This is a genomic window from Tessaracoccus zhenghani (genome assembly GCF_055326325.1).
In genome coordinates this window covers 569896-626743 of record NZ_JBUZNQ010000003.1, presented here as the reverse complement: position 1 = coordinate 626743, position 56848 = coordinate 569896, and the positions used below count along the sequence as shown (strand labels likewise).

Sequence of the window (56848 nt, the reverse complement as noted above, 5' to 3'; positions counted from 1 at the left end):
GTGTTACGGTGGCCATAGCGAGAGGGAAACACCCGGTCCCATCCCGAACCCGGAAGTTAAGCCTCTCTGCGCCGATGGTACTGCGAGGGGGACCTCGTGGGAGACTAGGACGCCGCCGGACTTCTTTTAAACAAACCCCCCGAACCTCGTTCGGGGGGTTTGTTGCATTTACAGACCCTTTCGCAGCGCCCTCAGGCCGGCCCCCAGTTGCCGACCGAGGCGGGGGCGGTGGAGGGAGTGCCCCGAAAAGTTGGGAGTAGGGCCCCTCTGCTGGGATGATGGTCCTTATGACTGACAACTCCACACCGGACGAAGGCCAGGGCAACCGCGGAGACGGCGAGAACTACGAACGTCGCGCTCCGCGGAGCGGCGGTGCGCCGCGAGGCTCCCGCGGAACCGGACGCGACGATGAACGTCGCGGCCCGCGTCAGGGTGGGGAAGCGCGTAGCTGGGGCGATCGGGATGACCGCCGTGGCCCGCGCCGCGATGATGATCGTCGTCCCCCTCGTGCCGAAGGTGAACGCCGTCCCTGGGGTGATCGCGATGACCGCCGTGGCCCGCGCCGTGACGATGATCGTCGTCCCCCTCGTGCCGAAGGTGAACGCCGTCCCTGGGGTGATCGCGACGACCGCCGTGGCCCGCGCCGTGACGATGATCGTCGTCCCCCTCGTGCCGAAGGTGAACGCCGTCCCTGGGGCGATCGCGACGACCGCCGTGGCCCGCGCCGCGATGACGACCGTCGTCCCCCTCGTGCCGAAGGTGAACGCCGTCCCTGGGGTGACCGCGACGACCGCCGTGGCCCGCGCCGCGATGACGACCGTCGTCCTCCCCGCTCTGAGGGTGAACGCCGTCCCTGGGGTGACCGCGACGACCGCCGTGGCCCGCGCCGTGACGATGATCGTCGTCCTCCCCGCTCTGAGGGTGAACGCCGTCCCTGGGGTGATCGCGATGACCGCCGTGGCCCGCGCCGTGACGATGATCGTCGTCCTCCCCGCTCTGAGGGTGAACGCCGTCCCTGGGGTGATCGCGATGACCGCCGTGGCCCGCGCCGCGATGACGACCGTCGTCCTCCCCGCTCTGAGGGTGAACGCCGTACCTGGGGCGACCGGGACGACCGTCGTCCCCCTCGTGCTGAAGGTGAACGCCGTCCCTGGGGCGACCGCGACGACCGCCGTGGCCCGCGCCGCGATGACGACCGGCGACCCCCCCGCGCCGAAGGCGAACGCCGTCCCTGGGGCGACCGGGACGACCGCCGTGGCCCGCGCCGCGACGATGACCGTCGTCCCCCTCGCTCTGAGGGTGAACGCCGTCCCTGGGGCGATCGTGATGACCGCCGCGGCCCGAGCCGCGACGACGACCGTCGTGCCCCTCGCGCTGAAGGTGAACGCCGTCCCTGGGCCGACCGCGACGACCGCGGCCCTCGCCGCGATGATGATCGACGCTGGGACCGTGACGATCGGGAAGAGCGCGTCCACCGCCCTGGCACTGCGCCGCGTGCGGATGAACCCGCAACCCCGCTCGAGTACGACGAGAAGGAACTGCATCCCGGTGTGAAGGCCGAGCTCAGAGGCCTCCCCAAGGACCTTGCTGCGACCGTCGCCGCGCATATCTGGGCCGCTGGCCAGTACATCGACACCGACCCTGCACTTGCCTTCCGTCACGCGGAGGCAGCCAGGCGTCGTGCCGGCCGGCTTCCGATCGTCCGTGAAGCGGCCGCTGAGACCGCCTATGCCGCCGGCGAATTCGCCGTCGCACTTCGCGAGTTCCGTGCCATCCGCCGGATGTCCGGGGGCGATGAACTGATCCCGCTGATCGCCGACTGCGAGCGCGCGCTCGGGCGGCACCACGAAGCGCTCGACGTGCTCAACGAACTCAACCCGAAGCACCCGGACGTGAACCTGCACATCGAGTGCCTCCTGGTGGAGGCCGGGATCCGCGATGACCTCGGTCAGCGCGACGAAGCCCTCCGTCTCCTGAAGGCGGCCATCTCCCGCAAGGTTGGCCCGCCCCAGGCCCAGGCGCGCCTGCAGTACGCGCTGGCCAACCTCCTCGAGGAGAGCGGTGACAGCGCTGCTGCCCGCGAGTGGTTCACTTCCGCCTCTGAACTCGACCGTTCCGGCGACCTGGACATCGCCGAGCGGCTCGCGGAGATCGACGGCATCACGCTGCCCGATTTCACTGAGGAAGAGGACGACGAGGACGAGTCCGAAGAGGATCTCTACAGGGACGGGCGCGAGGATGACGACCTCGACGAGGATGACCTCGACGAGGACGACGAGGATGACGACCTCGAGGATAACGACCTCGACGACGATGAGGATGACGACCTCGACGACGATGAGGATGACGACCTCGACGACGATGAGGATGACGACCTCGACGACGATGAGGATGACGACCTAGAAGACGATGAGGAAGACGGCCCGGAAGACGATGAAGAGCTCGATGTCGTCGAAGCGGGGGACGACCTTGAGGCGGAGTCGCAGCCCGAGGACGACGACGACCTTCAAGAACAGGACTTCGTTGCGGTGGAGGCACCGGCTGTGGGCAACGATCCCGAGTCTGTCGACTCCACCGATGTGACGACGGAGGATGCGACCCCCGGGGACGTGACCGTCGACACCGACGGCCTACCCGGGGCAGTTGAAGAGCCGGTGACCGATACGTTGGAGGAGCCGACGACGGAGGAGACCGAGCGATGACCAAGGCCCTTGCCGCTGACTATGACGCAGCCCTGTTCGACCTCGACGGAGTGATCTACCTGGGCCCCTATGCGGTCGAGGGCATTCCTGAGGCGCTTGAGGAACTGCGTTCCCGCGGCACCCACGTGGGCTTCGTCACCAACAACGCGGCGCGTACGCCCGCGGCTGTCGCGGACCACCTCGAGGAACTGGGTATCCGCGCCAGCGAGGGCGACGTCGTGAACTCCACGCAGGCGACCCTGCGCATGCTGGTGGCTGATCTCCCGGCCGGCGCGAAGATCCTCGCAGTGGGCACGGACGCCCTGGTCCAGCAGCTCGCGGGCGCCGGGTTCACCGTCGTCGACTCCATCGATGACGAGCCGATGGCCGTTGTGCAGGGTTATCACCCGACGCTGGAGTGGACCCGTCTGGAGGACGCCGCCCTGGCGATCCAGCGCGGCGCCGTCTGGTACGCCACCAACCCTGATCTGACCAGGCCATCGGAGCGCGGCATCGTGCCCGGGCTGGGCTCCCAGGTGGGCGTGGTGCGCAATTGCGTGGCGATCGACCCGAAGATCGCCGGCAAGCCGTACCGCCCCCTGCTCGATGAAACAGTGCTCCGCCTCAGCGCGGCGCACCCCATCTTCGTGGGCGACCGCACCGACACGGACATCCTGGGCGCCAACAACGTCGGGATGGATTCGTTGTTCGTCTTCACGGGCGCCCACGGCAAGGCAGACCTCGACGTCGCGCCTCCGGCGTTCCGCCCCACCCACATCGGTTTCGACGCCACTGCGCTGCTCGAGCCCAAGCGGGAGGCTGAATTCCAGGGGCAGCGCTACATCTGTGGCTACCAGGAGGTCGACTTCACCGACGGGGTGGGCTACCTGTCCACCCGGCCCGTGACTCGTGACGAGCAGCTCGATGCCCTCTGGGCGGGCCTGCAGGCGCGGTGGCGCTTCGACGTGGACATCTCCAACGTGCTCAACTCGCTGGACCTGTTGAGGTGAGCGAGGCTGCCACGCCTCGGAGCGCCGCACCCGCCGAGGTTCGGCGGGTCGAGTTGGTGGGCGAGGTGATGGCGGGCCTCGAGTCGCTGGACGACCTGCCGCTCGAAGAGCAGACGGCGAAGCTGACCGAGGCGCAGTCGGTGCTCCAGGCGGTGCTCAACAACGACCCCAACCTCACGCAGCTGGGGATCCCCGGCGTCGCACGGTGAGACTCGACGTCGCCCTCGTCGAGCGCGGCCTGGCGCGGTCCCGAACGCATGCGGCCGCGCTCATCGCCGAAGGGCGCGTGAGCGTCAACGGAACTGTGGCGCCCAAGGCGTCGCTGCGCGTCGGCCCCGAGGACGAACTCGTGGCTGACGCGGAGCGCTGGGTCTCCCGCGCCGCCCACAAGCTGTTGGGGGCCCTCGACTCGTCGGGCTTCACCGTCCGCGGCAGGGTGCTCGACGCCGGAGCGTCCACCGGCGGCTTCACCCAGGTCTGCCTCGAGCGCGGTGCAGACCTGGTCTACGCCGTCGACGTGGGTCATGACCAGTTGGCCGCCGAGCTCCGCTCGGATCCCCGCGTGCGCGTCCACGAGGGTCTCAACCTGCGTGACCTCACCCTCAACCATCTGGACGGTGAACCCGTCGACAGGATCGTCGGCGACATCTCCTTCATCTCCCTGCGCCTCCTGCTCCAGCCCCTCCTCGGCGTGCTGCCGGCAGACGGCGAGGCGCTCCTTCTCGTCAAGCCCCAGTTCGAGGTGGGCCGCGAGCGGCTCGGCTCCGGCGGTGTCGTCCGGGACGAGGCACTGCGTACCGAGGCGGTCGACGCGGTGGCCGCCGACGCCGCATCCCTCGGATGGATCGAGCGGTGGCGCGGCATCAGCGAACTGCCAGGGGCCTCGGGCAACGTGGAGTACTTCGTCCGGCTGACTCGGTAGGCTGGGCGCGTGAACAAGCGAACCGTGGCCGTCCTCGTCCACCCGGACCGGGAGGAGGCCCTCGACAACGCCATCACGTTCATGGCGGACCTCCACAGGATGGGCTTCGGCTTCCTCGTCTTCGACGATGACGTCGAGCGGATCGCCGCCCGCGTGGGACCCACCGTCGAGTTCCAGGCCCTGGACAACCGCATGGCGGAACTGGCCGTCGTGTTCGGTGGCGACGGCACCATCCTGCGCGCCGCGGAGTGGGCGCTGCCGCTGGGCGTGCCCCTGCTCGGGGTGAATCTCGGTCATGTGGGCTTCCTCGCCGAACTCGAGCCGTCGGATCTGCACGAGCTGGCCACCGTCGTCGAGGAGCGCCGCTACCAGGTGGAGGAGCGCCTCGCCCTGGAGGTGCGGGTCACTGACCGTGACGGCAACCTCACGTGGACTTCCTCGGCGGTCAACGAGGTGTCGCTGGAGAAGATGGCCCGCGAGCGCATGCTCAACGTCCTGGTGAGCATCGATGACCGCCCGCTCTCGCGCTGGGGCTGCGACGGGGTGCTCGTGGCCACCCCCACCGGCTCCACCGCCTACGGCTTCTCCGCAGGGGGACCCGTCGTCTGGCCCGACGTGAAGGCCATGCTCGTGGTGCCCATCGCGGCCCACGCGCTGTTCAACCGCCCCATGGTGCTGAGCCCCTCGTCGAAGGTGCGGCTCAACATCACCCCGGACCTCCCCGCGTGCGGCATCCTGTGGTGCGACGGACGCCGGAGCCACGAGGTCGCCGACGGTGAGACAGTCGAAGTCACCCAGCTCGGCGTCCAACTGCGCCTGGCCCGCTTCGGCGAGCAGCCGTTCACCACCAGACTCGTGAAGAAGTTCGCGCTCCCCGTCCACGGGTGGCGCAAGCAGACGGAGAAATAGATGCTCACCGCGTTGCGGATGACAGCCTTCGGAGTGGTCGACGAGGCCGAACTCGAACTGGGGCCGGGCCTCACCGCGCTGACCGGCGAGACGGGCGCCGGCAAGACCATGATCGTTTCGGGCCTCGGCCACCTCCTGGGTAGCCGCGGCGACGCGGGGATCGTGCGTCGCGGCGCGGACCGGGCCGTCGTGGAGGGCCGCTGGGAGGTGGCCGACGACCTGGCCGCGCGCGTCCGGGACCTCGGCGGCGACGCCGAGGACGGCGAGTTGGTCACGCTGCGTCAGGTGACGGCGCAGGGCCGCTCCCGCGCGGTGCTCGGCGGCGCCGGTGTCCCCATCTCCGCGTTGGCGGACCTCATCGGTGAGATCGCCACGATCCACGGGCAGTCCGGCCAGATCCGGCTGTCCAGCCCGGACCGCCAGCGCGAGCTGCTCGACGCGCACGCCAATCCCGGGGAGCTTGCCCGCTACCGGGCCAATTTTGCGGAGCGGAAAGCGGCGGCCGCCGAACTGCAGGAGCTCGAGGAGCAGTCCATGGCCCGCGCCCGCGAGGCCGACATGCTGCGCTTCGGTCTGGAGGAGATCGGCGCCGTGGATCCGCAACCGGGTGAGGATGACGCGCTGGCCGCAGAGCAGGCCAAGCTCATGGACCTGGACGACCTGCGCAGCCTCGCGGCCACCGCGCACGAGGCGTTGAGCGGCTCGGAGACCGACTTCGATGCTCCCGGCGCCGTCGGCCTCGCCGGGGAGGCACGCAAGGCGCTCGCGGCCCTGGCTGAACGCGACGAGGCCGCCGCCTTGCTGGCGAGCCGTGCTGTTGAGCTCACGATGCTGGCGGGAGACCTCGCCGCGGACGTGGCCGGCTACGTGGACGACCTGGTGGCGGACCCGCTCCGCCTCGAAGCAGTGGGGCAGCGGCGCGGCGCGCTGGCCGGCCTCACCCGCAAGTACGGCACCACCGTCGACGACGTGCTCAGCTGGGCTCAGACGTCTGCGGCCAGGCTGGGCCAGCTGGTCGGCAGCGACGAGCGCATCGACACCCTGCGCGCCCGCGTTGTGGAACTGGATGCCGCGCTCGCGGCGGATGCGGCGGCCATCTCGGCGGCCCGGCACCGGGCAGCAGACGACCTCGCGGAACGCGTCAAGGGGGAGCTGGCAGCGCTGGCCATGCCGCATGCCGAACTCCGTTTCGCCGTCACGGACGCGCCCATCGGTCCGCACGGCGCGGACCGCATCGAACTGCTCTTCACCGCCAACCCGGGCTCCGAGCCCGCGCCGCTGGGGAAGGTGGCCTCCGGCGGCGAACTGTCGCGCGTCAGGCTCGCGCTCGAAGTCGTGCTGGCAGACGCCGGCGCGCAGCACACCTATGTCTTCGACGAGGTGGACGCGGGCGTGGGCGGCGCCGTCGGTCTGGAGATCGGGCGGCGGCTGCAACGACTGGCCGGCCACAGCCAGGTGATCGTCGTGACCCACCTGGCCCAGGTGGCCGCGTTCGCCGACGCCCACTTCGTGGTGGCCAAGGAGTCCGACGGCCAAGTGACCACTTCGGGTGTGCGTCTACTCACCCAGGACCAGCGCGCCGCGGAACTCGCCCGTATGATGGGCGGCGCCTCCTCATCGACGAAGGGGATCGAGCACGCGCAGGAGCTGCTCGCACAAGCTGCCCGGTAGGGGGAATATCGATGGCCGCACAGCTCCTCGCGGGAGTGCAACGGTACCTGGACCGGATCCTGGTGGGCCTGGGCGTGCTGCTGATGTTCTGGATCTGGCACCTGGGCCATCTGGAGTGGGGCGCACAGAGGTATGTCCCCACCTGGATGGACGACCGGATCCTGTTGTTCGTCGCCCCGCCCCTCCTCCTCGCCGCCGTCGGGCTGGTGCGTGCCGCGTTGGCAGGAGCGTTCGCCTACCCGCTGGTGGTGGTCGTCGGCGAGCTCCTCGGCGGTGCCGCCTGGGACCTGCAGGTCATGTTCCTCGGCGAGGAGCATGAGCCGCTGCACGCAGGCTGGTGGATCGCCGTGGCGCTCTACGTCTGGGTGGTCCTCGGGGCCACCTGGGGCGAGGCCCGAGCGCGGCGTTGGGCGAGGATGGAGGCGGAGGAAACCTCGCCTGCACAGCCGTGACCCAGATGTAACGCAGTGGAAACGTGGGCCACTTAACATGGAGTTCCGTGCATGAACCGAACACCACCCGTCATATCTTCGTCACCGGGGGCGTCGTCTCCTCGCTGGGTAAGGGCCTCACGGCCGCCAGCCTCGGCACGCTGCTGGTAGGGCGCGGTCTCCGCGTCACCATGCAGAAGCTGGATCCGTACCTCAATGTCGACCCGGGCACCATGAACCCGTTCCAGCACGGTGAGGTCTTCATCACCGACGACGGTGCGGAGACCGATCTCGACATCGGCCACTACGAGCGCTTCCTGGATGTGAACCTCACCAGCAGCGCCAACGTCACCACGGGCCAGGTCTATTCCACCGTGATAGCGCGCGAACGACGCGGCGAATACCTCGGCCAGACCGTGCAGGTGGTGCCGCACATCACCGACGAGATCCGCGACCGGATGCTCTCGATGGCCGGGCCAGACGTCGACGTGGTCATCCACGAGATCGGGGGGACCGTCGGCGACATCGAGTCCCTGCCGTTCCTGGAGGCCGCCCGCCAGGTCCGCCACGAGGTGGGCCGTGACCGGGTCTTCTTCCTCCACGTCTCGCTCGTGCCGTACCTGAAACCGGCAGCCGAATTGAAGACCAAGCCCACGCAGCACTCGGTGGCCGCGTTGCGTCAGGTAGGTATCCAGCCCGACGCGATCGTGTGCCGCTCGTCGCTGGAGGTGCCCGCCGCGATGAAGCGCAAGATCGCGCTCATGTGCGACGTGGACGAAGAGGCCGTGATCAGCTGCGCCGACGCGTCGAGCATCTACGCGATTCCCCGGGTGCTGCACTCCGAGGGGCTCGACGCCTACGTGGTGCGCCGCCTCCAGCTGTCCTTCCGCGACGTGAACTGGAAGGCCTGGGATGAGCTCCTGAGCCGCGTCGAGCAGCCCGCCGAGCGGGTGACGGTGGCGTTGGTCGGCAAGTACATCGACCTTCCCGACGCCTACCTTTCCGTGTCCGAGGCGCTGCGGGCCGGCGGTTTCGCGCACCGCGCGGCCGTCGACCTGCGTTGGGTCGCCTCCGATGACTGCGCCACCCGTGAGGGGGCGGCCAGGGCCCTGGAGGGGGCCGACGCGGTCTGCGTGCCGGGGGGCTTCGGCATCAGGGGCGTGGAAGGCAAGCTCGGGGCGCTGACGTATGCCCGCGAACACCGCGTTCCCACGCTCGGCCTCTGCCTGGGGATGCAGTGCATGGTGGTCGAGGCGGCCCGCAACCTGGCCGGGCTGGGAGGAGCGTCGTCGACCGAATTCGATGCCGACACCGAAGAGCCGGTCGTGGCGACCATGGCCGAGCAGAGCCACATCGTGGCCGGAGACGGCGACCTGGGCGGCACCATGCGGCTGGGTTCCTACCCGGCGCTCCTGCGCGAGGGAACTGTCGTGCGCAGGGTCTATGGTGATGCCAGGGTCGAGGAGCGCCATCGCCATCGCTACGAGGTGAACAACGCCTACCGCGCACGTCTCGAAGAGGCGGGTCTGGTGGTCTCGGGCACCTCGCCGGATTCGCAGCTTGTCGAGTTCGTCGAACTGCCGGAGGAGGTGCATCCCTTCTACGTGGGCACGCAGGCGCACCCCGAACTGAAGTCGCGCCCGACGAAGCCGCATCCGCTGTTCGCCGGGCTGATCGGAGCCGCGCTCGCGGCACGGAAGGGGTAGCACGTGCGCGTCGACGAGCCGATGAAGTGGCCGGTGCGGAGCCGGGAGGTGCTGGGGTCCGGCAGGGTGACGACCTTCGTGGAGGAGACAGTCGCCACTCCGTCAGGCGAGGAGATCACCCGGCAGTTCATCACGCATCCCGGCGCGGTGGCGGTCGTGGCATGGGAGGAGAGCACCGACGAGATCGCCGTGCTGCGCCAGTACCGCCACCCGGTCGGTCTGGAACTGGTGGAGATCCCCGCCGGTCTGCTGGATGTCGACGGGGAGGCGTGGGTCCTCAGCGCCCAGCGTGAGCTCGCCGAGGAGATCGAGCTGGCAGCAGACCGCTGGGACGTGCTGGTCGACATCCTCACCACGCCGGGCTCGTCGGAGGAGTCGCTCCGGATCTATCTGGCCAGGGACGTGCGCACCGCCGCACGCCCCGAAGGCTTCGTGCTCGAGGGCGAGGAGGCGCACATGACCTGGTCCTGGGTGCCCAGGCAGCACCTGGTCGACGAGATCCTGGCTGGGCGCTGCCAGTCGCCGTCGCTGGTGGCCGGGGTGCTCGCCTTCGAGACCGCCCGGCTGTCCGGTCGTCTCGAGGACCTGCGGCCGGCGGACGCCGCGTGGCTCGCCCGCCAGGAGTGAGCGCGCTGGCGCGGGCGCGCGACGACTACCTCAACCACGTCCGCGTCGAGCGGGGGCTCGCCGCCAACACGGTGGCGGCCTACCGCCGCGACCTGGCCCGCTACGTCACCTTCCTGTCCGAACGGGGCATCCTGTCGGTGGCGGAGGTGACAGCCGTGGAGGTGACCGAGTTCGTCCGCGAGTTGAGCACCTCCCAGGCGAGGTCCTCGGTGGCCAGACACGTCGTCAGCGTGCGCACGTTCCACCAGTTCTGCGCCGAGGAGGGCCTGGCGCCGCAGAACCCGGCGGCGGAGGTGTCTCCGCCGAAGCTCGAGCAGCGGCTGCCGAAGGCGCTCACCGTCGCGGAGGTCTCACGGATCCTGGACGCACCGGACCGCACGGAGGTCGTCGGCCTTCGGGACGCCGCCCTGTTGGAGTTGCTCTACGGCACCGGTGCCCGGGTCTCGGAGGTGTGCGGGCTGGACGTCGACGACGTGACCGCCGCGCTGTCCGAACCTGACGTCGGCATCCGCCTGCTCGGCAAGGGTGGCAAGGAGCGGTTCGTCCCCCTGGGCAGCTACGCGGCCAAGGCGTTGTCCGCCTACCTGGTGCGCGCGCGGCCGGCGCTGGCGCAGACCGCGAAGAAGCACACGCCGGCGCTGCTGCTCAACCAGCGCGGCATGCGGCTCAGCCGCCAGTCCGCGTGGTCCGTCATCCAGCGCGCTGCGGAAGGCGCCGGCCTCGACGTGGACGTGTCGCCGCACTCGCTGCGCCACTCCTTCGCGACGCACCTGCTCGACGGGGGAGCAGACCTCAGGGTGGTGCAGGAGTTGTTGGGCCACTCGTCGGTGGCCACCACCCAGATCTACACCCTGGTGACCATCGAGCACCTCCGCGAGGTGCACGCAGCGGCCCACCCGCGGGCCCGCTGAGCCACCGGTTCCTAGAAGGCGGCCAGGTTCATCGGCGGCTCTTCCACCTGGAACAGGCGTGAGAGCCGGCTGATGGCGGCGGGCTCACCCTGCACCAGCCCGGACAGGGGAAAATCCGACGCGGAGCGGTCACCGTGCCACATCGACGCGAGCACGTCGATGGGCAGCTTCACCTCCGCTGCCTGCTCCGAGGGTGCAGCGGCGCCGCGCCCGTCCCGCGCGCTGACCCGCCAGGTGCCCTGGCAGTAACCCATGGCGTCGGAGATCTCGACGACCACGTCGCCCTCACCGTCGAAGCCGCGCTGGGCGGTGGCCGATGGGAGGTCGAGGAGGCGCAACCACACGGGGTCGTCGCCTTCCTTGGCGGTGACCGCCCACGGGTCGACGAGGGACGCCGCCAGCGGATCTCCAGGAGGGGAGAGGGGATAGGTCAGCCGCTCGACCAGGTCCATCTCCGCCAAGGTGCGCCAGAGCGCCCGGTTGACGGCCTGGTCCGCAGCGCACACCTTGCGCACGGCCGTGGTGATGGGGGTCTCGTCCCAGCCCTTGGGCGTGAACAACGCGAATCCGTCCACCTCGCCGGTGGGGGAGAAGTGCACCGCGCACCGCAGCGAGCGCGCGGGGCCGTTCTCCCCGGAATCCCAGAGGCCGGTGTCCACCAGGAAGTGGCCGTGCAGGTGCCCGACGGCGCCCCGGAAACGCGCCTGGTGCGCGGTGACCAGGCGCTCCCAGTGGTCGCGCAGGAAGGACGGCGGGACGAACTCGACGGTGCCTGGTGCGGCCGGCACGTCGGCCCTGAGCGAGAAGCGCCTGGTGTCGACCTCGATGGGGTGGGTGTGGGTGGTGATGCCGAATCCGAAACGGCCGTAGATGGTCGCTTCTGAAGCCGTCAAGGTGGCGAGCGGCATGCCGTGCCCGCGTGCCGCGTCGAGTTGTTGGCGCATCATGTGCTTCAGCAGGCCGCGGCGGCGGTGGCTCGGCCGGACCGCGACGGTGTTGATCACCAGGGCGTCGACGAGGCCGCGTCCGCAGTTGATCGTGGTGGGTGCCGCAGCGAAGGCCGCGACCGCCTCCCTGCCCGTCAGGCCGGGCCCCTCCGTCGTCACCCTGCCCAACCACGCACGGTCTTCGCGGCGGTGCTTCCGGTAGGTGGCCAGCCCCTCGTCAGAGGCGCGCTGCTCCAGGAAACTGAAGCGGAACACATCGAGATAGTCCGCCCAGGCGGGGCTGTCGTCCGGGGTGTCGAGCGGCATCAGATCGTATTCGTAGGGTGCTTGCACGCCTTCGACTCTAGTGCCCGGTATCCGGGGACAGATATGCCCGGACCACCTCATACGTGGTCCGGGCTCGCGTCACTTCTATCGGTTCGAAGTGGCTACCGGGCGACGACACGCCGACGAAACGGCAAACTTCCGGTGAATTCCGGTCATTCTGCTGACACGGGGCGAAGAGCGGTGTAGACATGTCCATACGCACTTCCTTTCGGGGAAGAGCGGGAAGGGAAAGTCCTACTTTCGATTGCTGCAGGTTTGATCCAGTAGCACCCCACCCGGCGAGGTGGGTGAGAAAATCCGGATGCCCTTCCAGGCAGGTGGGCCGCCACCACCCGCCACACCCAGGTGGCCTGACCAACTCATACTTGGTCAGGCCACCGCCCTGTTCAGGGCCGCTCGGAAGAAATAGACCAGGGGTGCGTCCACTAGGCTGGTCCCCACTTGCAGAGAAGTAGGAGGCAATGCGGTGGCGGATAGCGGCCTGTTTGAAAAGCCCGAGTTCCAGGTACCGGATGCACCGGGGGAGTCGACCCTCATCGATACCGGTGTGATCGGTCCCACGGGCCGACCCCTCCCAACCTTCCCGGAGCCTCAGCGACCCTCCCCCGGCGCCCCGAAGAACGCCATCATCATGTCGATGACCAACCAGAAGGGCGGCGTCGGGAAGACCACCACGGCCATCAACCTGGGTGCCGCGTTGGCGGAAACGGGCCGCAAGATCCTCCTCGTCGACTTCGACCCGCAGGGGTCCCTGTCGGTGGGCCTCGGCGTGAATCCGCACACCCTGGACCGCTCCATCTACAACCTGCTGCTGAGCCGCGAATACGAACCGCGCGAGGTCATCATGGAGACCACCGTGGCCGGCCTCGACATCCTGCCCAGCAACATCGACCTCTCTGCGGCCGAAGTGCAGCTCGTCAGCGAAGTGGCCCGGGAGCAGACGCTCCAGCGCGTCCTGACCAAGGTGCGCTCCAGCTACGACTACATCCTCATCGACTGCGCTCCCAGCCTGGGGCTGCTCACGATCAACGCGCTCACCGCCAGCGACTATGTCGTCGTGCCGCTGGAGTGCGAGTTCTTCGCGCTGCGCGGCGTGGCGCTGCTGACCGACACGATCGCCAAGGTGCAGGACCGGCTGAACCCGGAGCTCGAGGTCATGGGCATTCTCGGCACCATGTACGACGCCCGCACCCTGCACAGCCGCGAGGTGCTGGAGCGCGTGGTCCAGGCCTTCGGCGACGACGTGTTCCACACGGTCATCCGTCGCACCATCAAGTTCCCGGAGACGACGGTGGCCGGCGAGCCCATCACCACCTACGCCTCGGCTTCCCCCGGCGCTGACGCCTACCGGCAGCTGGCGCGAGAGGTGTTGTTGAGGAGCGAGGTGTGAGCAAGCCCAAGCGCGCCGAACTCCCCGGGGCCTCGGAGCTGTTCCGGCCGACGAGGCAGCCGCGCGAGGCGACGCCGGAGGCACCACCTGCAGAGGCCCAGGCCGCCCCTGCCGTGCAGCCGGTGGCAGAGCTCGCCGCTGACGCGGCCGCACCCGCGCCCACCGGCCGCGTCCGGCACGACCACAAGATCACCGTCTACTTCAGCGAGGACGAGCTGCTCGCCCTCGAGGACGCCAACCTCGACCTGCGGCGCACGCATGGCATCCGTGTCGACCGGGGGCGCATCGTGCGCGTGGCCGTCGCGCACGCGGTGGCAGACCTCGCGGCGCGCGGCGGCGCCAGCGACCTCGTGGCCGAGCTCAGACAGCAGTGAGCAGAGGACGGGCACAGTCGGAGCAGCGCGACGAGCTGCCGGGCTTCGAGTTGCGGTTGAGCAACTTCGAAGGACCCTTCGACCTGCTGCTCGACCTCATCTCCCGCCGTGAACTGGACATCACCGAGGTGGCGCTCAGCGCCGTGACGGATGAGTTCATCGCCTACGTGAAGTTGGGCGGGGAGGTCTGGGACCTCGACAGGACCAGTTCCTTCCTCGTCGTGGCCGCCACCCTGCTCGACCTCAAGGCGGCCCGCCTCCTGCCCGGAGGTGAGGTGAGCGATCCCGAGGACATCGCGGCGCTGGAGGCCCGCGACCTCCTGTTCGCCCGCCTCCTGCAGTACCGCGCGTTCAAGAAACTCGCCGAGTGGGTGGCGGAGTCGATGAACGGGGCCGAGTCCACGCATTGGCGGCCCGGCGGCATCGAGGAGCAGTTCCGCGGTCTCCTGCCGGAGGTGGAACTGACGCTGACCCCCGACGACGTCGCCCGGCTCGCGGCGGCCGCGATGGTCCCGAAGCCTGCCCCCGTCGTCGAGCTGGGCCACCTGCACGGCAACACGGTCAGCGTCCCGGAGCAGGTCACGCTCATCGCCGAGAGACTGCGCCGCGAGGGGGCGGCCACGTTCAGGTCGCTCATCTCGGGCGCAGACCGGCTCACCATCGTGGTGCGCTTCCTGGTCATCCTGGAATTGTTCCAGGCACAACAAGTGGCCCTCGAACAGCTCGAACCGCTCGCCGAACTGACGGTGCGGTGGACCGCCGGCGATGAGGCCGCCGTCGAGGTCACCGACGATTACGGACCACAACCCGAACTGGAGGATGCATGAGCACCCACGGCGCCCTCGAGGCCATCCTGCTGATGGCCACTGAGCCGACTACCACGCAGGAGTTGGCCGCAGCGCTCGACCTGACCGTCGATGAGGCCGACCGTTCGCTGGACGAGATCGCCGCCTTCTACGAGGAGAACGGACGCGGTATCCGGCTGCGACGCATCGCCGGCGGCTGGCGCTTCGCGACGGACCCGGCGCTGGCGGACGTCCTGGAGGCCTGGCTGGTCTCGGACCAGCGCTCCCGGCTGACCCAGGCGGCCCTCGAAACCCTGTCCGTCATCGCCTATCTGCAGCCGGTGACCCGCGGCCGGATCTCGGGCGTGCGCGGCGTGGGCGTCGACGGCGTGGTCAAGACGCTGCTCGTGCGCGGGCTGATCACGGAGGCGGGGGAGGACCCCGTCACCGGAGCCATGACGTTCGCGACGACGCCGCTGTTCCTGCAGAAACTCGGCCTGAATTCATTGAAGGAATTGCCGGACTTGGCGCCCATGCTGCCTGACGCCGTAGCCTTGGAAGCTGAGCTGGGACAACTCGCCGCCGCGATGGCGCCTGAGGCCCGGCCCGAGGAGGAACGCGAAGATGAACGACCAGCCTGACAACGAAAAGACCGAGGGCATCCGCTTGCAGAAGGTGCTGGCCTCGGCCGGCCTCGCATCGCGGCGTGCCAGTGAACTCCTCATCGAGGAGGGACGGGTGGAGGTCAACGGCAAGATCGTCACTGAGCAGGGCATGCGCGTCAATCCCGAGACGGACCACATCCGGGTGGACGGCTCGCGCATCCCGCCGCCGCGCCACAACCTGTACCTCGTGATGAACAAGCCGCGGGGTGTCGTCTCCACGATGGAGGACCCGGAGGGGCGCAAGACGCTGCTCGACTACCTGCCCAGGCTGCGGGAGCGGATCTTCCACGTCGGCCGCCTCGACACCGAGACCGAAGGGCTGATCCTGCTGACCAACGACGGCGAGTTCGCCCACCGCATGGCGCACCCCAGCTACAAGGTCACCAAGACCTACACCGTGCAGGCTGCGGGAGTGATGGACAACCGCACCATCAAGCGCCTGGAGAAGGGCGTCACGCTCGAGGACGGCCCCGTCAAGCCGGACAAGGTCAAGCTCGTCTCCCGTGCCGCCAACAGGACGCTGATCGAGGTCTCCCTGCACGAGGGCCGCAACCGCATCGTCCGCAGGATGTTCGACACGGTCGGCCACCCCGTCGACCGCCTGGCCAGGACCGCGATCGGTCCCGTCCGGCTCGGCAACCTGCCGGTGGGCGAGATCCGGGAACTGACCAGGGAGGAACTGGGAGAACTGCTCGACCTCGTGGGCATGTGACCTGGCCGGGCCAACAGGCGGGTGCGCTAGGTTGAAGGTCAAGGAGGTGGCCCATGGCCGGGTACGAGGACTTTGACTTCGACTTCGACGCGACCCAACAGGGCGCCTGGGAGGAGTTCACCACCCGCCTCGACGAGGTGTTGTCGGTGATGGATTCCACCGCGGACCTGACGATTTCGGTGGCTTCGGCCAGGAAGCCCGGCGACGGGGAGGCTGACGAGCCCCCCGGCATCCGGTTCTCCGTGATTGAACCCGGGGTGATCGCCGCCTACGTCAAGGGGCCCGACGGCGGGGCGCCCACAGAGGCGCAGGCCGAGGGCCTGCACCGCCTGGCATGGGACCAGCCCAATGACGAGTGGGACACGTTCCACACCGTGGTGGACCAGGAGAACTCGGCGGCCCTGGCGCAACTCGCCACCGAGACCCTGGCGGAGGTGTTCGGTGTGCTGCACCCCATCTTCCTGGAGCCGGACCAACTGGCCGAGATTTTGAAGGGACAGACCGACTGGGTGCCGCTGACGCCCAAGCCGCTCAGCAAGGACCAGATGGCCGTCATGCCGGCCAACCGGACGGACCTGGACCACCTCGTGGACCACGAGTTGGCCAAGGCCTACGGGCATCCGCCGCTGCGCAATGACCAGGGTGACGTCGCCATCCGCGTGGGGTCCACCATGGTCTTCCTCCGTTCCACACCGGACGCGGCGGAGCTCGTGCTGTTCTCGGCGCTCGTGCAGGAGGTGGGCGGCCGTTCGCGGGCGTGTGAGGTGCTCAACGACCTCAACGTCGAGGCCCGTTACGGCCGCTTCGCGCTCCACCGTGACCGGGTGTTCGTGCAGATCTCGGTGGCCGCGAAGCCCTTCGTCGCGGCCCACCTGCACCAGGCGTTGCTGCACCTCAGCCAGATCGCCGACGGCATCGACGACGCGTTGGCCACCAAGCTGGGCGGCCGCACCACGTTCAGCGGCTGACAAGCGATACAGTTTGAGATATGACCGATCCGCATCAGGTGACCTACTTCTCCCGGCTCGATGGCGACGAATGTTGGGCGTTGCTGGGTGAGACCGTGATCGGTCGCATCGCATGGCAGGGCAACGACGGCATCATCGTGGTCCCCGTGAACTACCAGGTCGTGGATCGCACCATCATCTTCCACACCGACACCGATTCCAGCCTGGCGAAGCTCGCCGATGGCAGGAAGGTCTCGTTCCAGGTGGACGAGATCGACCCGGATTCGGCCATCGGTTGGTCCGTCCTGGTGCAGGGCTCCGCAGGGGCGGCGGACCCGGCCGTGACGAACAAGAGCTGGCTCGACGGTGACCTCGCCGTCGGTATCGCCGTGACCGCCGCGTCGATCGACGGGCGTGTTGTCTCCGGAACGAAGAAGGGCTGAGTCATGAACGAAAAGACAGCTCCGCTGGTTGTCGTCGGCGTCGACGGCAGTGATGACGGCTTGCGGGCCGTGCGGTTCGGCACCGGTGCCGCACTCCGGATCAACGGCGAACTGCTGCTGGTCAACGCCGTCGACGACACGCTCATGGCCGGCGCCTGGGGTGTCGTCTACGACCCCGAGGTGCTCCAGTCCGCCGGAATCACCGCCAACGAACAGGCCCGGGACGTGGCACTGAGCATGGGGCTGCCGGAGCACCGCATCAAGACTGAGGTCGTGATGGGCTCGCCGGGCGGCGTGATGGCCAGGCTGAGCGAGGTCGCCGAGCTGGTCGTCGTCGGGCGCCGCGCGGCGTCCGGCCTCGAGCGCATGTTCGTCGGCTCCACCTCCGTGGCCGTGGTGGCCAACGCCTCGTGCCCCGTGGTCGTCATCTCCGCCGCGGCCCACCCTGACCCCATCGGTGGCCGTGGCATCGTCGGCGTCGGGCTGCAGACCAGCCCGGGATCCGAGAAGACACTGGAGGCCGGCTTCCAGCAGGCCCAGCGTCTCGGTGCGCGCCTCGAGATCGTGCACGCCATCCAGCCCCCGGTGGGCCTATTCGCCCGTAAGCTCTCGCCGAACGAACTCGACGAGCAGGTGCGCTTCGCGAAGGGTGGCATCGAGGCGATCGCCAACGAGGTCGCCCAGTCCTACCCCGACGTCCAGTACCGCGTCGAGGTGGCGGCAGACAGCCCCATCAACGAGTTGGTCAGCCGCAGTGCGGGCTACGACCTGCTGGTGGTCGGCGTGGGCGATTCACACATCCCGGGCTTCTCCCTGGGCGGCCTCATGCGTGGCCTGTTGGCCCACGCGGAGTGTCCGCTGTTCGTCGCGCGCGGATGACTGAGGCCCCCACCGAGCCCACCGTCGAGGTCGATCCGCAGCTACCCATCGCTGCGGAGACCGAGCACATCGCTGAACTGATCCGCCGGCACCAGGTGGTCGTCGTGGCGGGCGAAACAGGTTCCGGCAAGACCACGCAGCTGCCCAAGATCTGCCTCATGGCTGGGCGCACGCACATCGCGCACACGCAGCCCCGTCGGATCGCTGCGCGCACCGTGGCGCAGCGCATCGCCGATGAGTGCGGCGTCGAGTTGGGCGACTTCGTCGGGTACCAGGTCCGCTTCACCCGCAAGGTGACGGCGGCCACCCGCATCAAGGTGATGACCGACGGCATCCTGCTGTCGGAACTCACCCACGACAGGCTGCTCAGCCGGTACGACACGATCATCATCGACGAGGCGCACGAGCGCAGCCTCAACATCGATTTCCTCCTGGGCTACCTCAAACAGTTGCTGCCGAAGCGCCCGGAGCTGCGGGTGATCGTGACCTCGGCCACCATCGACACGGCCCGCTTCTCAGAACACTTCGGCGACGCCCCGGTCGTCGAGGTCTCCGGCCGCACCTACCCCGTCGACACCAGGTACCGGCCGCTGGACGAGGGCCAGGACGAGATCGACGGCATCGTGGGGGCCGTCGAGGAGATCCTCACCGAGCCGGGCGGCGGCGACATCCTCGTGTTCCTCAGCGGGGAGCGCGAGATCCGTGACGCGGCGGAGGCCATCGAGGGGCTCGGGTCCGGGCTCGAGGTGCTGCCGCTGTTCGCGCGGCTGTCGGCGGCTGACCAGCAGAAGGTGTTCTCAGGACACAGCCGACGCCGGGTCGTGCTGGCCACCAACGTGGCCGAGACCTCCATCACCGTGCCGCGCATCCGCTACGTCATCGACACCGGCCTGGCCCGCATCTCGCGCTACTCGACGCGCACCAAGGTGCAGCGGCTCCCCATCGAACCGGTGTCGCAGGCATCCGCGAACCAGCGCGCTGGCCGCTGTGGTCGTCTCGGCCCCGGCATCGCGATCCGGCTCTACTCGGAGGAGGACTTCGAGTCGCGGCCTAAATACTCAGATCCGGAGATCCTGCGCACCAACCTCGCCACCGTGATCCTGCTGATGGCCCAGGCGGGCCTCGGTGACGTCGAGAGCTTCCCGTTCGTCGAGGCCCCCGTGCTGGGCCAGATCAACGACGGCGTCCGCGTGCTCAGCGAACTCGGCGCGATCCACCCCCGCCCCCGGCACTCCCAGGTGCGGCTCACGCGCACGGGCCGCATGCTGGCCCGGATGCCGGTGGACCCCCGGCTGGGGCGCATGATCATCGAGGGCGCCCGCCGCAGGACGCTGGCCACCGTGCTGGTGCTCGTAGCAGGCCTCACGGTGCCCGACATCCGGGAACGCCCGGCGGAGTTCCAGAACCAGGCGGACCAGCTGCACCGCCGCTTCTGGGGCATCGAGACGAAGCCGGACGCCGAGGGTGAGGCGCCCAAGCGCCACACGGCCCATACCGGCACACGCAAGGAAACCGCGCCCAGGCCGTCGCTGGAGGGCGGCGACTTCGAAGCCCTCCTCAACATCTGGAACTACCTGCACGAGCGTCGACGCGAGCTCTCGGGCAACCAGTTCCGCCGGATGTGCCGCGCCGAACACCTCAACTTCGTGCGGTTCCGCGAGTGGGAGGACCTCGTCTCCCAGCTCCGGGAGGCGGCCAAGGAACTGGACCTCGACACCCGCGGACACGGGCCGACCGACCAGGTGCTCAGCAGCCTGTTGAGCGGGCTGCTCTCCAACGTGGGCGTGGCCGAGGAGCAACGGGGCAAGCGCGAGCCGGGCAAGCGTCGGCCGCTCCAGGAGTACCAGGGCACCCGCGGTGCGAGGTTCGCCATCCAGCCGGGCTCCGCGCTGGCAAAATCCACCCCGCCGCTCGTGATGGCCTTCGAACTGGTGGAGACCTCCCGCCTGTGGGCCCGCACCGTGGCCGGGATCAAGCCGGAATGGGTAGAGGAGGTGGCCGGCCCCCTGCTGACCCGCACCGTGTCTGAACCGGTGTGGTCGCAGCGCTCGGCCAGCGTGGTGGCCAACGAACGGCTGACGCTCTTCGGCGTACCGATCGTGGCGGGTCGCCGCACCGACTACGCCAAGGACCACCCCGAGGAGGCGCGCGAGATCTTCCTGCGCACCGCGCTCGTCGAAGGGGAGTGGGACACCCGCAACCCCGTCGTCCGGGACAACCGCGCGGTGATCCAGGAGGCGGAGAAGATGACCGACCGGATGCGCCGGCCGGACCTCCTCATCTCCGACGAGGCGCTCTACGCCTTCTACGACGCACGGGTGCCCAGCGACGTGGTCTCAGGGGCGACCTTCGACAAGTGGTTGCGCTCGACGCCGAAGAGCGACTGGCCGTTGCTGATGATCGACGACGCCATCGTCGACGCCACCCAGTTGCGCCCCAGCGATTTCCCCGACAGGTGGACGTTCGGCGAACACAAGCTGCCCATCGACTACACGTTCGACCCGGGGGCCGGCAGCGACGGCGTGACGCTCAAGCTGCGCTTGGAGCTCCTCGGCCAGCTCGACGCCGACGAGTTCTCCTGGCAGGTGCCGGGCCTGCGTCGGGAGTTGGCCACCGAACTGATCAGGTCGCTGCCCAAGTCGGTGCGCACCAACTTCGTGCCCGCGCCGGATTTCGCCGCCAGGGCGCTGGCCTGGCTCGAGGAGCGTGGCCAGGTGGGGGAGGGCGCCTTCCCCGACGCGCTGGCCCGGGCGCTGACCGCGCTCACCGGAGTCGTCGTCGAGGGCCGGCAGTTCGCGCCGGAGGCCGTGGGCAAGCACCTGCGTCCCACCTACGTGGTCCTCGACGAGGACCGGGAGGTGGCCCGGGACGTCGATCTCGAGGGGCTGCGGCGGAAACTGTCGCCCAAGGTGGCCGCGAAGCTGACCGCCTCCGCGGGAGACAAGGCCGCCACCGGACAGAAGGCGTGGACGTTCGGCGACGTGCCGCGCGAGGCGACCGTGGGCAAGGGAGTCGTGGGGTACCCGGCGCTCGTGGACGAGGCCACCGCCGTCGGGCTGCGGGTCTTCGACTCGGCGGCTCGGGCAGAGGTTTCGCACGCCCAGGGCGTCCGGCGCCTGCTGACCCTCACCAACCCGGATCCCACCAAGTGGGTCGTCTCCCACCTGGGGCGCGTCGAGAAGTTGGCGTTGGCGGACTCCGCCTACCCGAAGGTTCCGGAGCTGCTGGCCGACGCGTGGCTCAAGGCCGGCGAACAACTGGCCCTCCAGCAGGGTCCGCTCGACGGCGTGCGCACCGAGGCCGACTACCGTCGAGTGGCGCTGGAGGTGCGGCAGGAATGCCCCGGCCGGACGCTGCAGGTGGTCAACACCGCCGCGCATGCGCTGACGGCGGTGACGCAGGCACGGATCCTTTTGGGCGCCCTGCCTGCCAGCGACGCTTTACGTTCCGACGTGAGCGCGCAACTGGACAACCTGTTCTTCAACCGCTTCATCTCGGCCACGCCGGATCCCTGGTTCGCGCACCTTCCGCGCTATGCCCAGGCCGCCGTCGTTCGGCTGCAGGCGGCGGCGGCCAATCGCGCCCGCGACGACAAGGTCGCCGTCGAGCTGTATGACGTCGAGGACGCCTACGCGGAGCTCACCGAACGGCAGCCGCCCGGCCCCCTCAGCCGTGACGTGGAGGAGATCGCGTTCCTCATCGAGGAGTTCCGGGTCAGCCTGTTCGCCCAGCAGTTGCGCACCGCCGTTCCCGTCTCGGCCAAACGCATCCGTCAGGCCATCCGGCAGGCTGGCTGAACCCGTTGTGGCACGATGGAACCCGTGCCTAAAGACGTCGCTGAACTCATTGCCCTGTTCGATCTCAGAGAGACCGGGCCGTCGAGTTTCCGCGGGCCGCACCCCCAGACCTATCTTCAGCGGCTCTTCGGGGGGCAGGTGCTCGGCCAGACCCTGGTGGCGGCCGCGCGCACCGTCCCACCCAGCCGGCGGATCCACTCCCTGAACGCCTACTTCCTGCGCCCGGGGGCCAACGACGCCCCGCTCGACTTCGAGGTCGAACTGGTGCGCGACGGGAACACGTTCAGCAACCGCCGTGTCGTGACCCGGCAGGGCGATCGGGAGATCTTCATGATGACGGCGTCGTTCCAGGAACCCGAGGAGGGCCTGGACCACTCCGCCTCACCACCTCACGATGTCGCGGTGCCTGACGCCAGCCCGCCGCTGCGCGAGGTCCTCGAGCGCCGCTTCGGGGCGCCGTTCAAGCTGCTGGCCGAATGGGACGCGCTCGACGTGCGGCTGGCCGCGCGGCCGGACCGCACGGATTCCGGTGGCTCCATGAAGGCGTGGGTACGCACGCGCCAGCCCATGCCCGACGACCCGGTGCTGCATGCGGCGGTGCTGGCCTACCTCAGCGACATCACGCTGCTCAGCGTCACCACAGTCCCCCACGAGGTGGAGTTCCTGTCGCCGCAGATGCAGGCAGCCTCCATCGACCACGTGATGTGGTTCCACCGTCCCGTGCGGGTGGATGAATGGCTGCTGTACGACATGCTCTCGCCTTCGGCCTCACACGCTCGCGGGTTCGCCACCGGCAGGCTGTTCCAGGACGGTCAGGCGGTGGCCAGTTGCGCCCAGGAGGGGCTCATCCGGGTCGTGACATAGGACACGGCCCGTGCCCTGGGGGAAAGGCACAGACCGTGTCCGGTTCAGAGGTGACCTGCTCGGTCAGGCGGCGATACCGTGCGACTCACGCATCGTCGCCAACGCGGCACGCTCGATTTGGCGCACGCGTTCCGCGGTGATGCCCCAGTGGCTGCCGATGTCTGCCAGCTTGGCCTGCCGGCCGTCCAGCAGCCCGTAGCGGCGGCGCACCACGTCCTGCGAACGCTCGTCGAGGTCTGAAAGCATCCCTTCGAGGCGCGCGCGCTCTTCAGCGTCGAGCACCATCTCGTCGGGGCCGGGGGCGGTCTCGCGGGCGATCAGGTCACCCAGAGCGGTGTCGCCGTCAGCCTCGACCGGAGCGTCGAGCGAGACGTGGTCTCGGGAGTAGCGCAGGAGGTCCACGATGCGGCTCTCCTCGAGGCCCAGTTCTGCGGCGATCTCAGTGATCTCCGGTTCCCGGCCCAGTTCGCGCTCAAGGTTGCGACGCGTGGCCGAGACCTGGTTGACCTGCTCGGCGACGTGCACCGGGAGGCGCACGATGCGGCTCTGCTGGGCGATGCCGCGCGAGATGGCCTGGCGTACCCACCAGGTGGCGTACGTAGAGAACTTGAAGCCCTTGGCGTAGTCGAACTTCTCGACGGCGCGGATCAGGCCGGTGTTGCCCTCCTGCACGAGGTCGAGCAACGGCATCTGGGCGCGTCCGTAGCGGCGTGCCACGGAGACCACGAGCCTCAGGTTGGCCTTCACGAAACGCTGGACGGTACGTTCACCCTCCGCGGCGAGTTCGCGCAGTTCGTCCTCGGTGGCCTTGACCGTGGTGTCGATCTCACCGTCGAGGATTTTCTGCGCGTAGAGCCCGGCCTCGATGGCGCGGGCGAGTTCAACCTCTTCCACAGCGGAGAGCAGGGGAGTCTTGGCAATTGCGTCGAGGTACAGGCCAACGGAGTCCTTGCCCTCGATACCTTCGGTGCTTCGCATGCGCGCAGTACGATTCATATTCTTCAGACCTTTCGCCAGTCGTCACCCATATCAACGAAAGCGGCGCGGAGTTGGTTCCATCGGTTTTCCGCAGGGAACAGAAATCATCCTCAAGTACCAGCGGATCCCTGAGGGCGCCAGGGGGACGGTTCCACCGATTGGTTTGAAGGGGAACATCCACCGTGCAAGAATGGACGGTGCGTCACCCTTGACTGAGGCGGGGCGGCGCATGCGCAAATTGCAGTCGACGGCCTCGAGAGGACCACAGTGACCGAGAACGCTGAAGGCACCGGCAAGACACCCCGTACCCGCCGGAGCACGAAGAGCGCCGCCGCTGAGGAAACGCCGGCCGTGAAGCGGACCACCACGCGTAAGCCTGCTGCAGCCAAGACTGCTGCCGCCACCAAGACGACGGCCACCCGCCGCACCACCGCGGCGAAGGCCGCCTCCGCCAAGAAGGAGCCGACCATCGCGGAGGCCTCCACCGGCGAGGTCGAGGTTCAGTTCCAGCGAGATGGAGACGACGTGGTGCTCACCGTGGGCGGAAAGAAGCGCACGCTCGACGACGTGGACGAGGCGACGTTCAACGAGGTCGAAGTGGCCAAGGACGAGAAGGAACTCGTCGAGGAGGAGCAGGGCTTCGCCCTCTCGGATTCGGACGACGCGGACGAACCCGAACAGCAGGTCGTCTCCGCCGGAGCCACCGCTGACCCCGTCAAGGACTACCTCAAGCAGATCGGCAAGGTGGCGCTGCTCAACGCCGTCCAGGAAGTCGAACTCGCCAAGCGCATCGAGGCCGGCCTCTTCGCCGAGGAACAGCTCTCGTCGGACACCCCGCCCCCCACGAGCCAGGACGTCGAAGACTTCCAGTGGATCGCCGAGGACGGCCGCCGCGCCAAGAACCACCTCCTGGAGGCCAACCTCCGCCTGGTGGTGTCGCTGGCCAAGCGTTACACCGGCCGCGGCATGCTCTTCCTCGACCTGATCCAGGAGGGCAACCTCGGCCTGATCCGCGCGGTCGAGAAGTTCGACTACACCAAGGGCTACAAGTTCTCCACCTACGCCACCTGGTGGATCAAGCAGGCCATCACGCGCGCCATGGCAGACCAGGCCCGCACCATCCGCATCCCGGTGCACATGGTGGAGGTCATCAACAAGCTCGCCCGCGTCCAGCGCCAGATGCTGCAGGACCTGGGTCGCGAACCAACCCCCGAAGAGCTCGCCGTCGAGCTGGACATGACGCCGGAGAAGGTGGTCGAGGTCCAGAAGTACGGGCGCGAACCCATCTCGCTGCACACGCCGCTCGGCGAGGACGGCGACTCTGAGTTCGGCGACCTCATCGAAGACTCCGAGGCCATCGTCCCGGCGGACGCGGTCAACTTCACGCTGCTGCAGGAACAGCTCAACGACGTGCTCGACACGCTCAGCGAGCGCGAGGCGGGCGTCGTCCAGATGCGCTTCGGCCTCACCGACGGGCAGCCCAAGACCCTGGACGAGATCGGCAAGGTTTACGGCGTCACGCGCGAGCGCATCCGCCAGATCGAGTCCAAGACCATGTCGAAGCTGCGCCACCCGTCGCGCTCGCAGGTGCTGCGCGACTACCTCGACTGACCGCAGACGAAAACAAGAAGGCCACCCGGAGCGGGTGGCCTTCTCTGCGTTGTGCGGGATCAGCTGAAGCGGACCATGTTGTTGAGGATCTCCTTCTTCACCCAGACGTAGCGGCCGCCCCGGTTCTCAACGACGTCTGCGCTGGCGTAGGTGCGGCAGCCGTTGCGGCCGGTGAGGGCGGTGTCGCACTCGGTGCGCCAGGTGCGGCCACCGTCGGTCCACGTGTACCTGCCGCCCACCACACCGTTGGCGGCGAGCGGGTTGTTCTTCCAGGTCGAGCGCGCGGTGGCCTTGTACGTCAGGTTGTTGAACGCCCAGCCGTTCACCTGAACGAAGCGGCCGCGGTCGTCGTCATCGCCGTCATCCCACGTGACGATGGTGGCCTGGATCTCGGTGCGGCAGCGCTCAGTGGCGGAGTACGGCTCGCAGACCGTGCGCCAGCGGCGGCCGTTGACCAGGTGCTCACCGGGCGTGATGTAGATGTCGACGGCAGGCGCGCTCGGGGAGGGGGTTGGAGCAGGGGCGGTGCCGGTGAGGCCGCGGCACTGGTCCTCTGCCGAACCCTTCACGACGTTGCCTGCGCCGGTCGGGGCCGGGAGGTTCTCCTTGCACTGCAGGTTGCCGTCGACGACGTTGTTGTTGACGCTGATGGCGGCGCGGTTCTCGAAGAGCTGCACGTCCCCACCCACGCGGGCGCCGTTGATCGTGACGGCGCCGGTGGCGTACTTGACCTGGATGTTGCCGTTCACGCGGGCACCGGAACGCACCACGACGGAGACCGGCGACTTGCTCTCGGCCTGCACGCTCCCGTCGACGTAGCCGCCGTTGATGGTGACGGAACTTCCCGCGCCCAGGATGACGTTGCCCTGTGTGGTCACGTCCGTGAGGGTGCAGGAGGCGCCGCCGGGGACGATGATGTTGTCGTCGCCCACATTCCGGCCGGAGAGGGTGCCGGTGCAGGTGACGTCGGCGGCGGCCGTCTGGGCGGTGACCGCCAGGCCGGTGAGGGCGAGGGCGGCTGATGCTGCCACGCTCAGGAGTCGCTTCATCGGGGTTCCTTTCGTCGGTCGGCGTTGATCGCCGTGGGAACCACTCAACAGGGCGTCACTGAAGCGTGGATGGGTTCAGGATGAGAGATCTCTCATCCTGGCGATCGCGACGAAGTTCGTCAGCATCCGGTGCACCGCAGGAGTCGGTTGCGTGGTGAGCGCGTAGTGGACCAGCGTTTCGGTTTCGGCGGGCTCGAAGTAGCCGGCGTCACGGTAGATCCGGATCCGGTCTGCGAGGCCCCGGGAATCGAGCTCGGGATGGAACTGGGTGGCGTAGACGTTTCGCCCCACCCGGAACGCCTGCACGGGGCACGCGGTGCCGGTGGCGAGCAGGGTGGCGCTGGGTGGGAGCCTCCTGCACGCCTCCTTGTGACCCACGAAGGCTTCGAACTGGTTCGGGACGCCGTCGAAGATGGGGTCCTTGTGTCCCTCGGACGTGACCGTGGCCACCGTGGTGCCCACCGCCTCACCGAAGGTGCGGTCCACCACCCCGCCCAACCGGTCAGTGAGGGTACCGACGCCGTAACACAGCCCCAGGAACGGGAAGTCGCGCTCCACCACCTCGTCGATGATCCCGTTGAGGTCGGCCTCGATCCGCCGCTGCAGTGGCGACTTCTCAGTGTCGCTCGCGTTGAAGGGGCCTCCGCCGAGGAAGATGCCGGCGTAGTCGTCGAGATCCAGTTCGGGCAGGGGTTCATCCTCCACCCGCAGTTGGACGAGGTCTGCGTCGGTCAGTTCGGAGAGCCGCACCACCGCCTCGCGTTCGCCCTCCGCCGCGTCGTCCTCCGGCCGGGTGCTGAGCAGCAGGAACGGTTTCACGTGGCCTCCTTGAAATGCGGCTTCCCCGCGCGCAGTTCGTCGACGATGGATCTGGTGACGGCACGCAAGTCGCCATCGGTGGCCGCGGCCACCCGGCGCTGCCGCAGGTAGCCGGGGCCCTTCTCGACCAGTTCGCGGACGTGCTCGAACTGGGCGTGACAGCCCAGATCCTCCGCGACCGGCCCCAACTTGTCGAGCCAGTAGAGGATCCCGTCGGTGGCATGGATGATGTGCTCGTCCTTGCGGACGCTGATGATGTCTGCCGAGAGCCCGTAGCGGGCAGCCCGCCATTTGTTCTCCCGCATGAACCAGTGGGGGAGCCTGTCGAGGACCTCGCCGCCGGCCAGGATCCGCGACATCCGCTCGACGAGCGTCTGGCTGAGGGCCGCCAACGCCCCGATCTCCATCAGGGTGGGCACCGAATCCATGATGCGGTTCTCGACCGTGCCCCACTGCGAGGGACGCACGTCCCACCGGATCTCGGAGGGGTTCTGGATCATGCCCGCGCCTTCGAGTTGGGAGGCGAAGGTTTCGAGTTCCTTCCAGTCGGCCATGTGGTACGGCAGGCCGTTGGTGGGCAACTGCTGGAAGACCATGGTGCGCTGCGAGGCGAACTTCGTGTCCTCGCCCTGCCAGAACGGCGACGAAGCAGACAGGGCGATGAAGTAGGGAGTGAAACGCGACAGGCCGTAGACGATGGGGAGCGCCTTGTCCCTCTTGTCGATGCCGACGTGGATGTGGAGCCCGTTGATGGCCATCTGCTGGCCCCACCAGCCGTTGCGGTCCGTCACGCGGCGGTACTGCGGCTTCTCGTAGGGACGCTGGTGGGCAGGGTTGCCGAACGGGTGGGCACCCGCCCCCAGCAGGGTCATGCCGCGGGGTTCGAGGACGGAGAGTGCCCAGTCGCGCAGGCGCTCCATCTCCGCCACGGCAGAGGCCACCGTCGGGTGGACGCCGGTGACGAACTCCACCATGGACTGCAGATACTCACCCCGGATGGGGCCGTCGATGGGGTCTTCGACCTTCTCCAGCAGTAGCGGCGCGCCCGGCACCTGCTCATAGGTGGTGGTGTCGACGATGGCGAGTTCCCACTCGATGCCGATGGTGGACTGCTTCGACTGGCCGAACTTGATCTTCATCGGGCCTCCCGGACGGTTAGTGCGCAGATTAGTCTACGGCGGTGGATTGCCCCCGGTCGTTTCGCGCATCGGCGTTAGGCTTGGGGACGCGCCAAGAAAGAGAGGTCTCCCATGTCGTTGTTCGATGCCGTTGAACTCGCCCCCGCAGATCCCATCCTCGGACTGACCGAGGCCTACAACGCCGATACCAAGCCGGACAAGGTGAACCTGGGCGTGGGCGTCTACCTCAACGAGCACGGCAAGCTGCCGCTCCTGGAGTGTGTGCGCATCGCCGAGCAGCGTCTCGCGGAGGAGGGCAAGCCCAAGGCCTACCTCCCCATCGACGGCATGCCCGCCTACCGCGACGCTGTGCGGGAACTCGTCTTCGGTACCGATTCCACCGCGCTGGCTGAGAACCGCGTCGTGACGGTGGAGTCGCTGGGCGGCACGGGAGCGCTCAAGGTCGGCGCGGACCTGCTGAAGCAGATGAACCCGTCGGCCACCGTGCTGCTGTCAGACCCCAGCTGGGAGAACCATCGCGCGCTGTTCAGCCGCGCCGGGTTCCGCGTCGACACCTACCGGTACTACGACGCCGAGGCCAAGGGCCTCAACTTCGAGGGGATGCTCGCAGACCTCCGACGTGCCGATGCCGGCACCATCGTGGTGCTGCACGCCTGCTGCCACAACCCGACGGGCTACGACCTCGTCGAGGAACAGTGGGACCAGGTCATCGAGGTGCTACGTGAGCGCAACCTTGTGCCGTTCCTCGACATGGCCTACCAGGGCTTCGGGTTCGGTCTGGAGCGCGACGGCGCGGTCGTCGGCCGTTTCGTCGACGCGGGTCTGGAGTTCTTCCTGTCGACCTCGTTCTCGAAGTCGCTCAGCCTGTACGGCGAGCGCGTCGGCTCACTGTCGATCGTGACCGTTGACGCAGACGCGGCCAAGCGGACGCTGTCGCAGGTCAAGATCTGCATCCGCACCAACTACTCGAACCCCGCCACCCACGGCGCCGCCATCGTCGCGGCGGTGTTGTCGGATCCCGCGCTCCGCGCCAAGTGGGGCGAGGAACTCGGCGAGATGCGCGAGCGGATCAAGCGCCTGCGTCAGGACCTGGTGCAGCAACTCGAGGCACGCGGCATCACGGACATGGGGTTCATCGCCGAGCAGATCGGCATGTTCAGCTACTCCGGGCTGACCAAGCAGCAGATGGTCGCGATGCGCGAAGATCACGGCGTCTACGGCACCGACTCGGGCCGGATGTGCGTGGCGGCGTTGAACGAGGGCAACCTCGGCAAGGTTGCCGACGCGATCGCCGCGGTGCGCTGAGCGCCGTCACCCCGCAGTGCGGGCGAGGCCGCTGGCCCGGCGAGCGGGCGTTTCCACCGCCGTGGCCAGTGCCTCCCACGAGCCATACAGCGTGACACGTTCCTGCGCCCTGGTGACAGCGGTGTAGAGCAACTCCCTCGTCAGCAGGGGAGAGCCCGGCGGGGGCAGCACCACCGACACCTCCGCGAACTGGCTGCCCTGCGACTTGTGGATGGTCATCGCGTGCAGATCCGCCGCGTCGTCGAGGAGCGACGGCGCCACCCTCAGCGCCGCCTCCGGCAGGTCCACCACCGCCATGAGGCCGCCGTCGTCCTGCACGACCACAGCGGTGTCGCCGTTGCTGAACAGGTCTGTGTTGCGCTGGATGAGGAGCGGCTGCCCCACGTAGGGACGCGTGTCGAAGCCGTACTCCTCCAATTGGGTGGCCAGCCAGGTGCGCACGGAACGCGCCCAGTGGGACACCCCGAACGGGCCCTCGCGGTGGCCGCAGAGGATCCGGTGGCGCTCCAGCGCACGGTTCGCGACGGTGCCCTCGCCCTTCCTGGCTGCCGCCTGGACGAGCGTCGCCGTGGCGAGCGCGTCGTGCCGGACCTCCGTCAGCGTCGCCGGGTCTGCCGAACCGCTGAACTCGACGAAACGCAGGGACTCAGACTCTTCCACGAGGTGGCGCGCCCGGGCAGAGTCGCCGGTGAGGATGGCATCTGCAAGCTCGTTGATGTCCGCCCTCGAGCGGTAGTTGTGCACCAGCCGGACGATGGCGCCGCCAGGTGCGGTCACCAGATCATGGGCACGCTCGATGTCTGCCAGCACGGCGCCGGCCTCCACGGAGCGCAACTGGTGCGGGTCTCCCAGCATCACCAGCCGGGTGGTGGGCGCCACTGCCTCCAGGAGCGACGTCATGAGCTCGAGGGACACCATGGAGGTCTCGTCGACGACCACCAGATCATAGGGAACCGGATTGTGCGCGTTGAACTCCATCTGGGTGGTGCGGGGGCGGGCGCCGAGCAACTTGTGGATGGTCCCACCCCACAGCCTGCCGTGCTCCTGCCCCTGCTCGCGGACCGCCTGCTGGAGCCTTGCTGCGGCCTTCCCCGTGGGCGCCACGAGCGCGATCCGGGGGGATTGCGGCGCCAAGGCGTGCAGGATGCGCGAAACGATGGTGGTCTTGCCCGTGCCGGGGCCGCCGGTGATCACCGTGGTGCCGTGGTTGAGGGCCGCGAGCACCGCCGCGTTCTGGTGCGCGTCGGCCTCCTGCTCCGTGCCGTCCGGGCGGGGCAACGGGGCGGGGGGCTCCGAGTGCGAGGCGAGCGCAGGCAGGGAGCTGCGGCGTCGCAGGATCTGGGCCAGCCTGCGTTCCTGCCGCCAGTACCGGTCCAGGTAGAGCAACGTGCCATCCAACCGGAAGGGCCGGTTCTCGTCACCCTCGGCGTCAGCAACCGCTGCGGAGCCGGCCACCGCCTCGATCCAGTGCTCGCGCTCGGGCCAGGGGAGGGCGACCGCCTCCCCGGCTTCGGCGTTTGAGTCGTCGTCCGACTCGGGACGCAGATCAGAGGCGGCCGTCGCCAGATCGAGGCACACCGAACCGAGCCGCAACTCGCGGGCGGCCAGCGCGAACGCCAGGAGGACCTGCGGTTCGGCTTCGCCGCTGAGAGCGCCCAGCCGCTTGGCCAGGTGGAAATCGATCAACCCCAGCCAACCAGCCTCGCAGAAGGTGCGCAGCAGGCCGGTGGCGGCCACGGGGACTTCACGCATGGGCACCTCCGAGCAGATCAGAAACCGCGATGACCAGGTCTGCCGGAGGGAACCAGCCGAAGACCCCGCAGGAGGCGCCGTCGACCACCGGCGTGTCCGGCCCTGCCATGCCACGGACGAACAGGTAGCCCACGCCGCCCAGATGGGTGTGGGGGGAATAGCCGGGGAGGCGTTGACCGAGGTAGCGGTGGAGGGCGGCGCAGTACAGGATGGCCTGGAGCGGGTAGTGGGCTTGCATCATGGCCTCCGCCATGGCGGGCCCTGTGTAGTGGCCCAGGGTCAACTCGTCGCCGGCCGTGGGTGCGAGCCGGTTGGTCTTGTAGTCCACGACGACGAACCTGTCGCCGAGTTGGAGGACACCGTCGATGGATCCAGTGAGGAACCCGTTGAGCACGGCGCCCGCGGCTTCCGAAGTGGCCAGCCTCTCCGGGTAGGCCGCCAGTGGGTCTTCAGGAGCCAGGTGCTCAGCCATCAACGCGGCCAGTTCACGCAGCGTGGCGGGGGTGCCCCCATCTGCCAGAGGCAGGTCGAAGTCGAGCTCTGGGAGCCGCTTGGCCAGCGGAACGTCCGTCAGTGCGGCTGGCGACAGGGGCAGCAGCGGGGTGCGGCACAACTGCACGAGCGACGCCGCCAGTTGCGCGGACTGCTGCTCATCGAGGTTGTGCGCAGGGCCCATGACGCGGAGGAGTTCCGCAGCGTGGGGCTCCAGCCGACCGGGGGTCCAGTCCAGGAGTTCGAGCACTTCATGCACCAACGTGCCGAAGGCTGCACCCGCGGGAAGGCCGGACATGGGCGACGGCGCGCTGAGCGCCGGGTCTGACGCCGCTGGCGGGGCCACGTCGAGCTCAACGGCTTCATCCGTGATGACGCGCACCGCCGTCTCGTGCAGACCCTGGGTGAGACCCGAGTACGACGTACGGCGCCACGTCTGGTCGATGCTGCGGCGCAATCTGGCTGCCGCCAGCGTGGCGTTCGACGGGGCCGGGGCCGCCACGCGACCGGGATGCGCCGGATCCAGCGGGGTGGTCAGGATGCGTCCGGTGCCGATGGCGGGCAGCCGGGTGAGGAGCACGTCCAACGGGCTGTCGGAACGGGCGCCCTTAGGCTTGGCGATGTGCCACGCGATGGCGAGATGCTTTGCGCGCGTGAACCCGACGTACAGGAGACGCAACTCTTCGTCGCGGTGCTGCGCCTGGAGATCCCTGGTGATCTCGTCGTTCCACTGCGGCTTGGGGCCGATGTACAGGTGGCGACGACCCTGTTCGACGATGCTGAAGGGCCGGTGCCGCTGGGCCTGGGCGCCTCCGGTCTCCGGCAGCAGCACGATGGGGAACTCGAGACCCTTCGCGGCATGCATCGTCATCACCCGGATGGCCGGCTCGTCGGTGGCCACCCTCAACGAATCCGACTCGTCGTCCGGGATGCCGCGCGCCTCGCCGAGGGCGATCAACGCACTCAACGTGGTTTCTCCGGCCGCGTCGAACAGTTCGGCCAGATGGGCCACGTCTGCCAACAGCCTGTCGCCGTCCGGTTCTGCCAGCAGCCGGCTGTCGAGGGCGGTGTGCGTGCGCAGGTGGGTGCGGACGGCGGCCACCCCACCGTCGCGCCAGCGCTGCGCGAGTTCCCGCACCAGGGTGCTCACACGGGCTGCCTCCTCCGGACGGTCCGAGAGGAGGTCCGTCAGCGGCGAGCCGATCAGGGGCGTCATGGCGGCGAGCCTGATGTGGGCCTGGGTGGGGTCGTCCATCGCCCGGAGGAGGGTGATCCAGTGCCGGTTGGCGGGCTGGGACCACACCGACTGGGTGCCGGTGAGCACCGCGGGGTGGCCCGCGTCCCCGAGCGCGGTGCGGATGGCCCTGCCGCGGGCGGTGGTGCGCACCAGGATGGCGATGTCCGCCGGGTCGAAACCCCGGGCCAGGATCTGGCGCACCTGCCGGATGACGTCGTGCTCGATGGCGCTGTCTGCCGCGATGTCGCCGAGCTGGTCCGAGACGGCGGTTCGGAGCCAGAGGCGGGCGTGCGCGGGCAGTTCATCATGCCGGGGGCCGTGGTGGGCGCCCACAGGGGTCACCGTCACGGTCTCCTCGCCGAGCGTGGTGGTGCCGAACAGCTCGACCACCCCCTCCACCAGCGGCCGGTCCGTGCGGTAGTTGGTGCCGAGACTGGCCAACTCAGCGTGCCCGCGGGCGGCGAGGTAACTGCCCAGGTCTGCTCCTCGGAACCCGTAGATGGACTGCTTGGGGTCACCGATGAGGATGGTGGGCCGGTCCGGGCCCACGAAAGCGGCCTTGAGGATGGCCCACTGGTCCGGGTCTGTGTCTTGGAACTCGTCCACCAGGACCACCCGGAAACGGCGCTGCAACTCCGAGGCGACGGCCGCCCCGGTCACGGCATCCGAGAGGAGGCAGCGCAACCGGGTGGTGACGTCGTCGAAGGAGCAGAGGCCCAGGACGGCCTTGCGGCGGGCATACAGCTCGCGCACCGCCTCCGCATAGTCGAAGTACGGCCCGGAGGTGGGCAGCAGCGGCAGGCTCTTGGTGCAGACGGCCTCCCCGATGAGGAGCGCCTGCTGCGCTGTGATGGGCGGCGTCTCCTCGTCGCGGTAGAGCTTCAGGTAGATGTCCGTGGCGCATTCCCGGGCGAGGTCCACCGGGTCTGCGCCCACCGTCTCAGCCGGGTCCCAGTCTCCGAGGATGCCGAGCTCGAGGAGCATGGCCTGACAGAAGGAGTGGGTGGTCAGGATGGTGGCTTCGTTGAAGCGGGCGACGGCGGCCACCAGTCGTGCGCGGTGGAGCGCCGCGTCGGCCGTGCTCAGGAGGCGGGCGACCGGATCTTCGGCGGCCTCTCCGGAGAGCGGCAGCCCGGCCTCGATGCGGTCCATGTCGGCGATGACCTGCTGCAGGCGGGCGAACACCCTGGTACGCATCTCCCCGGCGGCGTGGTTGCCGAAGGTGATCAGGAGCAGATCGGCGACGTCCAGCCCCTCCTCGGCCAGGTAGCGGGCCGTGAGCGCGGCGATGGTGTACGTCTTGCCGGTGCCCGCGCTGGCCTCCAGCAGCACGGTGCCGGTGGGCAGGGGTGCGGTGATGTCGAAGGTGGTCACGACCAGCCTTTCGCGAGCGGGGCATACAGTTCCCAGGCCCAGGCCTGGAACGGGCTGACCTGCCCGTTGACCGGGTCTCCCGGGAGCAACTCGTCTGTGAGGAGTTCGCGCACGTCGTCCGCGTAGAACAGCGGCCAGGCCTCGCCGGGCTTCGCCCACTTGGACTTCCAGTGGCCGACGGGACCACCCCAGTCTGCGGCCCGGAACTTGCCGGCGATGAACTCGCGTGCGTAGGTGAGGGCCGGCCCGCAGGGCACGGTGACGAGCCGGTGCTGGCCCTGCGCATAGGCACCGGCCAGGGTGGTGAGGTGGGTGAGCGCATCCTGTGCCGTGGGCGGATCAACCTGGGTGGCTTCTGCAGCAATGGCGTACCGTGTGGCCTGCGTCTTGACGAACCGGTGGAATCTGGCGGGGGCGGCGATCCCCTGGGCGGCCAGGGCCAGGCTGTCCAGCCATGGCCGCAGGATGTTCTGGTCGCCCCTGCTGGGCGTGGCGACGAGAGCGAAGCCGCTGCGGGTGCACACCTCGTCCACCACCCTGACCGTGCCGGCGCCACCGAGATCCAGCTCGAGGTCCACCGCGTGCCGGGCGACGGGACCGGACCATTCGCCCCACGCGCTCTTCCACAGGAGGACCGCATCCGCCTTCGCGGCCTGGAACAGCGCGTCACCGATGCGCTGGGGCGGAAGGTCTTCCCGTTGCCGGAAGTAGCTTTCCACCGATTCAAGGGTTGTGCCGCTCTTCCAGGAATCCACCAGCGCGTTGACGACCTGCCACTTCTCCAGGCCCCCCGCCTCCAGCGGCATCTCGTCCGTCACCTGTGGCTCTGCGTAGAGCGTGATCCCACCGGCCGAGCGCAGGAAGGTCTTCGCGGGGTCCAGAAGGAACCGCTCCAGCTGCGTGAGGGTGAGCTGGGCCGGGGAAGGGCCCACCTCCCGGGAGCGCGCCTCCGTTCTGCGGCGGGCCGTGATGGTGAGCGCCCCAGAGCCACTGGCACGCCGGGACTCGGCCCCTCCGAGGGCCGGCAGGTCGAAGCTGGGCCGGCTGAGGAAGTTGGCCTCCGACGTGGCCGTGGGTGGATGCGTGAACGCCGCGGCGGACCCGCCGAGCTGTTCGAGCAGCCAGCTGACCGCCACCGGCTTGGCCGTGCTGCGGTTGGTGCGCTGCGAGGAGGCCTGCCTGACGATCAGGAGTTTCTCCGTGGACCGGGCATGGGTGAGCAGTTGGCGCAGCCGCCTGGCGCGCACGTCCGGCGCGTGATCACCGAGGTCCACGGAATCAGGCAGGACGCCGCCGCGCCCGGGCACCACGTCGTCTGTGACGCCCAGCATGGCGAGCACCCGGAATTCGACGTGCTGCAGTTCACCCAGGGGGATCACCTGCAGGGTGCCGTTGCCCGCCGCGACACGGGCGCGCGGCGGGCGGGCGGCGTCTTCAAGGAGGTGGGCGAACTCGTGGGGCGTGAGCACGGTGGCGTTGCCCTGGTGGTCCGACTCGAAACGGGCGAGCACCGCCAGCGCGTGGAGCAGTTGCCATTGCTCCGTGCGGGGAAGCCCGACCAGCGAGCCGAGGGCGTCCCTGGACCGCGTAACCCACTCCGGCACCGTGGCCGGCGACGCAGTGGCTGCGACGATGCGCCGGAGGCGCGCCAACACCTCCACGAGCGCGCCCACGACAGGCAGGTCCGACGCGGTAACCGCTTCGGACCCGGACAGGCCGAGCCCCACGTCGGTCCCGGGCGCGACGGCGAGACCGATGAGGAGCCTGTCGATGCCGCGCACCCACGTGTTCTGTTCGACGCCGGACAGGTCGAATAGGGCACGGTGTTCGGTGTCCAGACCCCAGCGGATGCCCGCACCGGCGATCAGTTCGACCACGGCGCGGCGCTCCGTCAGATGCCAGCGGTGCGCGATGGGAGGGCTGAGGAGCAGCCCCACGATCTGTCTGGCGGTGGCCCGGGACCTGCCCAGGCGCAGCAACGCGACGAGGAGCGTGAGGACGGGGTTGGCGTCCAGCGAGCCGATGGGCTGTACCCGCAGAGTGCGGCCGGGATGGGCCTTGTCGTCGACGGCGGCGAAGGCGGAATCCAGCAGCGCGGAGTAGCGCTCCGGCTGTGGGCAGAGGATGGCCACCTCCCTGGGTTCGAGAGAGGGGTCTTCGGCGAAGGCGCGCGTGAGCTCGTCGCGCAGCACCTCTACCTGCCTGGCCTCACCGTGAGAATCATGGACCGAGACGATGGGCGGAGGAGCGGCTCCGTCCGGGAGGGATTCCACGGCGTCGGCGAGCTCGGTTGCCCAGCCGTCGCCCGCGGAGCCCGCCGGTTGCAGGACGGTGAGCCCGGGGCCGTCCCCCAGTGCGCGGAGGGCCTGCAGCTGCGGCCTGGTCAGGTCGTCCACCGCGATCACGAAGGTGGGCACCGTGTCGGCCCGGGCCGCCTCGTAGGTCTTCTCGAGCGTGACGAGCGGGTCCAGTTCCAGCGCGTCGGTCACGGCGCGGAACAGTGCGGGCTGCCAGGACAACGCGTCCGGGATGGTGGCCCCTCCGAGGCCCGTGTCCTCCCCGGCTGTCCAGCTGGCAAGGAGCTGGGGCGTGTGGTCCAGATAGCCGCGCAGCAGGCGCGCGATGCGGATGGCGGTGGCCCGACGCCGCCCGGGGCGCGTGTCATCTGGGGCGAGGGCACGTGCCACCAGCGGGTGCTGCACCTGCGCGAGCGCCTCTGCGACCGCCAGATCCAGCGGGGTGCCCAGCCAGCGGGAACGGTTGCGCTCTTCGCCGGCCTGCTGGGCCAGTTGCCGCATGAGGTCTGCGGGGGAGAGGTAGCTGATGCCTGCCGAGATGCCCAGGCGGGCCGCCACCTCCTGGCCGAGGACGCGACCCGTGGCCCGAGTGGAAACCACGACGCGCAGGGTGATGAAAGGATCTGTTGCCACCGCCGAGATTTCCCGTGCGAGATGGTCCACCAGGGTTGCCCACCGGGCGCCTCTCACCAGTCTCACCGTCATGTCGTTCACCCTACTGGCGGCTCCCGACAATTCCGTTTTGTCCGCCCGGGACGGTATGAATGACGCCGTGAGCAACCACATCCTCGACGCCCTTGATCCCGAGCAGCGCACCGTCGCGACTCTGCTGGATTCACCGGTGGTGGTGCTCGCCGGAGCCGGCACCGGCAAGACCCGCGCCATCACGCATCGCATCGCGCACGCGGTGAGCGAGGGCCGCTATTCGCCCACGGCCACGCTTGCAGTCACGTTCACCACCCGGGCGGCCGGCGAGATGCGTTCCCGTCTGGCAGGGCTCGGGGTCCGGGGTGCGCAGGCGCGCACCATCCACTCGGCGGCGCTGCGGCAGTGCCAGTTCTTCTGGCCGCAGGCCTACGGTGTCGCCTTCCCCTCCGTCGCACAGAACACGTTCGGTCTGGTGGCGCGCGCCGCCCACCAGGTGTTGGGCAGCTCGGACACGGCGCTGGTGCGAGACCTCGACGCGGAGATCAGCTGGGCCAAGACCAGCAATGTCGCCCCGGCGCAGTACGTGGACATGGCAGAGGGACGTTCCGTCAACGGCGCCGCCCCGTCCCAGGTGGCCAACGTGATGACGCGGTATGAGAAGGCCAAGCTCACCGAGGGCACCGTGGACTTCAACGACATCCTGCTCTGCAACGCGGTGCTCCTCAGCGAGCATGCGGAGATCGCAGAGACCATCCGCGCCACCTACCGCCACTTCGTCGTGGACGAGTACCAGGACGTCTCCGCGCTGCAACACCGCCTCATCCAGTTGTGGGTGGACGGCAGGCCGGACGTGTGCGTGGTGGGCGACGCTAACCAGGCCATCCACTCCTTCGCGGGGGCCGATGCCGGCTACCTGCTCCGGTTCGCCAATGAGTACCCCTCCGCCCGGACGGTGCGCCTCGTGCGCAACTACCGCTCCAGCCCTGAGGTGGTGGCGTCGGCCAACAAGATCCTCCGGGTGAGCGGCGGCGCGCCCGGGGCGCTCAAGGCCACCAGGGACACCGGGCCGGCGCCGTCGTTCCAGGCGGCACCGGATGAGGCGACTGAGGCGGCCGATGTCGCCGATTGGCTGAAGGTCCGTCACGGCGCCGGCACGAGGTGGTCGGAGATGGCGGTGTTGTACCGCATCAACGCCCAGTCGCCTTCACTCGAAGCGGCGCTCACCGAACGCGGCATCCCCTACACGGTGCGCGGCACGGAGCGGTTCTACGACAGGGCGGAGGTTCGCCAGGCCATCGTGGAGTTCGGTCGCTCCTCCCAGCGCGACGAGGAAGCCCCGCCCGGCGCGATCATGGACACCGTTCTGCGCGGGCTGGGATGGAAGCCGGAGGCCCCGTCCGGACAGGGCAGACAGCGCGAGCGGTGGGAGTCGTTGACGGCGCTGCGCACGATGGTGGCGGAGGAGACGGGCAAGCGGGAGGCCTGGTCCGGGGCAGATGCCGCCACCTGGTTGCAGGAGAGGGCCAGTTGGCAGGCCGCACCGGTGGCGGATGCCGTCACGCTCTCCACGCTGCACGCAGCCAAGGGTCTCGAGTGGGACGCCGTGGCCATCGTCGGAGTCCGCGAGGGCATGATCCCGTTCGTGCTCGCCCAGGAGGAACCTGCGCTGTCAGAGGAACGTCGTCTGCTCTACGTCGGGTTCACCCGCGCCAGGCGCGACCTGCGCATCAGCTGGGCGGCGTCGAGGGGCAAGGCCACCCGCTCCCGCTTCATCGGAGACCAGGTGAGCGGCCCCGTGGAGACGACCACCGCGCGCAAGACCACCTCCGTGCGCTCCCGGACCTGCCGTGTGTGCGGCAATCCGCTCCACACAGCGGCGGAGCGGAAACTGAACCGTCACACCGACTGCGAGGTGTCCTACGACGAGGCCCTCTTCGAGGCGTTGCGCACCTGGCGCAAGCAGGTAGCGGAGGAGACACGCATGCCGGCCTTCGTGATCTTCACCGACGCGACGCTGCAGGCGATCGCGGAAGCGGCACCCACAAGCCCTGCGCAGTTGTTGAAGCTGCCGGGGATCGGCCAGTCCAAGCTCACCAAGTACGGCGAGGGCGCCCTGACCATCGTGCGCCAACATCAGGAGTCGTGACAGCCGCGGGTGCGGCACTCGGCCCGCCAAGGCCAGGTGAACAGGCTGAGACCCGGCTCGTCGATGTTCCACATCCACGTGGAGCCCATGAGGTCCGTCGTGCCGTGCCGCAGCAGCGCCACGGCCTGCAGGGCGGTCCATGCCGAAGCCCAGGCGGTCAACTCCGTCAGGGCCCCCCGCTCGGATGGTGTGCGCTCCGCAGAGGACAGACAGGCGGGGCACGGGCCGAAGCCAGGTGCGACGTATGGCCCCACCGCGGCCCCTCTCGCGTGCCACCACACATGCAGGGCCCCCGTCTCGGCGCCATAGATCTCTGACTCGAGAACCGGATGGCGGCCCGGTGCCCAGGTGAGGATCGCCAGTGCGGAGGCGGACGTGGTGCCGGGCGACCGGTGGGCTGCCTTGGGGGTGACGGTCCGGGTGAACAGGCCCGCGCGCTGGAGCCCGGCGGCGATCGCGGCGGTCCGGGTGGGGGACCCGAGGACGGTGAGGACAGGGGTGCTGAAGGTCATGGAGGACACTCTGGTGGCCGGCAGCGGCCATCACCCTGGCGTCGGTGCCAACGGACAACACCGGGGAGGCAACGGACAACACCTGGACCACGTCGGACAACACCTGGACGCCGACGGACAACACCCGGGGGCAAAGCTACGGGGCGGCAGCGTCACGCTGCCGCCCCGTCAAGCTGTGTTCGGGCTCAGGCCTTGCCGAGGATGCGGTTCAGGTTGGTGCCACACACCGGGCACTTGCCCTTGGCCATCTTGGTGCCCTTGGCGTTGACGACGACCTCGCCCTTCGCGTCGCGCTTGTCCTTGCACTTGACGCAGTAGAAAGAACCTTCCCAGGTCTCTGCAGCCATGAATTTCCTCCTTGTTTGGGGCGCTGATGGGTTCAGCAACCCTGATCACTGTAGCGGGGCGACAAGCTCTGTTGGTATGACACACCGCGCCTGTAGAAGCGGAATCCCGGGTTCGTGATCCGCCTTCCCCTGCGAATTCGACCCCGGGACTCCTGTGCTGAGTTAACCGTGCGACGGTGAGCCGCGTCAAGGAGCAAGTGTCAGCGCGGGGAGTCCCCGCCCAGCAACTTGCGCAATTCCGCGTCCATCTCGTCCTCTTCCGGCTCTGCGTGAGCGGTGCCGGCCGTGAAGGAGAGCGGGTCCTCCAGATGCGCCCGCGTGGGCAGCAGATCGGGATGGCCCCAGACCGCGTCGCGCCCGTCCATGCCCCGTGCATGTTCGACGGCGGCCCACAGGTTCTTCGCGTCCCGGACGAGCCGGGGGCGGAGATCCAGGCCCAACAGCTCGGTGAAGACACCGGTGACGGGTGTGGCGGAACCGCGACGGCGGTGCAGCACCTCTTCCAGTTGCGGCGCGTTCGGCATCCAGGGCGCGGCGGCGCGTCCGGCCACGTGGTCCACCCATCCCTCGACCAGTGCGAGCAGGACCTCGAGCCGCTCGAGGATCTCCACCTGGATGGCCGTGCTGGCCGGCTGGAAGAAGGAACCGCGGACCTGTTCGCCCACTGCCACCATGTCCTCCATGGTCAGTTGCTCCAGGCTCTCCGGCCGCAGGGATTCCGCGATCGCGTCGAAGTCGATGGTGATCTCGCGCGCGTAGTGGGCGAGCAGCGCGCTGAGCTGGGGTGACAACCAGCCGACGGCGTGGAAGAGCCGCTGCCTGGCTGCCTCACGGAGCAGCAGGTACAGCGTCACGTCGGTGTCGCTGGCGTCGAGGTCCTGGGTGAACTGGGCGACGTTGACCGGCACCATCACCACGTCGTTGGAGCCCAGAAGGTTGAAGCCGATCTCCGTGCCGGTGAGGATGTCGCCGGCTACTCGGGCCAGTTCCCGCTTCAGGCGGTCGCGGTAGATCAGGGAGGCCGACTGCTTCATCATGGGGCCCATCATCTGGGCGAGCGGCTGGAGGTCTTCGTCCTGCTCGGCCCCGCTACCGCGGCGCAGGGCATCCGCCAGGCCGTCGATGATGGGATCTATCACCGCACGCCAGCCGTCACCGGTCTCGTCGAGCCACGCGCCCTTGGTCAGCGCCCGGGCAGGGCGGCCCGTCTCGGAGAAGGTGGTGATGGGCGAGAGCCAGTTCTGGGCGAGCCGCTCAGCGTCGACGATGGCGGAGCGCTCCTCCGGCCGCAGCTCCGGGTCCCCGCCCGCCTCCGCAGCCAGGTGCTTGGCCGCGGTGAGCGTGGTGCGCCAGGCGGCGTCCGGATCGCGGTCCGCGGCGGTCATGCCGAACATGAAGCCACCGCCGGAAGCCTGCATCTTCTGAACGTGCGCCACCAGGTCTTCAAGATTCAGGTTGTCGGCATCACCCAGCCCGAGTTGCTCCAGCATCTTGCGCAGCTGCTCGAAGTCGAAAGGACCGAACGAGGGGTTGGACATCAGTTTCCTCCTGTGCACCGATACAGGCCATTGTTCCGCATGGGGCAAGCGCCGCGCGACCGCTTGCCGACGGTTGGTAGTGTGACGGCAGTCGCGCAGAAGGGAGCCGCCATGTCACGCAATGCCGTCGCCATTGTCAGTTCCCTGCTCTTCGCCGCGCTGGCAGCCCTGTTGGTGCTCACTCCGGTGCCCTACGTGGCCTGGCGGCCAGGCCAGACCGTGGACGTGCTGGGCAACACGGATTCCGGGCCGGTCATCGAAATCTCCGGGGGTCTTCCCACCTACCCGTCAGAAGGTCGCCTCCTGATGACGACGGTGTCGGCGACGAGGGTGGAGTCAACGATCAGTCTCCCCGAAGCCCTGTATGTGCACATGGCCACCGGCTCCGACGCGATTCCGCGCGAGATCTACTACCCCCCGGGCAAGACCATCGAGCAGGTGCGCGCAGAGGCCACCCTCCAGATGGACAACTCCCGCACCCTCGCCATCGTCGCTGCGCTCCGCGCTGAGGGGGTACCCGTCTCAGAGGTGCCCAGCGTCGGTGCCGTGTCGCTCACCGGCCCTGCCGCAGAGAAGCTGTTGCCTGGCGACATCATCCGCCAGGTGGACAACCAACCGGTCGAGAACATCGACGAGTTGGCGAACCTGATCGCGGGGCGCTCAGTGGGGGACACCCTCACCTTCGCCATCCTGCGCGACGGGCAGCAGCGCAATGAGACCGTCACCACCAAGCCGAACACCACCAACCCGCGCCTGCCGGATCTCGGCGTGCGCTGGGCCATCGGCTACCAGTACTCACCGACGATCACGTTCGGGATCGATGCGGCCGTGACCGGCCCCAGTGCCGGCCTCGTCTTCGCGCTGGGCATCTACGACCGCATCACCGAAGGCGACCTGCTCGGCGGCCGTGTGGTCGCCGCCACAGGATCCATCGACGCGGACGGCCGGGTGGGGCCCATCGGCGGCATCCGCGAGAAGATCACCGGCGCCGAGCGCGGTGGTGCCGAGATCTTCCTGGTCCCGGAGCGCAACTGTCAGGACATCGGGGACCTCAGGACTGAACTGACCCTGATCAAGGTGGCCACGTTCAAGGACGCGGTGGCCGCCCTGCAACTCATCAATGAAGGAAACACTGCGGAGGTGCCTACCTGTGGCTGACCGACTTATCGCCTGCCTCATGGACGTCGAAAGACACGTCTCGGGCGCCGGATGGGACCAGCCGGCGCGGCTGTTCGCGCTGGTGACCACCGGCACGCTGCTGGATGTGGAACCACATCTCCGGGGAAGGGTGCCGGACACGGCACCGGACGCGCTCACCGCCATCGAGCAGGACGAGTTCCATGCCACCGACGACCTGTTCACCAGGCTGGCGGGCATCTACTGGCCCGATACCGTCGAGGGCTGCGCCCTGGCACTCGAGCGGGCCTTCCTGCCGCCGGAGTATGAGAAGGACATCCCTGACGATCCGGATGAGGCGGCCATGTTCGTGATGAAGCACCCCGCCAAGACCGACGTGCGCGTCGTGGTGGGCGTGCTCCGCGACGGAGCCCGGCATGGGCTCGCCCGGCTCCAGGACAACCCGGAGGATCTGCTGGGCGCCGAAGACCTGGTGCCCGGACTCGCCGACGCACTGCTCGATACCTTCAGGAGTGAGGACTCGTGAGCACCGAGACACGGACCGATACCCACGCCGAGCCCCGACGAGGACCCCTCCTGTGGACGGTCCTCATCGTCGGCGGCCTGATCTTCCTCACGGTCATCGCTGCCCGCGTGGGCACCGACTACCTCTGGTTCCGAAGCATCGACTTCCAGACGGTGTTCACCACGCAGCTCGCGGCCCGCATCGGCCTGCTGCTGGTCTTCGGGCTGTTCCTGTTCGCCGTGGTGTTCTTCAGCCAGCTGATCGCCTACAAGCTGCGGCCCAAGGTCCGTCGGGCCAACCTCGATTCCGAGTTCCTGGTGCAGCTGCGCGACGCGCTGGACCGGCGTTCCAAGGCGCTGATGGCCGTCCCGGCCGGCGTCCTCGGCATCCTGGGCGGGCTCACCGCCGCGGGCGTCACGCCAACCTTCCTCGCCTGGTGGCACCGCACGCCGTTCGGCAAGGCCGACCCGTACTTCGGCATGGACGCCAGCTTCTTCGTGTTCACGCTGCCGTGGCTGCAGTTCGTCACCGGTTTTGTGCTGTTCTCCCTCATCGTGGGCGGCATCGCCGCAGCGTCCGTGCACTTCATGACGGGAGCGCTGAACACAGCGGCGTTCCGCGGGCGTGGCAACAGCCCCGCCATGGTGGGTGCCCAGCGGCACCTGTCGATCATGCTCGGCCTCGTACTGCTCGTCATCGCGGTGAACACGCTTTTGGAGCGGTACTCGCTGAGCGTGACACCGTCAACGCTCTTCACCGGTATCGGTTACACCGACGCCAACACCCGCATGCCCGTCGCCATCATCATGGCGGCGATCGCGGTCATCACGGCGCTGGCCAGCTTCTTCAACGCGTGGCGGGTGCGTTGGAGCGTGCCCGGCGCCTCGATCGCCCTGCTGATCGTCTCGGGACTCCTGCTGTCCATGGCCTACCCGTGGATGATCCAGACCTTCGAGGTGGATCCCAGCCCGCAGGACAAGGAACGTCCCTACATCGCCAACAACATCGAGGCGACGCGCTACGCCTTCGGCATCGAGAAAGTCGAGATCGAGGACTACGAGGCGACCACCAGCGCCAGCGCCGGCCAGTTGCGCCAGGATGCCGCGGCGCTGCCGGCCATCCGCCTGATCGACCCCACGGTGGTGCCGCCCACCTTCGAGCAGTTGCAGCAGGTGCGTGGCTACTACGCCTTCCCGCGCACGCTCGACGTCGACCGCTATGTGATCGATGGCAAGCCCACGGATTCCGTCGTGGCGGTGCGGGAACTCAACCTCGAATCCATCGAGGGCGGCGACACGTGGAACAACCGTCGCACTGTCTACACCCACGGCTACGGCATGGTGGCCGCCTACGGCAACCAGCGCGAAGCCAACGGCGAGCCGGTGTTCTTCTCCGGCGGCATTCCCACGATGGGCAAGCTCGAGGAGCACGAACCGCGCATCTACTTCGGTGAGCGCACGGACTACTACGTCGTCGTGGGAGCCCCTGAGGGCAGCGACCCGGTGGAGCTGGACACCCCGTCCGGTGGTGAGGGCCGCTCGGAGTCCCTGTACACCTACACCGGCTCCGGTGGTGTCCCCATCGGCAACTGGTTCACCAAGGCAGCGTTCGCGATCCGCTTCGGCGACATCAACCTGATGCTGTCGGACCGGGTCAACGAGCAGTCCCGGGTACTCCACGACCGCATCCCGGTGCAGCGCGTGCACGAGGCGGCACCCTGGTTGACCATCGACTCGGATCCGTTCCCCAGCATGGTCGACGGCCGCATGGTGTGGATCATCGACGGCTACACCACCACGGATTCGTACCCCAACGCCACCCGGCTGGACTGGACCCAGGCCATCTCGGATTCGCACACGTCGGCGGACCGCCTGCTGCTGGGGCAGCAGGTCAACTACGCCCGCAACTCCGTGAAGGCAATCGTGGATGCCTACGACGGCTCCGTGACGCTCTACGAGTGGGACGAAGAGGACCCGCTGCTGCAGACCTGGTCGAAGGCCTTCCCTGGCGCCATCACGCCGAAAGACGAGATCTCGCCGGAACTGTTGGCCCATCTGCGTTACCCGCAGGACCTGTTCAAGGCGCAGCGGGAGATCCTGGGGCGCTACCACACCACCAACCCCGGTACCTGGTACCAGCAGTCAGACGTGTGGCAGGTTCCCAACGACCCCATCCGCGGCTCGGAGTCCCGGCAGAAGCAGCCGCCGTACTTCCTCACGATCCGCTGGCCCGGCGACGATGAGCCGGTCTACTCGAACACCACGGTGTTCGTGCCCAAGGACCGGGAGAACCTGTCGGTCTACCTGGCGGTCAACTCGGATGCCGACTCTGACGACTACGGCCGCATGCGGGTGCTGAAACTCTCTGATGCGGAGCAGATCGCCGGCCCCGGCCAGACGTTCAACTTCATCTCGACCAATCCGGTGGTGGCAGAACGTCTTCTGCCGTTCAACCGCCAGGGCGCCTCGGCCACCGCCATTCACGGAAACCTGCTGACGCTGCCCTTGGGCGGCGGGCTCCTCTACGTCCAGCCCATCTACACCCAGGCCGTCACGTCAGGTTCCTACCCGGCGCTGCGCTTCATCGTGGTGCGCTTCGGTGAACACATCGGCATCGGCGACACCCTGCAGGCCGCGCTGGACCAGGTGTTCCAGGGCGACGCCGGCGCTGAAACGGGAGAGGGTGGCGCGGAGGGCGTGCCGCCCGTCGTCGAGCCCGGAGGCGAGGTCGAGGGAGAAGAGCCGACGCCGGCGCCGAGCGTCACGCCCGCCACGGGTGCCGAGGCGCGGGCCAGGCAGTTGCTGACTGAGGCGCAGGCGCTCTACGAGGGCGCCGACGTCGCACTGAAGGAAGGCAACCTGGGCGAATTCCAGGCCAAGACCAAGAGCGCCGAGGAGAAGGTCGACGAGGCGATCAAGGCGCTCGACGGGGGCTAAACCACCTGCGGCCGCAGGCCGAGTAGCTCCAGAGCGGGGACCAACTCGGCCGCGGCCCCGGTGACGGCGATCGTCAGGTGTGTGGGGTCAACGACCTCGCGGAACGCGGCCGTCGCGCCCTCGGCCGTCACGAGCTTGAGCGCCGCGAAGTGCTCATTGAGGTAGTCCGGGCCGATGCCTGAGCCTGCCAACGCGGAGCCTTGGGCGACGATGTCCGCAGAGGTTTCGTTGGCCAGCGGCGCGATCCCGACCAGGAAGTCCCGGGCATCGTCCGTCTCCGCGGCCGACAGGGGCTCACCCAGCGCCAGACCGTCGAGCATCCTTGCGACCGCGTCGCCGGCGACCTCTGTGCGCACGCTCCCGCCGACGCTGAACTGGCCCTCGTCGACGCCGGGGGAGAAGCCTCCGCGGATGCCGTAGGTGTAGCCGAGCCGCTCGCGCAGTTCGAGGTTGAGGCGGCTCGCGAAGGCTCCTGCCACGGCATGACCGGCGACGCGCAGGGACGGCCACCTGGGGTCGTTGCGCGTCACGGTGCGGCTGGCCAGCGTGACGGTGGCCTGCACGGAGTCAGGGTGGTCGACGACGACCACGGTGGGCTCCTGCAGCGGCGACGCGGGCCGGAGCCCCTGCGCCGCGGGCTGTCCCGACTGCCAGCTTCCGATGCCCTCCAGCACCTCGGCAAGGGTGACGGCACCGGCGATGACGAGGGTGGCGCCGACCTGGGAGAAGTGGCTCCGGTGCCACTGCGCCGCATCGGCGGCCGTGATGCGCTGAAGTGTCTCCGGGAGGCCGCTCGTGGGCCGGGAATCGCGGTGGGTCGGGTCGTACAGCGCTGCGCGCAGTGCGAGCCGGTTCGCGGCACCGGGCGAGGCGAGCCGCGACTCGTGGGAGGCGATCTGGGCCTCCACATGGTGGGCGACGTCGCGTTCGCTGTAGGCGGGCTGCGTCAGTACCTCGGAGAACAGTGGCAGGACGGCAGTCAGCCGCCGCGAGGGGGCCTGCCCACCGAAGGTGGTGTAGCGGTGATGCGTGCCGCCGTGGAGGGTCGCCCCCTGCGCCTCTAGCAGTTCGCCGATCCCGCCGTCGGGGTGCAGGCGGGTGCCCTCGTCAATGGCGTGCAGCGCAACGTTGGCCACGCCCTCCTTGTCGCGGGGCTCATAGGTGAGCTGGGTGGGCAGGACCACTTCGAACGTGGCCACGTGCTGGCCCGGCAGGTGGAAATGCCACACGCTGAGGCCCGAGTCCAGGCGCACGACGGTGGGGGTGGGGAAGTGCCAGGGCGTGGCGAGTTGGACGGCTGGTCTTTTCATCGGGCGTTCTCCGCACGGTAGAGGAGTGTGTGGCACGCGTCGGGCTGGAGCCATCTTGCGGCTGCGGCACGGACGTCGTCAGGCGTGAGGGCGAGGACCTCGCCGAGATACATGTTCACGTACTTCGGGGAGCCGTGCAGGAGCCACGCCTCATTGATGGCGTCGGCCCGGCCGCTCGTGGTGGCCAGATCCCACAGCCAGTCGCGCTCGAACTGCGCCACGGCGCGGGCCAGTTCCGCCTCCGTCGGTCCCTCCACCAGGAACGTGGCGAGTTCCCCGGTGACCGCGTCGGAGAGCTGCTCCAGCGACACGTCGTCTGCAGGGCGTCCCACCAACGTCGTCAGCGACGCTGCGGAGCGGTTGGTGAACATGCCGCTGTGCACCTCATAGGCGACATCGGAGCGCTTGACCAGGGCCCGGTGCAGGCGGCTGGTGGTCCCGTCGGCGAGCACCGCCAGCGCCATGTCGAGGGCGGGTACGTCGGGGTGCGCCGCGTCCGGGGTGGCCCAGGACAGGTAGCTGAGCGAGTGGGGGACCTGACGGGTCACGACGTCGGTCTGCGGCGCAACGAGACCGCCGACAGGCATCGCCCCACGGGCAGGCTTCACCAGCGCAGGGAGGTGACCGAAGTGGCGCTCCACGAGGCTCAGCCCTTCGTCGACGCCGACGGGGCCGCACAACACCAGGCGGAGGTTGCTCGCCGGGTACCAGGCGCTGAAGAACGCGGCCACGTCGCTGAGCGAGGCGGCGTCGAGATCTTCCATGGACCCGATGGTGAGGTGCCCGTACGGGTGCTCGGCCTCGAAGTGCTGAGCGGTGAGGAGTTCGAGGAGGTCGCCGTAGGGCTGGTTGTCGTAGCGCTGGCGCTTCTCCTCCTTGACCACCTGGCGCTGGGCCTCGAAGTTCTCCGGCGTGATGGCGAGCGACGCGAACCGGTCCGCCTCCAGCCAGAGGGCCAGGTCCAGGGCGCCGCGAGGGACGGTCTCGAAGTAGTTGGTGCGGTCCGACGACGTGGTGGCGTTGACGGTGCCGCCGAGGGCCTCGACGGTGGCCATGTGCTCACCGCTGGCGACGTTGGCGGAACCCTGGAACATGAGGTGCTCGAAGAGGTGGGCGAACCCGGTGCGGCCGGTGACTTCGTCGGCGGAGCCCACTTCCACCCAGATGTTGACCGCGACGCCGGGTGCCGCATCGTCCGGCGCGATGACGACCCGGAGTCCGTTGTCGAGTTCGTGTTGGCTCAGTTCGTAGTGGAGGTCCGCCTGGGTCATACCGGCGAGCCTAGCGTGCCGCCGCGGTGCTCCGGAGAGTAGGTTGTGGGCCATGAAATACCGCTATCTCGGCAATTCGGGCCTCAAGGTCACGGAGATCATCTACGGCAACTGGCTCACCCACGGCTCGCAGGTGGAGAACGACGCGGCGAGCGCGTGCGTGCGCGCCGCCCTGGACAACGGCATCACCACGTTCGACACCGCGGACACCTACGCGAACACCGTCGCGGAGCAGGTGCTGGGCGAGGCGTTGAAGGGTGAGCGCCGCGAGTCTCTGGAGATCCTGACGAAGGTCTACTGGCCGATCGGGCCCAAGGGCGCCAACGACGCAGGCCTCTCCCGCAAGCACATCATGGAAGGCATCGACGGCTCGTTGAAGCGGCTCCAGATGGACTACGTGGACGTCTACCAGGCGCACCGCTTCGATGTGGAGACACCGCTCGAGGAGACGATGGTTGCTTTCGGCGACATCGTGCGCCAGGGCAAAGCGCTCTACATCGGCGTGTCCGAATGGCGCGGTGAGCAGATACTGGAGGCTGCCAGGTACGCCAGGGAGTTGCGCATTCCGCTCGTGTCGAACCAGCCGCAGTACAGCATGCTGTGGCGGGTCATCGAAGACGAGGTGATCCCGGCCTCGCAGGAGGCGGGTCTGTCACAGATCGTGTGGTCCCCGGTCGCCCAGGGCGTCCTGACCGGCAAGTACCTGCCCGGCCAGGGTGCGCCGGAGGGTTCGCGTGCCACCGACGCCAAGGGCGGCCAACAGATGATCAGCCGGTGGATGCAGGACGACCTGCTCGCCGCGGTCCAGGACCTCCGCCCCATCGCCGAAGAGGTGGACCTGACCATGGCCCAGCTCGCCGTGGCATGGGTGCTGCAGAACGAGAACGTGGCGGCGGCGATCATCGGTGCCTCGCGCCCGGAGCAGGTGGCCGAGAACGTCAAGGCCAGCGGCGTCGAACTACCCGCTGACGTCATGTCCCGGATCGACGCAGTCCTCGGTGGCTTCGTCCAGCGGGATCCGGCGAAGACCCAGCCGCTTCCGCAGCGCCCCTGACCCCGGGGGCCGGTGCCCCTGCAGTTCCTGGAGCCGTCCCGCCGAATTCCTTCGGCGGGATGGCTTCACGGCGTGGTGTGATCAGCGGCTCAGCTGTTGAGCCAACGCTGCAAGAAGTCGTCGACCAGCGCGATGTAGCCGGGCCGGTCGGAGAAGTAGCCGCCGCAGTGGTACGCACCTTCAAAGGTCACCAGTTCGACGGCGTCGCGCCCTGCCGCGTCCCTCAGGTCCAGCGCGTGCCGGTAGGGGATGACCTCGTCCCTGGTGCCGTGCAGCAGCAGGATCGGCCGGGGCGGAAGCTCGGCCATGGCGTCGATGGGGCGCACGTCGTGCAACCTGTAGCCGTGCAGCACCCGGTTGGCGAGAGCCACCAGCGGCACGAACGGCGCGGCAGGGACCCTGTGGCCCCGGAAGGCCTGGGCCACCACGTCCGTCAGCGTGGCGAAGGGGGAGTCCAGCACCAGAGCCCCGACGCGGGAATCCTTGGCGGCCGCGAGGATGGCGGTGGCAGCACCCCCGGAGAAGCCCACGACGGCCAGCCGGGCGTCCGGACGGCGTGCCGCTGCATGGTCCAGGGCCGCGAGCAGGTCGCGTTGCTCGTGGAACGCCAGCGAAAGAGCGCCGTCGCCGGAGTCGCTGGAGCCCCGGAAATCGAAGAGCAGCACGCTGTGGCCCCGGCGCACCAGGCCCGGCCCGATGCCGAGCAGGTCTGACTTGTTGCCCCGGTGCCCGTGGGCGATGACGACGACGCTGCGCGACCCCGGCACGTCGAACCACCAGCCGGCGATCCGCACCCCGTCGTCGGCGGTGAAGGTGACGTTGTCGGCTTGCAGCCCCACCTCGAACGGTGTGAAGCCGTAGGGCGGCCACTCGCGCCTCGGCCCGTTCAGGGACCGTGCACCGAAAACTCCGAGAGCGGTCCCAGCCAGGCCGATGCCCGCTGCCACCCAGCCCGCGTTCCGCAACCATTTCATGAGTCCATTCATACCCGCACAGCGCCCGCCCAGCACATCTCGCCCAGGCGGCGTTGCCGGTGTCAGGGGTGACACGAACCACCCCAGAACCCATGCCCCAACTCGAACACCGACCTCGATTTGTGTTCTGGGAAGGGCTTCCGTATAGTTATCGAAGCGACGCGGGGTGGAGCAGCTCGGTAGCTCGCTGGGCTCATAACCCAGAGGTCACAGGTTCAAATCCTGTCCCCGCTACTACCGGAAGACTCCCGGCCAGGTATCTGGCCGGGAGTCTTTTCATGTCCGAACCGCACCGCCGACGATGTGGGATCCCTACTCAACCAGTCGGACGCTGAAGCCTTGGCCGCGTCGCTTGACCCGCGCGTCTTTGCAGAGCACGATTGCTGCAACTTGAACGATCCAGGGGGTTAGATGAACAAGCCGACGCTTGCGAGCCTGGCCGCCGAGCTGAACCTGTCACGGCAGACGGTTTCCAACGTTCTCAACTTCCCAGACAGGGTGCGCCCGGAGACGCGGGCAAGGGTCCAGGAGGCGATCGAACGCTCCGGGTACCGTCCGTCGGCCGCGGCCCGCGCGCTGCGCAACCAGCGGGCCATGTCGCTGGGCCTCAGGTTGAGCAACCCGCGCAACGGCATCAGCGGATCCATCATGGACGCCTTCACCCACTCACTCGTCGAACGGGCCGATCAGAGCGGCTACCGGGTCGTGCTGTTCCCGGCCCGCACCAACGACGAGGAGGTGGACAAGCTCGTCGAGCTGCGCCGCACGCTGGCCATCGACGCCTGCATCCTCACCGACACCTGGCTCGACGACCGTCGTCCGGAACAACTGATGGAGGCCGGCGTGCCTTTCGCGGCCTTCGGCAGGCCCTGGGGCGCGCCCGATCACGGCCGTTGGGCAGATGTCGACGGCCGCGCCGGCGCAGCCGAGGCGGCCGCCCACCTGCGCAGCCAGGGGCACGAGCGCATCGGGTATCTGGGCTGGTCCGACGGCTCCCCGGTGGGCAAGGACCGGCGTGCCGGCTGGGCTGAGGCCCTTGGGCTCACGCCCGAAGCGGAGCACGAACTGGCCGTCGAGGTGGAGGACACCGTCGACGACGGTGCAGCCGGCATGAAGGAACTGCTGGCCAGGGGGGCGACCGCGGTCGTCTGTGCCTCGGACACCCTCTCGCTGGGCGCGTTCACCGTGCTGCGCCGACGCGGGGAATCCGGCCGGTGGATCATCGGTTTCGACAACACCCCGGTGGCGCGTGAACTCGGCATCTCCAGCATGGTGCAACCAGTGGAAGAAGTGGCGGCGACGGTGCTGGACATGGTGCTGGCGCAGATCGCAGACCCCGGGGTGGACCTCACGGGCGTCACCATCCCCCCGGTCCTGATCGCCCGCGACGGCTCTGGAGCGATCGGGTGAGCACGCACCGAAAACCTACTGGTTACACTGATGACGCTTTAGACAGACCCTCGAAGGGAACCCCTCATGCGCCGTAGCAGCCTGTCGGTGGCCGTCATCCTGGCCCTCGTGGCGTCGGTGGTGCTGAGCGCCTGCGCCCGCCCAGACCCTGCCCCCGAGACAGCCGAGTCGACGCTCAACATCGGCGTCACCACCCGGCCGGACGGCCTCGACCCGATCACCGTGGCCGGTGCCGGCACGCCATTCGTGCTGCTGTACAACGTCTACGAGACGCTGGTGAAGGTGGACTCGGACGGCAACATCAAGCCGCTGCTGGCCAACGAGTGGCGGATCTCCGAAGACTCGCTCGTGTACACCTTCACGCTGGAGTCCGGTGCCCAGTTCGCCTCCGGTGCTGCGCTGGACGCGGAAGCGGTCGTGGCCAACTTCGAGCGCAACCGCGGCGACACCGCCACGGCGCAGATCCGGGACAAGTGGGGACCTGTCGACACCATCGAGGCCATCGACGAGTCCACCGTCGAGATCACGCTGAAGCAGCCGTCGCATGCCTGGCTGTACGACCTGAGCGGCCCGATGGGGATCGTGGCCGATCCCGCAGGCTTCGGCACCATCAACACCGTGCCCGTGGGCTCCGGCCCCTATGTCTTCGACGCGTGGGAAGAGGGCTCCTACATCCAGCTCAAGCCCAACACGAACTACTGGGGCACCCCGGGCCGCTTCTCCGACGTGTACTTCCGCTACTACTCGGACCCCAACGCCATGAACGCGGCGATGCTCTCGGGACAGCTCGACATCATCTCGAACCTGACCGTGCCCCAGTCGATCGAGCAGTTCCGCGACGAGTCGCGCTACACCATCCATGAGGGCACCACCACGGGCGAGGTGGTGCTCGGCTTCAACCACGGATCCGAACCGCTGAAGGACCTCAAGGTCCGCCAGGCCATCAACCACGCCATCGACCGCGAGGCCCTCGTCGAAGCGGTCTGGGCGGGCATGGGCCCGCTGATCGGCTCGCACGTGCCGCCCACAGATCCCTGGTACGAGGATCTCTCGCAGGCCTACCCGTTCGACCCGGCCAAGGCGCGCGAACTGCTCAAGGAAGCGGGACACGAGACCGGACTCACGCTGCGCCTGCGCGTCCCGGTGCTGCCCTACGCGCCGCCTTCGGCCCGGTTCATCGCCGAACAGCTCAAGGCCGTGGGCATCGACGTCGTGGTGGAGGAACTCGAATGGGGCCGCTGGCTCGAGCAGGTCTACGGCAACCACGACTACGACATGACGATCGTGGCCCACGTGGAACCGCGCGACATGACGGCGTTCTCGTTCGAGGGCAACTACTGGGCCTACAACAACCCCGAGTACAACGAGCTGTTGAAGGAGGCCGACGCCTCACTCACCCCGGAGGAGCAGACCGAGAAGCTGAAGGAAGCCGCCCGTCTCCTGTCCGACGACGCGGCCGCCGACTGGCTGTTCCTGCTGCCCAGCATCATCATCACCACACCCGACATCTCGGGCGTCCAGGTCAACCAGATCTCTCTGTCGTTCGACCTGACGATGCTCGCCAGGGGCTGATCGGGCGTGGCCCTGCGACGGGTGCTGGTGCGGGCGGCGTGGCTGTTCGCCAGCCTGCTGCTGGCCTCGTTCCTGATCTTCGTGGTGGCCAACGCCCTCCCGGGTGACATGGCCCAGATCATCCTCGGCTCCAACGCGGCGCCGGGTGAAGCGGAGGCGCTGCGGGAACGGCTCGGCCTCAACCGGCCGTTCGGGCTGCGGTACGTCGAGTGGCTCTGGGGCGTGCTCCGGTTCGACTTCGGCGCCTCCTACATCAGTGGCCGCGCGGTGGCACCCCTGATCGCCGCGCGCCTGGAGGTGACGCTGTCGCTGGCCATCCTGGGCATGCTCGTCGCCGTGCTGGTGGCGGTTCCGGTGGGGGCGTACGCGGCGGTCCGACGGCGGCACGCCGACGGAGCGGCCGTTTCCGCCCTGTCGCAGGTGGGGCTGGCCGTGCCCGCCTTCTGGGCGGGCATCTGGCTGGTGATCATCTTCGCGATCCAGCTGCGCTGGCTACCCGCCGGCGGTTACGTGTCGTACTGGGACTCCATCGGCGAGTGGCTCACGCGGCTCGTCCTGCCCGTCGTCTCGCTTGCACTGGTGCAGGGCAGCGTCATCTCGCGCTACGTGCGCTCGTCGGTGATCGAGGTCATGCAGGAGGACTACTTCCGCACTGCGCGCGCCGTCGGCTGGTCCAGGGCAGGGGCACTGTTCAGGCACGGGCTGCGCAACATCGCCATCTCGTTGCTGACCGTCATCGGCCTCCAGTTGGCGACCCTGCTGGTGGGCGCCATCATCATCGAGCAGGTCTTCGCGCTGCCCGGCCTGGGCTCCGCGCTGCTGCTGGCTGTATCGCAGCGAGACCTCGCCGTCGTCCAGGCCATCGTGTTGCTGTTGGTGTGGAGCGTGCTGGTGATCAACTTCGTGGTGGACGTCGCCTATCAGCTCATCGATCCCCGGCTCCGACGCGCGGCGGACGCAGCATGAAGCGCGCCACCCTCTACACGGGTCTCATCCTCATCGGCGCGGTGGTGGTCCTCGCCGTGGTCGGCGTCTTCTGGACGCCGTACAACCCCACGGCGATGGTGGGCAAGCGCCTGGCCGACCCCGGCTGGCCGCACCTGCTGGGCACGGACGGGTTCGGCGCCGACATCTTCTCGCGCATCATCAACGGCGCCAAGATCGTGCTCCTGGTGGGCATCGTGTCGGTGGCCGGGGCGGCTGTCGTGGGAGTGCCGGCCGGGATCTTCGCCGGCATGAAGCGCGGCTGGATGGGGGAGATCCCCGCCCGCCTGGCAGACATCCTCTACGGCTTTCCGGCGCTGCTGCTGGCCATCCTGTTCGCGGCCGCCCTGGGCGGATCGACCTGGACGGCGATGCTCGCGATCTCCATCGCCACCATCCCCGCCTTCGTGCGCATCGCACGGGCCGCGACGTTGCAGGTGATGTCGCAGGGCTACGTCGAGGCCGCCCGCCTCAGCGGCACCCCAGGCACGGCCGTGGCCGTGCGCCACGTGCTGCCGAACATCGCACCGGTGCTCGGGGTGCAGGCGTCAGTGAGCTTCGGCGTGGCGATCCTCGCGGAGGCCGGCCTCTCCTACCTGGGGCTCGGTTCACGGGCCTCCGAGCCCACGTGGGGCCGCATGCTGCGGGAGGCCCAGGACTACATCTTCAGCGAGCCCATCCAGGCGCTGTGGCCCGGCCTGGCGATCGCGGTCGCAACGCTGGGCTTCAACCTGCTGGGAGACGGTCTCCGCGACCTCCTCGACCCGCGGCTGACGGAGATCCGGTGAGTTACCTCGAGGTCACGGACCTGACGGTCACGTTCGGGCGACACCAGCGCAAGGCGGTCGACGGCGTGTCGTTCACCGTCGACGCCGCCGAAAGCCTCGGCATCATCGGCCAGTCCGGGTCCGGCAAGTCCGTCACCGCACTGGCCATCATGGGCCTGCTGCCGGACCATGCCCAGGTCACCGGCTCCATCCGGCTGGACGACCGTGAACTGGTGGGCCTGCCCGAACGGGAATACCGGGCGTTGCGCGGCGACGACATCGCGATGATCTTCCAGGAACCCATGACCGCGCTGGACCCGACGATGCGGGTGGGTCGCCAGATCGGTGAGGTCGTCGCACTGCACCACGGCGACCGCCGTGGCCGGATCCGCCCCGAAGTCCTCGCCTGGCTCGGTCGGGTGGGCATCACGGATCCCGAACGCATCGCCGACTCGTTCCCGCACGAGCTCAGCGGTGGCCAGCGCCAGCGGGCGCTGATCGCCATGGCGCTGGCCAACCGGCCCGGGCTGGTGCTCTGCGACGAGCCCACCACCGCCCTCGACGTGCTCGTCCAGCGCCAGATCCTCGCCCTGCTCGCCGAGCAACTCGAGGGCCGCTCCGCGCTCTTCGTCTCCCATGACCTCGCCGTCGTGCGGCAGATCGCCGCCCGCGTGATCGTCATGCTG

The 56848-nt window shown here is 68.7% G+C and carries 47 protein-coding genes, 1 tRNA gene and 1 rRNA gene (1 of these 49 cut by a window edge); 35 read left to right on the top strand and 14 right to left on the bottom strand.

Annotated features, from left to right (window positions below):
- Positions 1–4 precede the first annotated feature (4 nt).
- The 12 genes from rrf to xerD all read left to right on the top strand — a co-directional run bounded on the left by rrf (position 5) and on the right by xerD (position 10868).
- Positions 5–121, top strand: a 5S ribosomal RNA gene (gene rrf / locus ACZK4S_RS10035).
- Positions 122–372: 251 nt separating this feature from the next.
- Positions 373–1554, top strand: coding sequence for a hypothetical protein (locus tag ACZK4S_RS10030; RefSeq protein WP_463644127.1), 1182 nt, complete (start codon positions 373–375; stop codon positions 1552–1554).
- Positions 1551–2702: a hypothetical protein gene (locus tag ACZK4S_RS10025; RefSeq protein WP_463644126.1), complete on the top strand. Its 1152-nt coding sequence runs from the start codon at positions 1551–1553 to the stop codon at positions 2700–2702. The genes ACZK4S_RS10030 and ACZK4S_RS10025 overlap by 4 nt, the downstream gene beginning before the upstream one ends.
- Positions 2699–3691 (top strand): HAD-IIA family hydrolase, encoded by a 993-nt coding sequence (locus ACZK4S_RS10020; RefSeq protein ID WP_463644125.1) that lies wholly within the window; start codon positions 2699–2701, stop codon positions 3689–3691. Before ACZK4S_RS10025 ends, ACZK4S_RS10020 begins: the two co-directional genes overlap by 4 nt.
- On the top strand, positions 3688–3900 hold the full coding sequence (locus ACZK4S_RS10015; protein WP_463644124.1) for a hypothetical protein: 213 nt from the start codon (positions 3688–3690) through the stop codon (positions 3898–3900). Before ACZK4S_RS10020 ends, ACZK4S_RS10015 begins: the two co-directional genes overlap by 4 nt.
- Positions 3897–4613, top strand: coding sequence for a TlyA family RNA methyltransferase (locus tag ACZK4S_RS10010; protein WP_463644123.1), 717 nt, complete (start codon positions 3897–3899; stop codon positions 4611–4613). The genes ACZK4S_RS10015 and ACZK4S_RS10010 overlap by 4 nt, the downstream gene beginning before the upstream one ends.
- A 9-nt stretch (positions 4614–4622) precedes the next feature.
- Positions 4623–5522, top strand: coding sequence for an NAD kinase (locus ACZK4S_RS10005; protein WP_076063299.1), 900 nt, complete (start codon positions 4623–4625; stop codon positions 5520–5522).
- Positions 5523–7193, top strand: coding sequence for a DNA repair protein RecN (gene recN / locus ACZK4S_RS10000; RefSeq protein ID WP_463644122.1), 1671 nt, complete (start codon positions 5523–5525; stop codon positions 7191–7193).
- A gap of 11 nt (positions 7194–7204) precedes the next feature.
- On the top strand, positions 7205–7645 hold the full coding sequence (locus tag ACZK4S_RS09995) for a hypothetical protein (protein ID WP_463644121.1): 441 nt from the start codon (positions 7205–7207) through the stop codon (positions 7643–7645).
- A gap of 47 nt (positions 7646–7692) precedes the next feature.
- Positions 7693–9330, top strand: coding sequence for a CTP synthase (gene pyrG / locus ACZK4S_RS09990; protein WP_076063293.1), 1638 nt, complete (start codon positions 7693–7695; stop codon positions 9328–9330).
- A gap of 21 nt (positions 9331–9351) precedes the next feature.
- A complete protein-coding gene (locus ACZK4S_RS09985; protein WP_463644142.1) occupies positions 9352–9957 on the top strand; it encodes an NUDIX domain-containing protein in 606 nt (201 codons plus the stop codon).
- A complete protein-coding gene (xerD, locus tag ACZK4S_RS09980; RefSeq protein ID WP_076063288.1) occupies positions 9954–10868 on the top strand; it encodes a site-specific tyrosine recombinase XerD in 915 nt (304 codons plus the stop codon). The genes ACZK4S_RS09985 and xerD overlap by 4 nt, the downstream gene beginning before the upstream one ends.
- An 11-nt stretch (positions 10869–10879) precedes the next feature.
- Here xerD and ACZK4S_RS09975 read toward each other — a convergent pair whose 3' ends face one another.
- The gene (locus ACZK4S_RS09975) at positions 10880–12148 is read right to left on the bottom strand and encodes a GNAT family N-acetyltransferase (RefSeq protein ID WP_463644120.1); all 1269 of its coding nucleotides are present in this window, start codon (positions 12146–12148) and stop codon (positions 10880–10882) included.
- A 475-nt stretch (positions 12149–12623) separates the two neighbouring features.
- Between ACZK4S_RS09975 and ACZK4S_RS09970 the strand changes: the two genes are divergently transcribed.
- From ACZK4S_RS09970 to ACZK4S_RS09925, 10 genes are read left to right on the top strand one after another with little or no spacing between them, the layout of a single operon-like run.
- Entirely contained in the window at positions 12624–13532 is a 909-nt protein-coding gene (locus ACZK4S_RS09970; RefSeq protein ID WP_463644141.1) for a ParA family protein, read from the top strand.
- A complete protein-coding gene (locus ACZK4S_RS09965; RefSeq protein WP_076063284.1) occupies positions 13529–13906 on the top strand; it encodes a hypothetical protein in 378 nt (125 codons plus the stop codon). Before ACZK4S_RS09970 ends, ACZK4S_RS09965 begins: the two co-directional genes overlap by 4 nt.
- Positions 13903–14733, top strand: a complete 831-nt coding sequence (locus ACZK4S_RS09960; protein ID WP_463644119.1) for a segregation and condensation protein A — start codon at positions 13903–13905, stop codon at positions 14731–14733. Before ACZK4S_RS09965 ends, ACZK4S_RS09960 begins: the two co-directional genes overlap by 4 nt.
- Positions 14730–15332: an SMC-Scp complex subunit ScpB gene (scpB, locus tag ACZK4S_RS09955; RefSeq protein WP_076063279.1), complete on the top strand. Its 603-nt coding sequence runs from the start codon at positions 14730–14732 to the stop codon at positions 15330–15332. Before ACZK4S_RS09960 ends, scpB begins: the two co-directional genes overlap by 4 nt.
- Positions 15316–16068, top strand: coding sequence for a pseudouridine synthase (locus tag ACZK4S_RS09950; protein ID WP_459397477.1), 753 nt, complete (start codon positions 15316–15318; stop codon positions 16066–16068). Before scpB ends, ACZK4S_RS09950 begins: the two co-directional genes overlap by 17 nt.
- A 53-nt stretch (positions 16069–16121) precedes the next feature.
- Positions 16122–17036 (top strand): T3SS (YopN, CesT) and YbjN peptide-binding chaperone 1, encoded by a 915-nt coding sequence (locus ACZK4S_RS09945; protein WP_463644118.1) that lies wholly within the window; start codon positions 16122–16124, stop codon positions 17034–17036.
- Between the two features lie 20 nt (positions 17037–17056).
- Positions 17057–17458: a pyridoxamine 5'-phosphate oxidase family protein gene (locus ACZK4S_RS09940; RefSeq protein ID WP_076063273.1), complete on the top strand. Its 402-nt coding sequence runs from the start codon at positions 17057–17059 to the stop codon at positions 17456–17458.
- Between the two features lie 3 nt (positions 17459–17461).
- Positions 17462–18337: a universal stress protein gene (locus ACZK4S_RS09935; RefSeq protein ID WP_463644117.1), complete on the top strand. Its 876-nt coding sequence runs from the start codon at positions 17462–17464 to the stop codon at positions 18335–18337.
- Positions 18334–22134, top strand: a complete 3801-nt coding sequence (hrpA, locus tag ACZK4S_RS09930; protein ID WP_463644116.1) for an ATP-dependent RNA helicase HrpA — start codon at positions 18334–18336, stop codon at positions 22132–22134. The genes ACZK4S_RS09935 and hrpA overlap by 4 nt, the downstream gene beginning before the upstream one ends.
- A 15-nt stretch (positions 22135–22149) precedes the next feature.
- The gene (locus ACZK4S_RS09925) at positions 22150–22998 is read left to right on the top strand and encodes an acyl-CoA thioesterase (RefSeq protein ID WP_463644115.1); all 849 of its coding nucleotides are present in this window, start codon (positions 22150–22152) and stop codon (positions 22996–22998) included.
- A gap of 63 nt (positions 22999–23061) precedes the next feature.
- Here ACZK4S_RS09925 and ACZK4S_RS09920 read toward each other — a convergent pair whose 3' ends face one another.
- Positions 23062–23994: a sigma-70 family RNA polymerase sigma factor gene (locus ACZK4S_RS09920; RefSeq protein ID WP_076063267.1), complete on the bottom strand. Its 933-nt coding sequence runs from the start codon at positions 23992–23994 to the stop codon at positions 23062–23064.
- A gap of 219 nt (positions 23995–24213) precedes the next feature.
- Here ACZK4S_RS09920 and ACZK4S_RS09915 point away from each other — a divergent pair, with 219 nt between their 5' ends.
- Positions 24214–25587 carry an RNA polymerase sigma factor gene (locus ACZK4S_RS09915; protein WP_076063266.1) on the top strand — a complete coding sequence of 458 codons (1374 nt, stop codon included), beginning with the start codon at positions 24214–24216 and terminating at the stop codon, positions 25585–25587.
- A 59-nt stretch (positions 25588–25646) separates the two neighbouring features.
- Here ACZK4S_RS09915 and ACZK4S_RS09910 read toward each other — a convergent pair whose 3' ends face one another.
- The 3 genes from ACZK4S_RS09910 to ACZK4S_RS09900 form a co-directional block, all read right to left on the bottom strand.
- Positions 25647–26636, bottom strand: a complete 990-nt coding sequence (locus ACZK4S_RS09910) for a bactofilin family protein (protein WP_463644114.1) — start codon at positions 26634–26636, stop codon at positions 25647–25649.
- 75 nt (positions 26637–26711) lie between these two features.
- Entirely contained in the window at positions 26712–27455 is a 744-nt protein-coding gene (locus ACZK4S_RS09905; RefSeq protein ID WP_463644113.1) for a glutamine amidotransferase, read from the bottom strand.
- Complete coding sequence (locus tag ACZK4S_RS09900; RefSeq protein ID WP_463644112.1) at positions 27452–28594, bottom strand: carboxylate-amine ligase; 1143 nt, start codon at positions 28592–28594, stop codon at positions 27452–27454. Before ACZK4S_RS09900 ends, ACZK4S_RS09905 begins: the two co-directional genes overlap by 4 nt.
- A 111-nt stretch (positions 28595–28705) precedes the next feature.
- Here ACZK4S_RS09900 and ACZK4S_RS09895 point away from each other — a divergent pair, with 111 nt between their 5' ends.
- Positions 28706–29899, top strand: a complete 1194-nt coding sequence (locus ACZK4S_RS09895) for an amino acid aminotransferase (RefSeq protein WP_463644111.1) — start codon at positions 28706–28708, stop codon at positions 29897–29899.
- A 6-nt stretch (positions 29900–29905) separates the two neighbouring features.
- Here the strand turns inward: ACZK4S_RS09895 and recD are convergent, their stop codons facing one another.
- From recD to ACZK4S_RS09880, 3 genes are read right to left on the bottom strand one after another with little or no spacing between them, the layout of a single operon-like run.
- On the bottom strand, positions 29906–31651 hold the full coding sequence (recD, locus tag ACZK4S_RS09890; protein ID WP_076063255.1) for an exodeoxyribonuclease V subunit alpha: 1746 nt from the start codon (positions 31649–31651) through the stop codon (positions 29906–29908).
- Entirely contained in the window at positions 31644–34754 is a 3111-nt protein-coding gene (locus ACZK4S_RS09885; RefSeq protein WP_463644110.1) for a UvrD-helicase domain-containing protein, read from the bottom strand. The genes recD and ACZK4S_RS09885 overlap by 8 nt, the downstream gene beginning before the upstream one ends.
- Positions 34751–37756, bottom strand: a complete 3006-nt coding sequence (locus tag ACZK4S_RS09880; RefSeq protein WP_463644109.1) for an exodeoxyribonuclease V subunit gamma — start codon at positions 37754–37756, stop codon at positions 34751–34753. The genes ACZK4S_RS09885 and ACZK4S_RS09880 overlap by 4 nt, the downstream gene beginning before the upstream one ends.
- On the opposite strand from ACZK4S_RS09880, the gene ACZK4S_RS09875 reads away from it, so the two are divergent.
- Positions 37755–39845: an ATP-dependent DNA helicase UvrD2 gene (locus ACZK4S_RS09875; RefSeq protein WP_463644108.1), complete on the top strand. Its 2091-nt coding sequence runs from the start codon at positions 37755–37757 to the stop codon at positions 39843–39845. The genes ACZK4S_RS09880 and ACZK4S_RS09875 overlap by 2 nt on opposite strands.
- Here the strand turns inward: ACZK4S_RS09875 and ACZK4S_RS09870 are convergent.
- The 3 genes from ACZK4S_RS09870 to ACZK4S_RS09860 form a co-directional block, all read right to left on the bottom strand.
- Complete coding sequence (locus tag ACZK4S_RS09870) at positions 39833–40357, bottom strand: hypothetical protein (protein ID WP_076063249.1); 525 nt, start codon at positions 40355–40357, stop codon at positions 39833–39835. The genes ACZK4S_RS09875 and ACZK4S_RS09870 overlap by 13 nt on opposite strands.
- Before the next feature lie 185 nt (positions 40358–40542).
- Positions 40543–40704, bottom strand: a complete 162-nt coding sequence (locus tag ACZK4S_RS09865; RefSeq protein WP_182764892.1) for a DUF5679 domain-containing protein — start codon at positions 40702–40704, stop codon at positions 40543–40545.
- A 200-nt stretch (positions 40705–40904) separates the two neighbouring features.
- A complete protein-coding gene (locus tag ACZK4S_RS09860; RefSeq protein WP_459397486.1) occupies positions 40905–42242 on the bottom strand; it encodes a zinc-dependent metalloprotease in 1338 nt (445 codons plus the stop codon).
- 111 nt (positions 42243–42353) lie between these two features.
- Between ACZK4S_RS09860 and ACZK4S_RS09855 the strand changes: the two genes are divergently transcribed.
- The 3 genes from ACZK4S_RS09855 to ACZK4S_RS09845 are packed head-to-tail and all read left to right on the top strand — an operon-like array spanning position 42354 to position 46820.
- Entirely contained in the window at positions 42354–43400 is a 1047-nt protein-coding gene (locus ACZK4S_RS09855; RefSeq protein WP_076063245.1) for a YlbL family protein, read from the top strand.
- Entirely contained in the window at positions 43393–43905 is a 513-nt protein-coding gene (locus ACZK4S_RS09850; protein ID WP_233120798.1) for a PPA1309 family protein, read from the top strand. Before ACZK4S_RS09855 ends, ACZK4S_RS09850 begins: the two co-directional genes overlap by 8 nt.
- Complete coding sequence (locus ACZK4S_RS09845) at positions 43902–46820, top strand: UPF0182 family membrane protein (RefSeq protein WP_459397488.1); 2919 nt, start codon at positions 43902–43904, stop codon at positions 46818–46820. Before ACZK4S_RS09850 ends, ACZK4S_RS09845 begins: the two co-directional genes overlap by 4 nt.
- Here the strand turns inward: ACZK4S_RS09845 and ACZK4S_RS09840 are convergent.
- Both ACZK4S_RS09840 and ACZK4S_RS09835 read right to left on the bottom strand, forming a co-directional pair.
- Positions 46817–48130: a M16 family metallopeptidase gene (locus tag ACZK4S_RS09840; protein ID WP_463644107.1), complete on the bottom strand. Its 1314-nt coding sequence runs from the start codon at positions 48128–48130 to the stop codon at positions 46817–46819. The two genes, ACZK4S_RS09845 and ACZK4S_RS09840, sit on opposite strands and share 4 nt — an antisense overlap.
- Complete coding sequence (locus ACZK4S_RS09835) at positions 48127–49401, bottom strand: M16 family metallopeptidase (protein WP_463644106.1); 1275 nt, start codon at positions 49399–49401, stop codon at positions 48127–48129. The genes ACZK4S_RS09840 and ACZK4S_RS09835 overlap by 4 nt, the downstream gene beginning before the upstream one ends.
- Before the next feature lie 52 nt (positions 49402–49453).
- On the opposite strand from ACZK4S_RS09835, the gene ACZK4S_RS09830 reads away from it, so the two are divergent.
- Positions 49454–50455 (top strand): aldo/keto reductase family protein, encoded by a 1002-nt coding sequence (locus tag ACZK4S_RS09830; protein WP_076063234.1) that lies wholly within the window; start codon positions 49454–49456, stop codon positions 50453–50455.
- Positions 50456–50544: 89 nt separating this feature from the next.
- Here the strand turns inward: ACZK4S_RS09830 and ACZK4S_RS09825 are convergent, their stop codons facing one another.
- Complete coding sequence (locus ACZK4S_RS09825) at positions 50545–51429, bottom strand: alpha/beta hydrolase (RefSeq protein WP_463644105.1); 885 nt, start codon at positions 51427–51429, stop codon at positions 50545–50547.
- Between the two features lie 160 nt (positions 51430–51589).
- Between ACZK4S_RS09825 and ACZK4S_RS09820 the strand changes: the two genes are divergently transcribed.
- The 6 genes from ACZK4S_RS09820 to ACZK4S_RS09795 all read left to right on the top strand — a co-directional run.
- Positions 51590–51663: transfer RNA gene (locus tag ACZK4S_RS09820), tRNA-Met, on the top strand.
- A 177-nt stretch (positions 51664–51840) separates the two neighbouring features.
- Positions 51841–52839, top strand: a complete 999-nt coding sequence (locus tag ACZK4S_RS09815; RefSeq protein WP_076063230.1) for a LacI family DNA-binding transcriptional regulator — start codon at positions 51841–51843, stop codon at positions 52837–52839.
- A 66-nt stretch (positions 52840–52905) separates the two neighbouring features.
- The gene (locus ACZK4S_RS09810; RefSeq protein ID WP_463644104.1) at positions 52906–54411 is read left to right on the top strand and encodes an ABC transporter substrate-binding protein; all 1506 of its coding nucleotides are present in this window, start codon (positions 52906–52908) and stop codon (positions 54409–54411) included.
- Between the two features lie 6 nt (positions 54412–54417).
- Positions 54418–55377: an ABC transporter permease gene (locus ACZK4S_RS09805; RefSeq protein ID WP_076063226.1), complete on the top strand. Its 960-nt coding sequence runs from the start codon at positions 54418–54420 to the stop codon at positions 55375–55377.
- A complete protein-coding gene (locus ACZK4S_RS09800; protein WP_076063224.1) occupies positions 55374–56183 on the top strand; it encodes an ABC transporter permease in 810 nt (269 codons plus the stop codon). Before ACZK4S_RS09805 ends, ACZK4S_RS09800 begins: the two co-directional genes overlap by 4 nt.
- Positions 56180–56848 carry the 5' portion of an ATP-binding cassette domain-containing protein gene (locus ACZK4S_RS09795; protein ID WP_463644103.1) on the top strand. It continues 159 nt past the right edge of the window, so 669 of the gene's 828 nt are visible here — the first part of the coding sequence; it begins with the start codon at positions 56180–56182; the stop codon falls past the right edge of the window. Before ACZK4S_RS09800 ends, ACZK4S_RS09795 begins: the two co-directional genes overlap by 4 nt.

Excerpts from the sequence above, each read along its gene's own strand:
- ACZK4S_RS10020 (WP_463644125.1), top strand. The coding sequence starts at position 2,699 with ATGACCAAGGCCCTTGCCGCTGACTATGACGCAGCCCTGTTCGACCTC.
- recN (WP_463644122.1), top strand. The coding sequence starts at position 5,523 with ATGCTCACCGCGTTGCGGATGACAGCCTTCGGAGTGGTCGACGAGGCC.
- ACZK4S_RS09995 (WP_463644121.1), top strand. The coding sequence starts at position 7,205 with ATGGCCGCACAGCTCCTCGCGGGAGTGCAACGGTACCTGGACCGGATC.
- ACZK4S_RS09985 (WP_463644142.1), top strand. The coding sequence starts at position 9,352 with ATGAAGTGGCCGGTGCGGAGCCGGGAGGTGCTGGGGTCCGGCAGGGTG.
- scpB (WP_076063279.1), top strand. The coding sequence starts at position 14,730 with ATGAGCACCCACGGCGCCCTCGAGGCCATCCTGCTGATGGCCACTGAG.
- ACZK4S_RS09950 (WP_459397477.1), top strand. The coding sequence starts at position 15,316 with ATGAACGACCAGCCTGACAACGAAAAGACCGAGGGCATCCGCTTGCAG.
- ACZK4S_RS09945 (WP_463644118.1), top strand. The coding sequence starts at position 16,122 with ATGGCCGGGTACGAGGACTTTGACTTCGACTTCGACGCGACCCAACAG.
- ACZK4S_RS09940 (WP_076063273.1), top strand. The coding sequence starts at position 17,057 with ATGACCGATCCGCATCAGGTGACCTACTTCTCCCGGCTCGATGGCGAC.
- ACZK4S_RS09935 (WP_463644117.1), top strand. The coding sequence starts at position 17,462 with ATGAACGAAAAGACAGCTCCGCTGGTTGTCGTCGGCGTCGACGGCAGT.
- hrpA (WP_463644116.1), top strand. The coding sequence starts at position 18,334 with ATGACTGAGGCCCCCACCGAGCCCACCGTCGAGGTCGATCCGCAGCTA.
- ACZK4S_RS09925 (WP_463644115.1), top strand. The coding sequence starts at position 22,150 with ATGGAACCCGTGCCTAAAGACGTCGCTGAACTCATTGCCCTGTTCGAT.
- ACZK4S_RS09920 (WP_076063267.1), bottom strand. The coding sequence starts at position 23,994 with ATGAATCGTACTGCGCGCATGCGAAGCACCGAAGGTATCGAGGGCAAG.
- ACZK4S_RS09910 (WP_463644114.1), bottom strand. The coding sequence starts at position 26,636 with ATGAAGCGACTCCTGAGCGTGGCAGCATCAGCCGCCCTCGCCCTCACC.
- ACZK4S_RS09900 (WP_463644112.1), bottom strand. The coding sequence starts at position 28,594 with ATGAAGATCAAGTTCGGCCAGTCGAAGCAGTCCACCATCGGCATCGAG.
- ACZK4S_RS09895 (WP_463644111.1), top strand. The coding sequence starts at position 28,706 with ATGTCGTTGTTCGATGCCGTTGAACTCGCCCCCGCAGATCCCATCCTC.
- recD (WP_076063255.1), bottom strand. The coding sequence starts at position 31,651 with ATGCGTGAAGTCCCCGTGGCCGCCACCGGCCTGCTGCGCACCTTCTGC.
- ACZK4S_RS09875 (WP_463644108.1), top strand. The coding sequence starts at position 37,755 with ATGTCGTTCACCCTACTGGCGGCTCCCGACAATTCCGTTTTGTCCGCC.
- ACZK4S_RS09880 (WP_463644109.1), bottom strand. The coding sequence starts at position 37,756 with ATGACGGTGAGACTGGTGAGAGGCGCCCGGTGGGCAACCCTGGTGGAC.
- ACZK4S_RS09870 (WP_076063249.1), bottom strand. The coding sequence starts at position 40,357 with ATGACCTTCAGCACCCCTGTCCTCACCGTCCTCGGGTCCCCCACCCGG.
- ACZK4S_RS09865 (WP_182764892.1), bottom strand. The coding sequence starts at position 40,704 with ATGGCTGCAGAGACCTGGGAAGGTTCTTTCTACTGCGTCAAGTGCAAG.
- ACZK4S_RS09860 (WP_459397486.1), bottom strand. The coding sequence starts at position 42,242 with ATGTCCAACCCCTCGTTCGGTCCTTTCGACTTCGAGCAGCTGCGCAAG.
- ACZK4S_RS09855 (WP_076063245.1), top strand. The coding sequence starts at position 42,354 with ATGTCACGCAATGCCGTCGCCATTGTCAGTTCCCTGCTCTTCGCCGCG.
- ACZK4S_RS09840 (WP_463644107.1), bottom strand. The coding sequence starts at position 48,130 with ATGAAAAGACCAGCCGTCCAACTCGCCACGCCCTGGCACTTCCCCACC.
- ACZK4S_RS09835 (WP_463644106.1), bottom strand. The coding sequence starts at position 49,401 with ATGACCCAGGCGGACCTCCACTACGAACTGAGCCAACACGAACTCGAC.
- ACZK4S_RS09830 (WP_076063234.1), top strand. The coding sequence starts at position 49,454 with ATGAAATACCGCTATCTCGGCAATTCGGGCCTCAAGGTCACGGAGATC.
- ACZK4S_RS09825 (WP_463644105.1), bottom strand. The coding sequence starts at position 51,429 with ATGAAATGGTTGCGGAACGCGGGCTGGGTGGCAGCGGGCATCGGCCTG.
- ACZK4S_RS09815 (WP_076063230.1), top strand. The coding sequence starts at position 51,841 with ATGAACAAGCCGACGCTTGCGAGCCTGGCCGCCGAGCTGAACCTGTCA.
- ACZK4S_RS09810 (WP_463644104.1), top strand. The coding sequence starts at position 52,906 with ATGCGCCGTAGCAGCCTGTCGGTGGCCGTCATCCTGGCCCTCGTGGCG.
- ACZK4S_RS09800 (WP_076063224.1), top strand. The coding sequence starts at position 55,374 with ATGAAGCGCGCCACCCTCTACACGGGTCTCATCCTCATCGGCGCGGTG.